Annotated in this window: 50 protein-coding genes (1 of these 50 cut by a window edge); 24 read left to right on the top strand and 26 right to left on the bottom strand. The window is 41.4% G+C overall.

Annotated features, from left to right (window positions below; genetic code table 11):
* Nucleotides 1-85, top strand: the end of a protein-coding gene (locus AACS98_RS01965; RefSeq protein WP_066375697.1) for a RecQ family ATP-dependent DNA helicase. It extends 1,361 nt beyond the left edge of the window; 85 of the gene's 1,446 nt are visible here — the last part of the coding sequence; the start codon falls outside the window, past its left edge; its stop codon occupies nucleotides 83-85.
* A 1-nt stretch (nucleotide 86) separates the two neighbouring features.
* On the opposite strand, the gene AACS98_RS01960 is transcribed toward AACS98_RS01965, so the two are convergent.
* A complete protein-coding gene (locus tag AACS98_RS01960) occupies nucleotides 87-560 on the bottom strand; it encodes a shikimate kinase (RefSeq protein WP_066375694.1) in 474 nt (157 codons plus the stop codon).
* Between the two features lie 101 nt (nucleotides 561-661).
* Nucleotides 662-1,654, bottom strand: coding sequence for a phenylalanine--tRNA ligase subunit alpha (gene pheS / locus AACS98_RS01955; RefSeq protein ID WP_066375691.1), 993 nt, complete (start codon nucleotides 1,652-1,654; stop codon nucleotides 662-664).
* Between the two features lie 194 nt (nucleotides 1,655-1,848).
* Between pheS and surE the strand changes: the two genes are divergently transcribed.
* From surE to secA, 6 genes are all read left to right on the top strand, one after another.
* Nucleotides 1,849-2,646: a 5'/3'-nucleotidase SurE gene (gene surE, locus AACS98_RS01950; protein WP_066375688.1), complete on the top strand. Its 798-nt coding sequence runs from the start codon at nucleotides 1,849-1,851 to the stop codon at nucleotides 2,644-2,646.
* Between the two features lie 325 nt (nucleotides 2,647-2,971).
* On the top strand, nucleotides 2,972-3,871 hold the full coding sequence (locus tag AACS98_RS01945; protein WP_066375686.1) for an MBL fold metallo-hydrolase: 900 nt from the start codon (nucleotides 2,972-2,974) through the stop codon (nucleotides 3,869-3,871).
* A gap of 265 nt (nucleotides 3,872-4,136) precedes the next feature.
* Complete coding sequence (locus tag AACS98_RS01940) at nucleotides 4,137-5,192, top strand: bifunctional riboflavin kinase/FAD synthetase (RefSeq protein ID WP_231867036.1); 1,056 nt, start codon at nucleotides 4,137-4,139, stop codon at nucleotides 5,190-5,192.
* Nucleotides 5,193-5,432: 240 nt separating this feature from the next.
* The gene (locus AACS98_RS01935) at nucleotides 5,433-6,341 is read left to right on the top strand and encodes an AAA family ATPase (RefSeq protein ID WP_066375680.1); all 909 of its coding nucleotides are present in this window, start codon (nucleotides 5,433-5,435) and stop codon (nucleotides 6,339-6,341) included.
* A gap of 92 nt (nucleotides 6,342-6,433) precedes the next feature.
* Nucleotides 6,434-6,976 (top strand): diheme cytochrome c, encoded by a 543-nt coding sequence (locus tag AACS98_RS01930; RefSeq protein ID WP_066375674.1) that lies wholly within the window; start codon nucleotides 6,434-6,436, stop codon nucleotides 6,974-6,976.
* Between the two features lie 359 nt (nucleotides 6,977-7,335).
* Nucleotides 7,336-10,128, top strand: a complete 2,793-nt coding sequence (gene secA / locus AACS98_RS01925) for a preprotein translocase subunit SecA (RefSeq protein WP_066375671.1) — start codon at nucleotides 7,336-7,338, stop codon at nucleotides 10,126-10,128.
* A 123-nt stretch (nucleotides 10,129-10,251) separates the two neighbouring features.
* Here secA and AACS98_RS01920 read toward each other — a convergent pair whose 3' ends face one another.
* Nucleotides 10,252-10,695, bottom strand: coding sequence for a hypothetical protein (locus AACS98_RS01920; protein WP_066375667.1), 444 nt, complete (start codon nucleotides 10,693-10,695; stop codon nucleotides 10,252-10,254).
* A gap of 623 nt (nucleotides 10,696-11,318) precedes the next feature.
* Between AACS98_RS01920 and AACS98_RS01915 the strand changes: the two genes are divergently transcribed.
* A complete protein-coding gene (locus AACS98_RS01915; RefSeq protein WP_066375664.1) occupies nucleotides 11,319-14,429 on the top strand; it encodes a plasmid replication protein, CyRepA1 family in 3,111 nt (1,036 codons plus the stop codon).
* 119 nt (nucleotides 14,430-14,548) lie between these two features.
* A complete protein-coding gene (locus AACS98_RS01910) occupies nucleotides 14,549-15,220 on the top strand; it encodes a rhomboid family intramembrane serine protease (RefSeq protein ID WP_066375661.1) in 672 nt (223 codons plus the stop codon).
* Nucleotides 15,221-15,244: 24 nt separating this feature from the next.
* Here the strand turns inward: AACS98_RS01910 and AACS98_RS01905 are convergent, their stop codons facing one another.
* The 6 genes from AACS98_RS01905 to AACS98_RS01880 all read right to left on the bottom strand — a co-directional run bounded on the left by AACS98_RS01905 (nucleotide 15,245) and on the right by AACS98_RS01880 (nucleotide 23,253).
* Nucleotides 15,245-17,428, bottom strand: coding sequence for a GumC family protein (locus tag AACS98_RS01905; protein WP_066375658.1), 2,184 nt, complete (start codon nucleotides 17,426-17,428; stop codon nucleotides 15,245-15,247).
* A 152-nt stretch (nucleotides 17,429-17,580) separates the two neighbouring features.
* Entirely contained in the window at nucleotides 17,581-18,936 is a 1,356-nt protein-coding gene (locus AACS98_RS01900) for a polysaccharide biosynthesis/export family protein (protein ID WP_066375885.1), read from the bottom strand.
* Nucleotides 18,937-18,989: 53 nt separating this feature from the next.
* Nucleotides 18,990-19,721: a cyanoexosortase B system-associated protein gene (locus AACS98_RS01895; RefSeq protein WP_066375655.1), complete on the bottom strand. Its 732-nt coding sequence runs from the start codon at nucleotides 19,719-19,721 to the stop codon at nucleotides 18,990-18,992.
* 283 nt (nucleotides 19,722-20,004) lie between these two features.
* Nucleotides 20,005-20,784: a glycosyltransferase gene (locus tag AACS98_RS01890; RefSeq protein ID WP_066375651.1), complete on the bottom strand. Its 780-nt coding sequence runs from the start codon at nucleotides 20,782-20,784 to the stop codon at nucleotides 20,005-20,007.
* Between the two features lie 265 nt (nucleotides 20,785-21,049).
* Nucleotides 21,050-21,946, bottom strand: a complete 897-nt coding sequence (gene crtB, locus AACS98_RS01885) for a cyanoexosortase B (protein WP_066375650.1) — start codon at nucleotides 21,944-21,946, stop codon at nucleotides 21,050-21,052.
* A 143-nt stretch (nucleotides 21,947-22,089) separates the two neighbouring features.
* Nucleotides 22,090-23,253 (bottom strand): DegT/DnrJ/EryC1/StrS family aminotransferase, encoded by a 1,164-nt coding sequence (locus AACS98_RS01880; protein WP_066375648.1) that lies wholly within the window; start codon nucleotides 23,251-23,253, stop codon nucleotides 22,090-22,092.
* An 879-nt stretch (nucleotides 23,254-24,132) separates the two neighbouring features.
* On the opposite strand from AACS98_RS01880, the gene AACS98_RS01875 reads away from it, so the two are divergent.
* Both AACS98_RS01875 and AACS98_RS01870 read left to right on the top strand, forming a co-directional pair.
* Nucleotides 24,133-25,692 (top strand): GAF domain-containing sensor histidine kinase, encoded by a 1,560-nt coding sequence (locus tag AACS98_RS01875; RefSeq protein WP_066375638.1) that lies wholly within the window; start codon nucleotides 24,133-24,135, stop codon nucleotides 25,690-25,692.
* 122 nt (nucleotides 25,693-25,814) lie between these two features.
* Entirely contained in the window at nucleotides 25,815-27,242 is a 1,428-nt protein-coding gene (locus AACS98_RS01870; protein WP_066375636.1) for an IctB family putative bicarbonate transporter, read from the top strand.
* A gap of 98 nt (nucleotides 27,243-27,340) precedes the next feature.
* On the opposite strand, the gene AACS98_RS01865 is transcribed toward AACS98_RS01870, so the two are convergent.
* Together AACS98_RS01865 and smpB are read right to left on the bottom strand one after the other, a co-directional pair.
* On the bottom strand, nucleotides 27,341-27,625 hold the full coding sequence (locus AACS98_RS01865; RefSeq protein WP_066375635.1) for a WGxxGxxG family protein: 285 nt from the start codon (nucleotides 27,623-27,625) through the stop codon (nucleotides 27,341-27,343).
* Nucleotides 27,626-27,822: 197 nt separating this feature from the next.
* Nucleotides 27,823-28,290, bottom strand: coding sequence for an SsrA-binding protein SmpB (gene smpB, locus AACS98_RS01860; RefSeq protein ID WP_066375633.1), 468 nt, complete (start codon nucleotides 28,288-28,290; stop codon nucleotides 27,823-27,825).
* Between the two features lie 473 nt (nucleotides 28,291-28,763).
* Between smpB and AACS98_RS01855 the strand changes: the two genes are divergently transcribed.
* Complete coding sequence (locus AACS98_RS01855) at nucleotides 28,764-29,450, top strand: response regulator transcription factor (protein ID WP_066375631.1); 687 nt, start codon at nucleotides 28,764-28,766, stop codon at nucleotides 29,448-29,450.
* Here the strand turns inward: AACS98_RS01855 and AACS98_RS01850 are convergent.
* Nucleotides 29,439-29,921 carry a low molecular weight protein-tyrosine-phosphatase gene (locus AACS98_RS01850; protein WP_082803786.1) on the bottom strand — a complete coding sequence of 161 codons (483 nt, stop codon included), beginning with the start codon at nucleotides 29,919-29,921 and terminating at the stop codon, nucleotides 29,439-29,441. The two genes, AACS98_RS01855 and AACS98_RS01850, sit on opposite strands and share 12 nt — an antisense overlap.
* A gap of 236 nt (nucleotides 29,922-30,157) precedes the next feature.
* On the opposite strand from AACS98_RS01850, the gene AACS98_RS01845 reads away from it, so the two are divergent.
* Nucleotides 30,158-31,093, top strand: coding sequence for an alpha/beta fold hydrolase (locus tag AACS98_RS01845; protein WP_066375623.1), 936 nt, complete (start codon nucleotides 30,158-30,160; stop codon nucleotides 31,091-31,093).
* A 238-nt stretch (nucleotides 31,094-31,331) separates the two neighbouring features.
* Here the strand turns inward: AACS98_RS01845 and AACS98_RS01840 are convergent, their stop codons facing one another.
* Together AACS98_RS01840 and AACS98_RS01835 are read right to left on the bottom strand one after the other, a co-directional pair.
* Complete coding sequence (locus tag AACS98_RS01840) at nucleotides 31,332-32,045, bottom strand: hypothetical protein (protein WP_066375620.1); 714 nt, start codon at nucleotides 32,043-32,045, stop codon at nucleotides 31,332-31,334.
* 648 nt (nucleotides 32,046-32,693) lie between these two features.
* A complete protein-coding gene (locus AACS98_RS01835; protein ID WP_066375615.1) occupies nucleotides 32,694-33,653 on the bottom strand; it encodes an aldo/keto reductase in 960 nt (319 codons plus the stop codon).
* An 80-nt stretch (nucleotides 33,654-33,733) separates the two neighbouring features.
* Between AACS98_RS01835 and AACS98_RS01830 the strand changes: the two genes are divergently transcribed.
* Both AACS98_RS01830 and AACS98_RS01825 read left to right on the top strand, forming a co-directional pair.
* Nucleotides 33,734-34,312: a DUF1802 family protein gene (locus tag AACS98_RS01830; RefSeq protein ID WP_066375612.1), complete on the top strand. Its 579-nt coding sequence runs from the start codon at nucleotides 33,734-33,736 to the stop codon at nucleotides 34,310-34,312.
* Between the two features lie 362 nt (nucleotides 34,313-34,674).
* Nucleotides 34,675-34,941, top strand: coding sequence for a hypothetical protein (locus AACS98_RS01825; RefSeq protein ID WP_066375879.1), 267 nt, complete (start codon nucleotides 34,675-34,677; stop codon nucleotides 34,939-34,941).
* Between the two features lie 34 nt (nucleotides 34,942-34,975).
* Here the strand turns inward: AACS98_RS01825 and ggt are convergent, their stop codons facing one another.
* A complete protein-coding gene (ggt, locus tag AACS98_RS01820) occupies nucleotides 34,976-36,760 on the bottom strand; it encodes a gamma-glutamyltransferase (protein ID WP_066375609.1) in 1,785 nt (594 codons plus the stop codon).
* 123 nt (nucleotides 36,761-36,883) lie between these two features.
* On the opposite strand from ggt, the gene AACS98_RS01815 reads away from it, so the two are divergent.
* Both AACS98_RS01815 and AACS98_RS01810 read left to right on the top strand, forming a co-directional pair.
* Nucleotides 36,884-37,195, top strand: coding sequence for a type II toxin-antitoxin system TacA family antitoxin (locus tag AACS98_RS01815; protein WP_066375608.1), 312 nt, complete (start codon nucleotides 36,884-36,886; stop codon nucleotides 37,193-37,195).
* Entirely contained in the window at nucleotides 37,196-37,711 is a 516-nt protein-coding gene (locus AACS98_RS01810; protein ID WP_066375606.1) for a GNAT family N-acetyltransferase, read from the top strand.
* A gap of 234 nt (nucleotides 37,712-37,945) precedes the next feature.
* Here AACS98_RS01810 and AACS98_RS01805 read toward each other — a convergent pair whose 3' ends face one another.
* From AACS98_RS01805 to AACS98_RS01775, 7 genes are all read right to left on the bottom strand, one after another.
* Nucleotides 37,946-38,854 carry a glycine betaine ABC transporter substrate-binding protein gene (locus AACS98_RS01805; RefSeq protein ID WP_066375600.1) on the bottom strand — a complete coding sequence of 303 codons (909 nt, stop codon included), beginning with the start codon at nucleotides 38,852-38,854 and terminating at the stop codon, nucleotides 37,946-37,948.
* Between the two features lie 17 nt (nucleotides 38,855-38,871).
* Nucleotides 38,872-39,504: an ABC transporter permease gene (locus tag AACS98_RS01800; RefSeq protein WP_066375598.1), complete on the bottom strand. Its 633-nt coding sequence runs from the start codon at nucleotides 39,502-39,504 to the stop codon at nucleotides 38,872-38,874.
* Nucleotides 39,501-40,259: an ATP-binding cassette domain-containing protein gene (locus AACS98_RS01795; protein ID WP_066375596.1), complete on the bottom strand. Its 759-nt coding sequence runs from the start codon at nucleotides 40,257-40,259 to the stop codon at nucleotides 39,501-39,503. The genes AACS98_RS01800 and AACS98_RS01795 overlap by 4 nt, the downstream gene beginning before the upstream one ends.
* Nucleotides 40,260-40,378: 119 nt before the next feature.
* Nucleotides 40,379-42,052 (bottom strand): hypothetical protein, encoded by a 1,674-nt coding sequence (locus AACS98_RS01790; protein ID WP_066375594.1) that lies wholly within the window; start codon nucleotides 42,050-42,052, stop codon nucleotides 40,379-40,381.
* A gap of 111 nt (nucleotides 42,053-42,163) precedes the next feature.
* The gene (locus AACS98_RS01785; protein ID WP_066375592.1) at nucleotides 42,164-44,074 is read right to left on the bottom strand and encodes an ABC transporter permease subunit; all 1,911 of its coding nucleotides are present in this window, start codon (nucleotides 44,072-44,074) and stop codon (nucleotides 42,164-42,166) included.
* A gap of 23 nt (nucleotides 44,075-44,097) precedes the next feature.
* Nucleotides 44,098-45,048, bottom strand: a complete 951-nt coding sequence (locus tag AACS98_RS01780) for an ABC transporter ATP-binding protein (protein ID WP_066375591.1) — start codon at nucleotides 45,046-45,048, stop codon at nucleotides 44,098-44,100.
* A 305-nt stretch (nucleotides 45,049-45,353) separates the two neighbouring features.
* A complete protein-coding gene (locus AACS98_RS01775) occupies nucleotides 45,354-46,214 on the bottom strand; it encodes a mechanosensitive ion channel family protein (protein WP_066375590.1) in 861 nt (286 codons plus the stop codon).
* Between the two features lie 397 nt (nucleotides 46,215-46,611).
* Between AACS98_RS01775 and leuB the strand changes: the two genes are divergently transcribed.
* On the top strand, nucleotides 46,612-47,697 hold the full coding sequence (leuB, locus tag AACS98_RS01770; protein WP_066375588.1) for a 3-isopropylmalate dehydrogenase: 1,086 nt from the start codon (nucleotides 46,612-46,614) through the stop codon (nucleotides 47,695-47,697).
* A 10-nt stretch (nucleotides 47,698-47,707) separates the two neighbouring features.
* Here leuB and AACS98_RS01765 read toward each other — a convergent pair whose 3' ends face one another.
* Nucleotides 47,708-47,914: a hypothetical protein gene (locus AACS98_RS01765; protein ID WP_156481675.1), complete on the bottom strand. Its 207-nt coding sequence runs from the start codon at nucleotides 47,912-47,914 to the stop codon at nucleotides 47,708-47,710.
* 58 nt (nucleotides 47,915-47,972) lie between these two features.
* Between AACS98_RS01765 and AACS98_RS01760 the strand changes: the two genes are divergently transcribed.
* From AACS98_RS01760 to accD, 3 genes are all read left to right on the top strand, one after another.
* Entirely contained in the window at nucleotides 47,973-48,239 is a 267-nt protein-coding gene (locus AACS98_RS01760; RefSeq protein ID WP_066375585.1) for a hypothetical protein, read from the top strand.
* Between the two features lie 116 nt (nucleotides 48,240-48,355).
* Nucleotides 48,356-49,165: a prepilin peptidase gene (locus AACS98_RS01755; protein WP_066375582.1), complete on the top strand. Its 810-nt coding sequence runs from the start codon at nucleotides 48,356-48,358 to the stop codon at nucleotides 49,163-49,165.
* Nucleotides 49,166-49,735: 570 nt separating this feature from the next.
* On the top strand, nucleotides 49,736-50,686 hold the full coding sequence (gene accD, locus AACS98_RS01750; protein ID WP_066375578.1) for an acetyl-CoA carboxylase, carboxyltransferase subunit beta: 951 nt from the start codon (nucleotides 49,736-49,738) through the stop codon (nucleotides 50,684-50,686).
* Nucleotides 50,687-50,806: 120 nt separating this feature from the next.
* Here the strand turns inward: accD and AACS98_RS01745 are convergent, their stop codons facing one another.
* Nucleotides 50,807-52,216 (bottom strand): MFS transporter, encoded by a 1,410-nt coding sequence (locus AACS98_RS01745; protein WP_066375574.1) that lies wholly within the window; start codon nucleotides 52,214-52,216, stop codon nucleotides 50,807-50,809.
* Nucleotides 52,217-52,425: 209 nt separating this feature from the next.
* Between AACS98_RS01745 and AACS98_RS01740 the strand changes: the two genes are divergently transcribed.
* Complete coding sequence (locus tag AACS98_RS01740) at nucleotides 52,426-53,676, top strand: ABC transporter substrate-binding protein (protein ID WP_066375571.1); 1,251 nt, start codon at nucleotides 52,426-52,428, stop codon at nucleotides 53,674-53,676.
* A gap of 105 nt (nucleotides 53,677-53,781) precedes the next feature.
* On the opposite strand, the gene AACS98_RS01735 is transcribed toward AACS98_RS01740, so the two are convergent.
* Nucleotides 53,782-54,261 carry a DUF4383 domain-containing protein gene (locus tag AACS98_RS01735; RefSeq protein ID WP_066375568.1) on the bottom strand — a complete coding sequence of 160 codons (480 nt, stop codon included), beginning with the start codon at nucleotides 54,259-54,261 and terminating at the stop codon, nucleotides 53,782-53,784.
* 247 nt (nucleotides 54,262-54,508) lie between these two features.
* Complete coding sequence (locus AACS98_RS01730) at nucleotides 54,509-55,525, bottom strand: SDR family oxidoreductase (protein WP_066375565.1); 1,017 nt, start codon at nucleotides 55,523-55,525, stop codon at nucleotides 54,509-54,511.
* 502 nt (nucleotides 55,526-56,027) lie between these two features.
* Here AACS98_RS01730 and AACS98_RS01725 point away from each other — a divergent pair.
* Together AACS98_RS01725 and AACS98_RS01720 are read left to right on the top strand one after the other, a co-directional pair.
* Nucleotides 56,028-56,870 carry a carbohydrate ABC transporter permease gene (locus tag AACS98_RS01725; protein WP_156481681.1) on the top strand — a complete coding sequence of 281 codons (843 nt, stop codon included), beginning with the start codon at nucleotides 56,028-56,030 and terminating at the stop codon, nucleotides 56,868-56,870.
* Nucleotides 56,867-57,671 (top strand): carbohydrate ABC transporter permease (locus AACS98_RS01720; RefSeq protein ID WP_157087483.1); only part of this gene is annotated, 805 nt, incomplete at its 3' end. The genes AACS98_RS01725 and AACS98_RS01720, both read left to right, overlap by 4 nt.

The following is a 57,671-nucleotide window of genomic DNA, read 5'->3' as shown; positions in this document are numbered from 1 at the left end:
TTGGCAGTTTTTATTAAATGCTTTTGGTTTTGATAAAGAAGCCACTAACTGGCGTTGTGGACATTGTGATAATTGTCGAAATTGACTTATCCAGTAATTTCTTGCTTTTTGCCATTAAATTGCTCAAATAATGCGCGATGAGATGAATAACCAAATTCATCATCACGAGTTTCATATTCTTGAATCCAATTTTGGAGAAACTCAAAAGTTGCCGCCTGTTCTTCCGGTGATGTAAATTTATGACGTTCCCAAGGGCGGTTACGGTTGTTTTCTAAACATTTATCAATACCAGGATTGAGGAAATAAATTTCACTGGCGAATTTTAGAGCAATTTCGATGAGGCTACTATAACAACCTTCAATGACCCAAGAATGATTATTGTTGATAAAATTTAGTAAATCTTTTGCTGCATCTGCATGAGAACGGCGGACAGCAATTTGATTTGCTTCCCATGCAATAGTATCTAGATCAAGAACTGGAATACTGAATTTTTCTGCTAATTGATGTGCTAAGGTGCTTTTTCCTGACCCGGAATTACCAAATATTACAAATCGATACATTGTATTGATTTAACAATAAATATTACAGCAGTTTTCGGCTAATTAGACAATAGTGTAGAGACGTTGCATGCAACGTCTCTACGTGTTTGGTTGCCGTATACCTAAAACTGGCTTAAAAACCTGAAATCGCTGGCATACAAGCGGCGAATATCATCTATTTGGTGTAATACCATTGCAAAACGTTCTACACCAAAACCAGCAGCAAACCCGGTGTAAATTTCTGGATCATAACCCACAGATTTCATCACATTCGGATCTACCATACCGCAACCCATGACTTCTAACCAACGCCCATTCCACTGTAAATCTACCTCAGCAGAAGGTTCAGTGAATGGGAAATAACTGGCACGGAAGCGAATGGGCAAATCACCAAACATTGCTTGTAAAAATACTTTGATAGTGCCTTTGAGGTCTGTAAAAGTCAATCCCTCATCAATGGCTAACAACTCGATTTGATGGAAAACTGCCGAGTGAGTGGCATCAACATTATCACGCCGATAAACTCGCCCTGGAGCAACAACCCGGATGGGTGGTTCTTCCTTTTCCATGTAGCGAATTTGGACTGATGAAGTATGAGTACGTAAAAGATTACCGTCAGGCAGGTAGAAAGTATCCTGCATATCACGGGCTGGGTGATCGGGTGGAGTGTTCAGAGCCTCGAAATTGTAGTAATCTGTCTCCATTTCTGGCCCTTGCGCCACGGTGTAACCCATGCCGACAAAGATATCTAATGCTTTGTCAATTATACCATTTAAAGGATGAATGCGACCTTGGGGACGGTAGATGCCGGGCATCGTCACATCTAGAGTTTCTGCTTCTAGTTGTGCTTGAATTTGAGCCGCTTCTAAAGCAGCCTTTTGCTGGTCTAAACTGGCTTGTAGGGCTTCCTTGACGGTATTAGCGATCGCACCAATTTTAGGTCTTTCTTCCGCACTCATCTGCCCCATACTTCGCAACAGCGCACCTAGCTGGCCTTTTTTCCCCAGATAGTTAACTCTGAGTTCCTCCAGACGTTCTAGGCTATCGGCGGCGGCGATCGCTTGTTCTCCCTCTTGGCGCAATGCTAAAAGTTGAGCTTCTAAGTTGCTAGTCATTGAGTTAATAGTCAATAGTCCATAGTCAATAGTCCATATTTTTGGACTATTCGACAAATAACTTTAGTAGTATGCCATTAATTCATCAACGACAGGAGTTAAAACCATACGTCTTTTTACCAGTTTAACGTGATTAGATAGATAGGTGATTGTTCTGCCCACTCCCTACTCCCCATTCCCTGTGTTAATTGACTATGAAACTACTAATTAGCAACGATGACGGCATTTCCGCGTTAGGTATCCGTACCCTCGCCAACTGTTTAGCAGCAGCAGGCCATGATGTTACCGTAGTTTGCCCTGACCGAGAGCGATCGGCAACTGGCCACGGACTGACTTTACACCAACCGATTCGCGCCGAAATTGTCGAATCGATTTTTCATCCTGCCGTCAAAGCTTGGGCTTGTGATGGGACTCCCTCCGACTGTGTAAAACTGGCACTGTGGGCTTTATTAGAATCGCCCCCGGATTTGGTTCTCTCTGGCATTAATCAAGGTGCCAACTTGGGGACAGAAATCCTCTATTCTGGTACGGTGTCTGCGGCTATGGAAGGCATGATTGAAGGCATCCCCAGCATCGCACTGAGCCTAACCAGCCACACTGAAAAAAATTTTCAACCGGCGGCGGAGTTTGCCACAACCCTAGTCGAGCAAATATCTCACAAACCGATTCCCGATTTGATGTTGCTCAACATTAACATTCCGGCGGTGAAAGCCGAAGAAATTGCCGGTGTCAAACTTACCCGTCAAGGAGTACGGCGTTATGTAGACGTTTTTGACAAACGCATTGATCCGCGTGGTAAAACCTACTACTGGTTAACTGGGGAAGTTTTAGAAGATGTCGAACCGCCAGCCGGGTTACATTTACCGCAAAACATACCCATTGATGTAAATGTGATTCGGGATAACTATATTAGCATTACGCCATTGCAATACAACCTGACTTATGCCACCGGATTAGATAAATTATTTGACTGGGAGTGGAATTTTTCTTAAAGAATTTGAGGGTAAATCGGATTTCCTGGTATGTTTATTCGTTGCTGTTGCCAATACCCAATCCATTTGAGTCAGTAAAATGCAACACAGCCAAATATAGGCTATAAATTAGGAGCGTTGTTGATATTACTTATACAAATATTTTGGGAATAATAAAGTAAATGCCTAGCATTCACTCAGTTAGTTGACATAAGCTACCTTCAACAAGGTGTGCTGTTTTACCATTCACCTTTTTCTCTATCACATACAGTAAAACAGCATAAATTTAACAAGACAACACAAACTTTTGTTATTGATTGCCCGCTCAGTCCAGCAAATAATGCCCATGTCTAGGATAGAGAACCAATTTAGCGTACAATTTTGGGGTGTTCGCGGCAGCATTCCCAGTCCAGGGACACACACAGTCCGTTATGGTGGTAACACTCCTTGCATCTCCATGCAAGTGGGTGGTAAACGCTTAATTTTTGATGGTGGTACAGGGCTGCACGTTTTGGGGCAATCGTTATTGCGCCAAATGCCAATAGAAGCTTATCTATTTTTCACTCATTCCCATTGGGATCATATACAGGGATTTCCCTTTTTTGTCCCCGGATTTGTGAAAGGGAATAACTTTTATATTTATGGTGCGATCGCTCCTGATGGTTCTACAGTAGAACAGCGTCTGAATGATCAGATGCTGCATCCAAATTTTCCCGTACCCTTGCAGATCATGCAAGCTAACTTGCATTTCCACAACGTTCACCCAGGGCAACCAATATATATTGATGGTGGCATTACCGTAGAAACGGCATCACTCAACCATCCTGGGGAGGCGGTAGGATATCGAGTGAATTGGTGTAATGGGGCGGCGGTTTACATTACCGACACAGAACATTTTCCCGATAGATTAGATGAAAATGTGCTGTGGCTGGCACGGAATGCGGATATTTTAATTTACGATTCTACCTATACTGATGACGAATACTATTCCCCTAGATCACCGAAAATCGGCTGGGGACATTCTACATGGCAAGAAGCCGTGAAAATAGCGAAAGCAGCTAATGTCAAGACACTGGTAATATTTCATCATGATCCAGCCCATGATGATGATTTTTTAGATAATGTGGGAGCAGAAGCCATTGCTCAATTTCCTGGTGCTGTCATGGCACGGGAAGGAATGGTACTTCATATTCCTGTATCACGCCCCTTATCAGAATCTTTGCCTGTCAGTCATATTTCCGATTAACCGTGACAGTCAAAGTCATGGGAGATTTTAGATTAAATTTGAAGAAGGCAGGAGGTAGGAGGCAGGAGGCAGAAGGAACGTTTTCAAACTTTTGAAAACGCATCTGAATTGGAGCCTCTTGATGACTAGGTGTCTTAAACTCTTGCTCTCGAAAATTGTCAGCAGATGCAGCCTTCAGCATAACTGCCCTCTGCTTCCTGCCTGTTGTCAATAAACCTCAAATCCCAGAATCTCAGTGCTAAATTTGTCTCAAAAAGGGTGTTCTGTGTGGGTGGCTTCTGCAAATGCAACTGAAGGGCTGCTAACACCAACTGCTGTTGCTCTTGGCAAATTTGATGGTGTCCATCTTGGCCATCACAGAGTCATTCAACCAGTTTTGCAGTCAGGATTAAGAGATGGGGAAAATTTATCAGCACACTCACCCCATGAACTCACCACGCCACCAACCCCACAAGAACGGATATACTCGACAGTTGTCACCTTTAATCCCCACCCGCAGGAGTTTTTTACCGGGCAACCCCGGACATGGTTAACACCATTAGATGAAAAAGTACAACAATTGCGATCGCTTGGGGTAGAACAATTAGTTTTGCTACCCTTCGACAGAGAATTAGCCGCGTTGACTCCTGAAGAATTTGTCCAAAAAATTTTAGTACAGCAACTACGCTGTCAGAAAATCAGCGTCGGACAAGACTTTTGTTTTGGCAAAGAACGCCGAGGAACTGCCAAAGATTTGCAGGCGATCGCCGCCAAGTATCATATACCTGTGACTATAGTAACTTTACAAACTACGACAGCACCTTTATCAGATCAAACTCACTCTACTGCTCCTATTAGCACTTCACTGATCCGCCAACACTTAGAAATCGGAGATATCAAAAACGCTAACCGATGCTTAGGACGACCTTACACCCTGATTGGTACGGTAGTCAAAGGTGAACAACTAGGTAGAACCATAGGCTTTCCCACAGCTAACTTAGAACTCCCCAAAGACAAATTTATCCCCCGTCAAGGAGTGTATGCAGTCCGTGTCAACCTGCTCAACGAGATATCAGCAGATAATACATCTAGTGAACTGTTGGGAGTGATGAATATTGGTAATCGTCCGACAGTCAACGGTACTAATTTTTCTATAGAAGTACATCTTTTCAATTGGTCGGGTGATTTATACAGTAAGAAACTAGCTGTAGAGTTAGTAGAATTTTTGCGCCCAGAACAAAAATTTTCATCCCTAGAAGCCCTCAAAAACCAAATTCAACAAGACTGCACCATTGCCAAAGAAGTTTTATCAGAATTAGGACTTACGCAAGTGTCACATTAAATCTGTCTTGTAGGGTGCGTCAGACTGCTTAAATGCTGCCAATAAACAGATTGTTGATATCTGACGCACCCTACTGGCTGCCTCCTGCCTCCTGCTATAAATTTTGAAATGTAATTTTGAATTGTGAATTGTTTAGCAGCTAAGTGGGAACACTGTAAATAGAGGAGTGGGGAATAGGGCATAGGTTATTCTCTGCTCCAGTTTCTTATCGCCGAGTCACCAACCCCCAAGCAGTGGAGCATGAGAGAAAAAATTGACGCTCTAACCCAAAACCTCAATCGTACCATCGTTGGCAAACATGAAGCCATACGCTTAGTTTTAGTAGCGTTGTTAGGTGGAGGTCACGCCCTCCTAGAAGACGTGCCAGGAGTCGGTAAAACTCTTTTAGCTAAATCCTTAGCTCGTTCACTAGATGGTAAATTTCAACGGCTACAATGTACACCCGACTTACTCCCCACAGATATCACAGGCACAAACATCTGGAGTCCCAAAAGCGGCGAATTTACTTTTCTGCCCGGCCCGGTTTTTGCTAACGTCTTGCTAGCCGACGAAATCAACCGCGCCACACCCCGCACCCAGTCAGCTTTACTGGAAGTGATGGAAGAACATCAAGTTACAGTTGATGGAGTTTCCCGCCCAGTACCACAACCGTTTTTTGTGATTGCTACCCAGAACCCCATCGAATATCAAGGTACTTTTCCCCTACCAGAAGCCCAAATGGATAGATTTATGCTGTCCTTGAGCTTAGGTTATCCCTCTGCTGATGAAGAATTAGAAATGCTGCAAAATCTCCAGCAGGGTATCAAGGTAGATGAATTACAACCTTGCATGACTTTGGAAGAAGTAGCACAATTACGTCATCTCTGCTCAAAAGTCCAAGTAGAAACTTCCTTACAGCAATACATTCTGGAATTAGTGCGGACAACACGCCAAGATGAAGAAATTACCCTTGGTGTGAGTCCACGGGGGACAGTAGCCTTACAAAAAGCCACCCAAGCCTTAGCTTTTCTGTTGGGGCGTGATTATGCCATTCCCGATGATGTCAAGTTTTTAGCTCCTCATGTACTTTGTCATCGTCTGATTCCCAGAGGAGGGCGTAATGCTAGAAGTGTAGTGGAGCGATTATTGCGAGCAGTACCTATTCCTTAAACGCTAGTTTCCTTATCCTGCTGAGATTTGCGCGTGTTAGGATCGCCTAAAAAACAAGGACACATCTAAATGTTTATTTGGGAATGTGAGGAATGTCAAATCTGGTTAAACGCAAATCCCGTAGCCGCAAACTCAACCGCAAGCCTTTGGGGTTAATATTCATCATTTTAACTTGGAGTCTGGTAATGGGTTGGCTGTTAGCTTTGGCAACTACCGCCCAAGGTGTCACACCCTCAGCAGAAATTGGCACAATTGATCTAGTACCCGCACAACACCAACTAGGACAAGAATTATATCTAGAAAATTGTTCTGGTTGTCATATTGCCCTACCACCGGCGGTATTACCCACCCAAACCTGGAGAAACCTGATAGAAGACTCCCAGCACTACGGCGTAACCCTCAAACCGTTGATTGATCCACCGCGTATGCTTGTATGGAGGTATCTTTCCACCTTCTCCCGTTCCCAATTACCAGACGAAAACACACCCTATCGAGTGAATAATTCGCGTTATTTTAAAGCTTTACATCCCCAAGTCGATTTACCCCGCCCTGTGCAGATCAGTGGTTGTATCAGTTGTCATCCGAGTGCTAAGGACTTTAATTTTCGTCGCCTCAGTCCAGAGTGGGAAAATTAGGGACTGGGGACTGGGGACTGGGTACTGGGGACTGGGTACTAGGTACTGGATATTAAGAAGAAATTCTCCCTCATCTCCCTCATCCCCCTCATCGGATATCGCTACTTGAGTATGGTGGGCGATCGCTGCCTCATCTGGGGGTGAAATGATACTATTAAAAGAGTTTCCATTTAAAACTGCGAAATCAAACGGATCATCTAAATTCATAGATTGAGTCTCATTTTTGCTGTTTTTGAGTTACTTTACCTCTCATTCCCATCCATGACTGACAATGGTTGGGTTGGGTTAAATTCTTATAATCATTAGAATAGTCAAACCCTTTTAATTCCCATCCTCTCAATTTAGTTCCAGAATCTGCCATGCTAAAACTCTTGTTGGGCGACCCCAACGCTCGTAAGCTGAAAAAATACCAACCCTACATTACAGAAATTAATCTTCTAGAGGAAGAGATTCAAGCTCTTGCCGATGAAGATTTAAAAGGCAAAACAGTAGAGTTTAAACAGAGACTGGCCAAAGGCGAAACTCTGGACGATATCCTGCCAGAAGCCTTTGCTGTAGTGAGGGAGGCAGGTAGACGAGTCTTAGGGTTGCGGCATTTTGATGTTCAGATGTTGGGCGGTGTCATTCTACATACTGGACAAATCGCCGAAATGAAAACTGGTGAAGGTAAAACCCTAGTGGCTACCTTACCAAGTTACTTAAATGCCCTGACTGGTAAAGGTGTCCACGTAGTCACTGTCAACGATTACCTGGCTCGTCGGGACGCGGAATGGATGGGACAGGTACATCGTTTTCTGGGTTTAAGTGTGGGTTTGATTCAGGCGAGCATGACTCCCAGTGAACGCAAGAAAAATTATGACTGCGATATCACTTATGTAACTAACAGTGAAGTAGGCTTTGACTATCTGCGGGATAACATGGCTACATCAATGGCTGATGTAGTACAGCGTCCGTTTAACTATTGCGTCATTGACGAAGTAGACTCAATTTTAATTGATGAGGCGCGGACACCATTAATTATTTCAGGTCAGGTAGAAAGACCGACAGAAAAGTATCTCCAAGCGGCGGAAATCGCCTTGACTCTACGAAAAGATGAGCATTATGAGGTAGATGAAAAAGCTCGTAACGTACTGTTAACCGATGAAGGTTTCGCGGAAGCAGAACAGCTTTTGGGGGTGACAGATTTATTTGATCCGGAAGATCCTTGGGCGCACTTTGTATTTAATGCGATTAAAGCTAAAGAACTTTTCGTCAAGGATGTCAACTACATCGTCCGTAATGGCGAAGTGGTAATTGTTGATGAATTTACTGGACGGGTGTTACCCGGAAGGCGTTGGAGTGATGGCTTGCACCAAGCGATTGAAGCGAAAGAACGGGTAGATATTCAGCCAGAAACCCAAACGCTGGCAACAATTACTTATCAAAACCTGTTCTTGTTGTATCCCAAATTGGCGGGGATGACGGGAACGGCGAAAACAGAAGAAGCCGAGTTTGAAAAAATTTACAAATTAGAAGTCACGATCATTCCTACCAACCGCACCAGAAAACGGCAAGATTTATCTGACTTGGTATTTAAGAAAGAGACTGGCAAATGGCGCGCGATCGCTGGTGAATGTGCCGAAATGCACCAACAGGGTAGACCGGTTCTCGTGGGAACTACCAGTGTGGAAAAATCTGAATATCTCAGTCAACTACTAAAAGCACAAGGCATTCCCCACGAATTACTCAACGCCAGACCCGAAAACGTAGAACGGGAAGCGGAAATTGTCGCTCAGGCAGGACGTAAAGGTGCTGTTACCATTGCCACAAACATGGCGGGACGTGGTACGGACATCATCCTGGGTGGTAACTCCGAATATATGGCCAGGCTGAAACTGCGGGAATACTTGATGCCACGCATCGTTAGACCAGACGATGAAGACGTTTTTGGCGTACAGAGGGCGGCGGGTTTACCCACAGGACACGGTGGCGGTCAAGGTTTCGTTCCTGGCAAAAAAGTCAAAACTTGGAAGGCTTCCCCGGAAATTTTCCCCACCCAAATCTCTAAAGAAGCAGAACAGCTGTTAAAAGAAGCTGTAGATGCTGCCGTGCGGGAGTATGGTGAGCGTAGTTTAGCAGAACTAGAAGCAGAAGATAAGGTAGCTGTAGCCGCCGAAAAAGCCCCTACTGATGACCCGGTAATTCAGAAATTACGAGATGCTTACAAACGGGTGAAGCAGGAATACGAAGAATTTACCGAGCAGGAGCATAACGAAGTTATAGAATTGGGTGGTCTGCACGTAATTGGTACTGAACGCCACGAATCACGGCGGATTGATAACCAGTTACGGGGACGCGCCGGACGACAAGGAGACCCTGGTTCAACCAGATTCTTCTTGAGTTTAGAGGATAACTTACTGCGGATTTTTGGAGGCGATCGCGTTGCCGGTTTAATGGAAGCCTTCAACGTCGAGGAAGATATGCCCATTGAGTCGGGCATGCTTACCCGCAGCTTAGAAGGCGCACAGAAAAAAGTTGAAACCTACTACTACGACATCCGTAAACAGGTGTTTGAGTACGACGAGGTAATGAATAACCAACGTCGCGCCATCTACGCCGAACGTCGTCGGGTGTTGGAAGGGCAAGACCTAAAAGAACAGGTGATTAAGTACGCCGAAAAAACGATGGACGAAATCGTTGACTACTACATTAACGCCGATCTCCCCTCAGAAGAGTGGGAATTAGAAAAGTTGGTGGAGAAAGTTAAGGAGTTCGTCTATTTGCTGTCTGATATGCAAGCCAGTCAATTAGAAGACATGGGAGTAGGTGAAATTAAAGCCTTCTTGCATGAACAAGTAAGAATTGCCTACGACCTCAAAGAAGCCCAAATTGACCAAATTCAACCCGGACTGATGCGCCAAGCTGAACGTTTCTTCATCTTGCAACGCATTGATACCCTATGGCGTGAACACCTCCAACAAATGGATGCTTTGCGTGAGTCTGTAGGCTTGCGTGGTTATGGACAGAAAGACCCGCTTATTGAGTATAAGAGTGAGGGTTATGAGTTGTTCTTGGATATGATGGTCAACATCCGCCGTGATGTTGTTTACTCGCTGTTCATGTTCCAACCTCAGCCTCAGCCAGCAGTGCAAACTTCTTCTGAGATGGTGTAAAATTTATCATCCAAAGCGGGTTAAAGTGGTGAGCCAAACCTTGACCCGCTTTTGGCAATCAATAAAGGATGTACTAAAAACCTGTTCCCTGTTCCCTTTTTGGTCATATTTGGGAAAAAATGTTTATTTACCAGAGCAATAGGTATTGATTTCCTTGACTATGGCACCTTCTTCAACACTGCTCTTTTGTAAGGTTACTAAAAAGCGATTTGCATCTCGTATGTTCTTTTTATCTATAGCTGCGGCTGTATCATTTAAACTTTTACTAATGTCTTGATAGAGTTTAAAAAAGCGTCCTTGGAAACCTTTTAATGCTTCATCTTGAATTGCCAAGCCTTTCATTTCTGTACTGATTTGGTCTATCTTACCAGAAAGTTCAATTAGACCTTGAGAACCTTTTGCAGATTTGGGATCTTTACCGAATTCTTGACCTAAAACCGCCGCCTGATTGGCAACTTTAATAACTTTGTTACATTGAGCTACTTTGCTTTCTCCGCAACCTGTAAAAGTTAATGCGATCGCACCTGCTAGAGAAAGTGTAGCAGTTCGTTTGAGTATACTGGGCATAAGTTGTCATATCTCCGATAATATTTAATTAACATTGGGCAGAAAAAATAACTCTTTGACCAAAATACAAGTCAACTTTGTTTGTGGTTCTAATTTTTTTAACCCTGTTACTTTATACTTCATTCTTGTCAATACGTATATGGAATTTCACTGAACTAGAAAAAAATTAAATTACATATACATAATTGGATGTGATTATCAACTCCCTTCTGCCTTCTGCCCTCTGATTTTCATTTAACGGGGAACGGGGAACAGGGAACAGGGAACAGGGACTATCTGTGAAAGATTACCCCCGTCCAGTCCTACCACCTATTGGTGGGAGACTCAAACCCAGGGAGAGAGAGTTGACAAACTTTGATTGACAAAAATTATACTTTTGTGATAGAGCAAGTCACGCCAGAAAAATACGGAAAATATAAAATTTTTTGTCACTAAAAATACAATACAAACTTATTAATTTCCGAATGACATCGGACAAAATCACCCAAGGTCTCACTCACCGATGTATCTCGGATAACGAAGTAACAAAAATATCAAGATACCCTGAGAATTTTTGCTAAAAAAAATCAGTAAAGGCGTGGTAAGGTTTTAAATCCATCCTGATTCCGTTCGCGGTTCGCCCCATGTATCTACAAGACTTACACCCACAACATCTTGAAGAATTAATTAAGAGTAGTGGTATTGATTTAGCCTTGACACAACTGAATTTCAAGACTCTCACAGGTGTAGCAGCATTAGAGTGTCTGTTGATTTCTGAGCATCTACCCCGCACGAACACGGGAATGGTAAAAACTGGCTGGTTACAACGCTACAGTCATGCTGGTGCTGGTGGCTGGTGGTGTTCTGGCTTAGATCCCCTGAATAATTGGGAAGCGATGGAATGGGGTTGCTTTAAACCGAACCAACCGCGTCAGAATCAAAATGGTAAGCCGATTAAATACGAACATCCTCCTAGCACACCAACAAGGTTATTTTGTCTGCGGGTGACGTTGGGTATCTGGGAGAAAATTTCCCAAAGGTATAATATCGCCATACCTGCCCACATCCGCATCAACGAACAGGGCGAAGCTGTAGGCTTTTGGGAATGGGTGATGGAGTCTCAAATCCCTGTGATTATTTGTGAGGGAGCCAAGAAAGCTGCTACATTATTGACACAAGGCTATGCAGCGATCGCTATTCCTGGGATTACTAGCGGTTATCGGGTAATCAAAGATAGATTTGGTAAAGTGATCAATCGGCAATTGATACCTGACTTAGCGGCATTTACGCGGATGCAACGCAGTTTTTATATATGTTTTGATTTTGAAACCGAAGCTAAAAAAATCGCTGCCGTCAGTAATGCGATCGCGCAACTTGGTTGTTTATTTCAAGAAAAAAAATGTCCTGTCAAAGTCATCAAACTACCAGGGCAAGAAAAAGGCGTTGATGAGTTGATAGTTGCCAAAGGTGCAAACACCTTTGAAAAAGTTTATCGTCAAAGCGTTGACTTAGAAATTTACCTAGCCCAAATTAAACCCCACACCGAGTTAACTATTCCGGCTACACTCACCATTAATCGTCCCTATTTAGGAGAAATCAATTTTCCGACTGCTGGATTAGTAGGAGTCAAATCAGCAAAAGGTACAGGTAAAACCACAGCCCTACAATCTCTTGTAACTCAAGCCAAAACTCACCACAAACCTGTATTACTCATTACCCATAGAATCCAACTAGGTAAATTTTTATGTGAAAAAATTGGGATTAAATGGGGATTAGGTCAGAGTGAAAGCATCAAAAACCAGAGTAATGCCTTAATAATTAATCATCCAGCATCAGCGCAAATCCCATCTTTAGGTTTGTGTGTTGATTCTATCTGGAAACTGCATCCAGAAGATTGGCAAGGAGCAATAGTCATTTTAGATGAAGTAGAACAATCTTTATGGCATCTTCTCAACAGCAACACTTGTAAACACAAGCGCGTCAAAATTTTAAAAGTATTCCAACAATTAATTTCTACAGTATTATTAACTGGGGGCTTAGTCATTGCCCAAGATGCTGATTTATCAGATATTTCTTTAGAATATCTCCAGGGTTTAGCAGGATGTAAAATTAAACCTTGGGTAGTAGTAAATCAATGGAAACCCCAACGAGGTTGGGATGTGACATTTTATGATTCTCCCAATCCCATACCTTTAATTCAACAATTAGAATTAGACTTACTCGCTGGCAGAAAATGTTACGTTACAACAGACAGCCGCTCTGGACGTTACAGTTGTGAAACCATCCAAAGTTATCTCAAAGAGCGTTTAGAAAAACTAAAATATGAATTTCCAAAAACCCTAGTTATCAATAGTCAAACCACAAATACACCAGGACATGCAGCCGTAGATTTTGTAGCAGCTATTAATCAAAAAATTACTGAATATGATCATGTATTTGTCACTCCTAGTTTAGGGACAGGTATTAGTATCGATGTCCAACATTTTGACCGAGTTTATGGCATTTTTCAAGGAGTAATTCCCGATTCAGAAGCCCGACAAGCATTAGCCAGAGTTCGGGATAATGTCCCGCGAATTGTTTGGTGTGCTAAAAGAGGAATTGGCTTAATTGGTAGCGGTAGTACAAACTATCGTTTACTGTCAAATTGGTATCAAGAAAATCAAAAAGAAAACTTAGCATTGCTCAGTCCCTTACATAAAATAGATGTAGATTTACCCTTAGTTTATGACCCGATTCATTTACGCACTTGGGCTAAAATATCTGCGAGAGTAAATGCTTCTTTGCGTCTTTACAGACAATCAATGCAAGACGGTTTAAAGACTGATGGACATCAACTTTGGGTAAGAAGCAATGCCATTCACAACAATATTATCCGAGATTTACGGTTAGCATTTTTAGCAACTGATCCGAGTGATGTAGCTAATCGCCAAAGATTAGTCCTCGAAATTGTCAAAGTACAGAAAGAATGGACAGACAAACGGCAAAAAGCTAAAGAAATTAAGCGTCAAATTAAAAATATTAAGCAACAAAATCAATTAACAGCAGCAACCAATGTTGCCAACGCCAAAGATATTGATTATGTAGAATATGAGTATTTATCTGTTCAACATTCACTTACTGATGAAGAACGTCACCAAATCCAGAAATATCATCTCAAGCAAAAATATGGAGTTAAAATAACTCCTCGTCTGAAATTGCAGGATGATCAAGGATATTACTCGCAATTATTGATTCATTATTATCTCACCCATGAAAGTGAGTATTTTCATATCAAAGATGAGCAAGAATGGCAACAGCAATTATCTTTAGGTGAGGGTAAAGTGTTTTTACCAGATTTAAAAACCTATACCTTGAAAGTTGAGGCAATGAGAGCCTTGGGAATGCTGCAATTCCTAGATACAGAACTAAAATTAACTGAGGATGATAGTAAGTTACTCTGGCTAAAAGATGTAGTTGGGCAACACAGTAAACATATTAAAAGAGTCCTGGGTATTGATTTTTTGAAAGGACAAAATAAAGCCACAGGAATTAAAATCTTGAGTCGATTGTTACATTTATTCGGTTTGAGGTTAAAACGCGTCAATGATATTTATCAAATTGACCCAGACACATTTTATGATGGTAGACAACAAATATTTGCAGTTTGGCATCAACGGGATAAACGTATATTAGCGCAGATGAAAACCGTCGGCTGTGAAATCACTAATATTGCCTTACACCGTAAGTCACAAATGGTAAGGGTTAGAGGTGCTTAGGGTAGAAAGCGGTGCTTTACGTGCCGGTTTAACTCACTTAGAATAAAAAGATACATTTAACCAATTAAACTCCGGGTTCACGTTATATTGCAATTAATGAATGATGAGGAAAAACACCTGTGTTTCCCCTTTACGACGAAAACCCGACGCGAGTCACCCCGTATTTTACCTACGGTTTAATTGGGATGAATGTTTTAGTCTTTCTTCACGAATTGAGCTTATCTAATGCCCAATTAAATCAGTTTTTAGATCAGTATGCTGTAGTACCCGTACAGCTAACCAGCAATTTTGCGAGTGAGTGGACAACTTTATTCACGTCGCAATTTTTACATGGTGGTTGGTGGCACTTGATCACCAACATGGTGTTTCTGTGGGTTTTTGGTAACAATATTGAGGAACGCTTAGGACATCTCAAATATTTAATTTTTTATTTAGCCTGTGGTGCTTTAGCGGCTGCTTGTCAATGGTTTATTGGGATGTATTCAACTATCCCGTCTTTGGGTGCTAGCGGTGCGATTTCTGGGGTGTTGGGTGCATACATTATTCGTTTTCCTTATGCCAGAGTTACAACTTTGGTTTTTTTAGGTTTTTTTGTGACTACAATCAGTATTCCGGCACTGGTATTGATTGGGATTTTCTTTATCCAGAATGTTATATCTGGTCTTGCTAGTCTACAAGCTGCTGCTAACATGAGTGTAGAAACAGGAGGCGTTGCTTATTGGGCGCATATTGGCGGTTTTGTCTTCGGGTTAATTCTTAGCCCTTTATTTGGTTTATTTAGACGTGATTAGTGGCTGATTTGACTGCCAGGGCAATTATTTGAAGTTAGTTACACCTACGGAGATTTGTGGTGATTCCTCCTGTTTGTCTTCTTCGGGTACATCCTCAGATGAGGATTGAGCTACTGGTGGTAAAGTGATGGTAATATCAGCACCGTTAATAATCACTCCTAATAATCCCAGTTCATCTTGCACTAATTGGTCTATAGCTTCTCCTAGCATATTTTCCTGAGTATAGTTTGGTCTGGCTACTAGGATGATGCCATCGCTGTAAGGTTGGATTAATAAGGGATCATTGGATAAGCTCAGGGGACTGGTATCTAAAATTACTAAATCATAACGTTCCCTGGCATCTTCCATCAGTCGCCGCATTTCGCTTGATTCTAGAATAGCCGCCGACTGACGCACAGGCCCTGGACTGGGGATGATGTATAAATTTTCAACATCTGGCACTAAACGAATACATTCACTCAAGCTACCGTAATAACGCAGGGGTTCTATAGTAGCATCTGGATCTGGGTTGATTTTCAGCGATGAACAGCAGGAAGGCGATCGCAAATCTGTTTCAATAATTAAAGTTCTTTTTCCCGCTCGCGCAGCTGCTACACCCAAGTTATAAGCACTGGTAGTTTTACCTTCTTTGCTACCTGTGCTAGTAATTAAAATTACCTTCAAATTTTTCCCACCCATCCGGCGCAGATTACTGCGGAACTTCTCATAAAACTCTAAATATAGGGAATCTGGAGAAAAAACAACCGGTATTCCTTCAGGGGGTAAATCATCCACAGGCATTAACGGTAGTTCTCCCAACAGTACCGCTTCCCGTTGCTTGAGGTTGTCGCGGATATCTTCCTTAGTTCTCAAAGTACCTTCTAGCGAACCTAACAAGAATATAACTCCACCACCAACTAAAATTCCCAAGAAACCGCCCACACCTAAAGTAAAAGGTATACTCTTAGATTTTTTAGGTTCAGGCAGAATCGAAGGAAGTCGGGCAATGCTAAGACTGCTGACAGTTTCTGCCTCAGCAGTTCTAGCATCGGTGAGTTTGGCTTGCATTTGATCAAAAACAGCTTTCTTGAGGGCTACCTCCTGTTCTAAGCGCGATCGCTCTAGTTGTTTGTTGGGTATTTGAGAATATTCCTTTCGCAATCGCATCTCTTCGCGCAATTGCTGCGCCAACTGCTGTTCCAGGGTTTCTCGTTGGGTTTGCAAAGCCACCATCTGGTTTGCTAGTTGCTGCCTAGCTGGATCTAAATTAATTTGGGCGCGGATATCAGTAACGTTACGTGCTAAAGGTGCGGCTGCCCCACCACCACCAATTACCTCCGCAGCCCGTTGTTGTAATAATTCCTCATTGGCTTGTTTTTGACGCTGCAACTGAATCATGGTGGGATGTTCTGGGCGTAAATCCTTACGCAGCAAAGCTATTTGTGATTCAGTCTGATAAATCTGATTGCGTAAACTGACAATGATGGGATCAGCACTTAAGGCAGAAGAAACATAAGCTTGATCGACATTTAATCCCAATTTTGTTTGCAAACTGCGAATTTGGGCATCAATCCCCGTAATAGTTTGTTGAATTGTACGCTGTTGATTTTGACTATTAGTGATCGCACTCAACAGACTACCGTTTTCTGCTGCTAATATAGCGGGACGTTCCAGGCGATCATACAGTTCTAGTTTCCTTTCTGCCGCTTGCAGTTCTGATCTTACTTGGGGTATGCGTTCGTTAATTTTTTCAATAATTGCATTTAATCGCCCAGTATTAATATCATTACTCAGCTTGACCATTGCTTGCATCAATTCCAGTATGATTTCTTGAGCGCGCTTAGGGTCAGTATCTTTATATTTCAGTTCAATAATGCTAGATTCTAATTCCCCGGTGGCACTTTTTTTTGGTGCCTTAATAGCAATATTTTTGCCAATAGTTTTAGGTGAAACATTAACCTTTGCTGCTACAGTTTCCACCAAAGGATCTGATAGTAACACTTTGGCATCGAGTCCCTGACCCTGTTGCTGAATTTCCGTACCAGTAGTAGAAAATGAAACTGGTGGACGAGTGTATGTCAGTGCGCCATCTGCTATATAACTGGCTGGTGGTTCTGGTTGCATAGCCACCACTGTTGACCCCGCGATTACTAAACCAAAGCTGGCTAATCCAATCCACTTGTATTTTTCAAAAGCGATAATGTAGCGTTTAACAATTGGTGGGGTCATAACAAAGCCATAAGTAAACAGACGAGGTTGAATTGAAGCTAGCGATCGCTAGCTGTCCAGTTAGTTACTTGTTATTATTCCTGATGCTTCATAGATTAGTCACCCCCAGGCTATAATTTTTATACATTTTTAATTTAGTCTAAAAATATACATCAATTTCCCCCTCCGCCGAAGCTTTCAAAGAAATTCAGGAAAGACCGGACATTGAAAAATGGCTGAGTAATCGTACTTAAAAAATTAGTAATTCTCCCAACCAAGCTACGGCCAACCACAATCACATCATTATCTTGTAAAGGCACATTTTGAGAGACATCGCCAGCCAAAGCCTTCTTAGCATCTAATTTTTGGGTGACAGCTTTGCCACGTTCCGCATCGAACCGCACTAAAGCAATATCTCGCAGGTTGGCAGTATCAAGATTGATTCCTCCCAAGGCATCAACAAAGCTACTACCATTAGGCAGTGCTTGAGTCACAAGCCCTCCAGCAGCGTAATTTAACACACGGATTCTAATTTGTGTGACAGCCAGAGAAGAACGAGCCACTAAATAGCGATCGTAACCGTCATCTGCACCAATTTCACGACTAGGTACAACTATTGCGTCCCCATCCTGCAAACGTAAGCTAGGCAGCGAACCATCATTTTGTAATGCCCCGTATAAATCAATCGTTTGAGAAATTGTAGAACCATCCATCAACCGACGACGTACCTGCACCTGTCGCAAGTCAGCATTCATAGTAGAACCACCAGACGCGAGTAAAGCATCCGCAACACGAGGTATTGATGAAGCCATACCATAAATTCCTGGTCGAAACACTTCCCCACTGACAGTTACTTGCACAGGTCTTGGGGCTGCTAACGACACCACCAACATCCGATTTGCTAAAATCTCGCTAGAAGTCAAGCGAATTTTTTCTTGTGCTTCTTGCACACTTAACCCTTGTACAGAGATAGTTCCCACTTGTGGGATGACAATATTGCCTTCGGGATTAACTGGGGCTGAGAAGTTCAAATCAGGGCGTGGTACTGCCAACGATAACACCACCACAGGATTAATTACATACCGATTGAGTAACGAGCGAATTTTTGCTTGGGCTTCTTGCAAAGTTAAATCTTGCAGTGACACTGTTTCTAGTAGTGGCACTGTGATATTACCTTCTGGGTTAATCGTGGTTTGAAAGCTCAAATCTGGAAAGCGTTGCACAAGCACGCTAATACCGTCACCAGGCCCTAAGCGATAAGCACCCGCAGGACGTTGAAAAGCCACGTTTAGGACATCTCCCGGCCCTAACAGATAACGGTTAAATTGAGGCGAAATCTGATTATTTGCACTGGCTGGTAAAGTTTCTGTATCTAGTGGAGGTGAAGGAAAATTAGCTGGTGATTCCCCTGAAGGCGGTAAACTTTGAGCAACAACAGGTGAAAAAGTATTTAAGAAAATCCCTGCTTGAAAACTAGCAAAGCACAGGGTACTAAATGCACGTATATAAAAATTGCTAACTAAGAACATTGCTATCTGGAAAATATAGAAGAGAAAGTGGGCAGCTTCAGCAGCAATTACACTCAAGGAGTTGGCTTTAGTGGGCCTGCCATCAATGTGGCTTGTATTAGTTCACCAATAGACTTTACTAACGGCCAAGTAGTTTCCACATTACCTAAAGGTTCCATAGGAACGAGAATACTGACAGCCACCCAACTAGCACGATGCTTTTGCCATTGTGCTAGTTGATCTGCCACAAACCAACGCCAAGGAGAAGTGTAACCACTGTTGGGTAAAGCGTACCATTGTAAGACAGCAAAGGTTTCTTGATTTGTGGAGACACGAAAGAATCTAGCTTCTACTGTAATTTGAGTATTTACCGCATCGGGCGATTGTGGAATATTTAACTGAGCAGAACGTTCTTGCGCTATATTCCATTGTCCCCAACGAAACTTGCCCCAGCCGCTAATATCTGTCCATTCAATTTCCGGTTGATCCTTGGGGCCATTTTGCGGTAATAACAGCAAGATAGCTTTGTTTTCTGAGTTTTCTTGCTTAAGTAGTTGCACAGACCATTTATGCTCGCCAATCAGTTGTTCAACTTGTTCAATAGTTTTCCAACCATCTAGAGTTAACCCTTTAGCACGTATCTCTCTCAATGCCTTGAGGTTACTAATAGGTGGTGGTTGTTTCCATTGCCATTTGCCTGTGAGGTATCCGGGGGCTGCTCCTGTTACTAAGAGCAGCAACAAAATTACCAGCACGGCTAAATAAGTCCAATGCTTTTCTTTAAACAAGTTAGATAGGAAAGTCATCAGTAAAAATTGCTATGTTGATGCCAAATTTTACTAGCAAAAATCACATGATGAGTTCAGTAAAATTAAGGTAATAGAGAAAAAGTGTTGTTAACTTAGTGGGATGTGATTCTTGAAACCTAAGCTCAATCAGACTTTTGGAATTGTGAATTGATATCAGCCGATGCTGGGAAAAGTTCCACAAAAACGACTGAATTCCCTGAATGGTGCCAAAACATCCATATCGGTAGATGAACGTTGGTTGTGCTTCTTTCATCTTCCGCTACGGGGGTGTCTGTTATTACTACAGACCTACATTGAGTGTTTTTTCCTTGGGGCGCAACCTGTAGCGTCCTATAATCTCGACTTCAAGCTCGTAAGTCTCATCAAGTCCTCGACGCTTTAAAGCTTGGTTGATGGCATTCTGTGATGCTAGGATTTGCTCGACTCTTTTGGTCTGGGATACGCTCTGTGGATGGTAGCGATAATAGTAGAGTGGCTTTGCTAAGTGTTGTATTTGTGTCACCTCAGATAATCGTAGACACAAGTCATAATCTTGAGCTAGTTCAAATTCTTCGTTGAACCCACCTATTTGCTCATAAACATCTCGGCGTAACAACCGGAAATGAAAGATCATAAAATCAATTAATAATCGCTCTTTGGAGTAAGGAATCCGGCAACGTTTTCCATATCCTAATATTTTGTTATCTTGATTAATTACCTGATAATCTGTATATACAAGTCCTACATTTGGCTGTGCTTCCAGTATGACCGAGGTTTCTGCAATAGCTGTTGGTGCTAATAAATCATCACTGTCTACTAATCCAAAATAGGGGCTTGTTATCTGATTCATTGCTGCTTTTAGAGATTTTGCTCGTCCTTGATGTTCTGCTGCTATAAGTTGTACTCGCTTGTCTTTTTGAGCAAATTCACGCGCTATTTTCACAGAACTATCAGTAGAACCATCATCCCAAATTAATAGTTCAAAATCTTGTCTGGTTTGATTCAAGACACTCTTGATAGCAGCAGCTAAATAGCGTTCTTGATTATAGACAGTCATAATCACAGCCACAGTTTTTTCCATCTCAACCTCCGCAGTAACATCGAAAAGGGGAGGTTTTATCCCCAGTTATTTCTATTTTCAAGTTGGTCAACTCAATTTATTGAGCTAGATTGATCTAATAGCTGACTGAGTGGAAAAACTTACTAGTCACAACTTGTTTAGTCTTCTGGATACTTAGCATTTATACACTGTGATTTTTTTGTAATTTGTATCTGCTATTTATGGGTTTATTGGTAGGTGCAAGATGTGAGCCTACCTCAACTCAGCAGATTGGTATACTTCACCTCTAGCTTATATCCGCTTCTTCTATGGTGTCTAGAGGTACTGAGAAATATTGATTCATCCAATTGAGCAGAGGCACTAATGACAGTAACATTAAAGCTGAGTAGAGGTCGCCGCCCCAACTATCGTGTAACCATGTAAACGCTGCTTCGTTACCAGTGCCATGAAAGTAACTGAGTAAAGTATTACGAATGATATTAGCAACAACGCTAATGAGAATAGCAATAGATAAAAACCAAATTGTTGTTTGGCGTGAAGATAAAACACCTTTCCAATACAGCAGCATCAAACTGACGTAGATAGTTGTAAACAACATTTTTAGCCCTGCACAGTAGGGAGCCACTTCCACAATTCTGCCAGCAACATAGATATTGATGCCGTCAACAACTACTTCCATGCCGGACTGATTTAAGATAAAACCTGCTGTACCTGCAATGAAACTTTGCAAGGGAAAGGTGTAAGGAGCAATGAGATATGGTATGGCTGTTGGGGTGGCTAAAAATACTAGCAGTAGAGAAAACCATTGTAATCGGAAACCTGGGATACCCTTAAACCACAAACAAAGTGCTGCCAAGATAGTGGGAAAGGAAAGATTCACCCATTCTGTAACGCCGCTTAAATAAAAAATTCCCCCAATTACGAGTAAAACTAAGCCCAAGGTATGGTTTTTATCTGGCAAGCGTTGCCACTGTTTGCGGTTTTGCCAACTGAGGTAAGCAGCAAATGGCAGCCCGATTAGCCCGTGGCTGAAATATTCATGTTCAATGCTGATAGTTTTGTGTAGCCATCCATCTAACCAATGTAGTAACACTGGAGCATATAGCAAGCTCAAAAGGCTGAAAATCCCGATGCTTAACAATGGGGCTATGTTTGTGTGTTTAATCTGTTGCTGAAGTGCCATAGTTTTAAGCGGTACAAAAACATCAGATATCAAGACTGCTGAGTATGAAGACTGTAATGGATTCAACAAGCAACTGAATTCCCTGTAGGGGTATAGTGCTAATCGCCACTTTTTGCTGATATATTGGTAATATATTACACTGGTTATGGAGTAGTTGCGGGGTGATCTGCAAAATCTCCAACTACACTGGCAATAGCTGCGACAACTTCTCGGATTTGGCTATGCTTCAAACCAGGGTACATGGGTAAAGATAGTATTTCTTGGGCGAGTTTTTCTGCCTGGGGAAAATCTCCGCTTTGATAACCTAAGTTGGTAAATGCTGGCTGAAGATGACAAGATATTGGATAGTGAATGCCGGTTTGAATTCCGCTTGTTGTTAATTGGGCTTGGATTTGCTGGCGATTTACAGGGCAAGCATCTGTAATTCTGATGATATAAAGATGATAAACATGACCTGCACCGCTTTGATTTTGGATGGGGATAATACCAGCAGATGCTAAAGGTGCTAGTTCTAAGTCATACTGTTGAGCAATGCTGAGGCGATCGCGATTCCATTGTGGTAAATGTGGTAGTTTTTCTAATAAAACAGCTGCTTGCAATGTATCCAAACGACTGTTTGTTCCCATCTCTACATGCACATATTTTTGGCATGAGCCGTAATTCCGTAAGCGAGCCACTTTTTGGGCAATATCTGCATCGCTTGTGAGTAGGATTCCCCCATCACCCAACGCCCCTAAGTTCTTGCTGGGATAAAAACTAAAAGCTGCGGCTACACCTACACTACCGGCTGTATAGCCTTCTCTGTGGGCTAGGTGTGCCTGTGCTGCATCTTCAAAAATTAACACGTTGTAGGTATGGGCAAAATCCCTGAGTTGCTCAGGAGATACCATCTGTCCATACAGATGTACGGGAATAATGGCTTTAGTTCTGGGTGTAATGGCTTTTGCGGCTGCTGCTAAATCAATTAATGCTGTTGCCGGATCACAATCTACAAGGATGGGTTTGGCTCCCGCTTGCAGCACTCCAATCAGTGTGGCGACAAAAGTATTCACTGGTAAAATCACCTCATCCCCAGCCCCAATGTTACAGGCTTGCAAACCTAGTGCGATCGCATCAGTTCCCGATGCTACACCCACACCATATTTTGCTCCAGAGGCTTTGGCAAAGTCTGCTTCAAATTCTGCCAGTGCTGTTCCTAAAATAAAATCTCCTTGCTGCACAACATTGGCAATTGCCTGTTGAATCTGGGTTTGAATTAACTGGTGTTGTAACTGTAAGTCTACAAAAGGAATTCTCATATTAGTCATTGCTAGTTAGCCTCACAATTAAGTTTGGTGTTTTGATGAACCTATGATTTAAAAGTAAGTTTTGTTGCCATTATCAAGCATCAAATGTTAGAAAAAATTGACATATTTTCTCATATACAATTTTGAATAAATAAAAATTATCTATGTAAAAACTATAATTTCTACCATTTAATTTCACAAATTTATTTATTCGTTATTTCTGTGATTTATTCCGAATAAATAAAGCGAATTCATGGGAAATTATGCACTTTGAGAGTCAGCATCCCAGTTCCGTTAGGGTGAGATTTACCCCAAAAATTTGCGGTGTAAATTTCTAGGGGTTAATGCCAGCAACAAAGCTTGCACATCATCAGATTGTTTAACTGGCTTGGGTGACTGTCACCAGAATATATAGTGAGTGGTATCAGCTTTGTCAACAAATTTTGGGGGCAGAAAAAACTAGAAATCCTTTGATGGCATACTTAGGCTGATGAAATTAAAATCATCCTTGATTCCTCAATGATCATCTCTGACCGTAGCCTAGGCAAAATTCATGCGGGCTGAGTCTTTCTAGCATATTGAGCATGAAAATGTTCACCGTATTTTCTACCTAATCTACACCCTGTACTGTTACAGTTATCATACCCACTTAAAAGTATGAATTAACATTATATGCGAACTCAGGAGTAAACAATGTTGCTGCCATTATCCGAACATAATTCTGTGAGACTAAGGCTTTAGTACAGATTTTCTGCCTTATTTACATCAAGGGAAGAAAATTTTGGCTCAACTTGTTTGTCAGCAGCAAAATTGGGGAATGCTTAAAAATAGGAAATCATAACCCAGTGATAGCGGTTAGATAAATCACAATATCGAGCAATGATCAAGGTAACGGTGGCAATGGTAGAGCCGGATAACAGATTATTTGTCCTGAAAGACGGTTGGGCTTCTCCTGAATCAAGAGAAAAACAACGTCTCAAAGCATTGTCAGAATTAGGTTTGCGGCAACCAGAAACCATAGCAGTTTTTGAGGAGGCTACTCAAACTGCGGCTCACTTTTTGGAAGCACCAATTTCAGTTTTAGGATTTATAGATCAAGAACGTCATTGGTTTAAGTCGGCGGTGGGCTTATCTAGACTGGGGCTGATGAATCATTTAGCTCAAAGCCGTCAGCTGTTGCGTGGTGAATCTTTCTGCACTCAGGTAGTAGAAAATTTTCAAACAGTTGTCATTAATGATACGCAAAATCCGAACAATTCCACACCTATCTCTAACAAGTTGGTACAAGAGTATGGTATCCGCGCTTACCTGGGAACACCACTGATAGATGGGGCAGGTAATTGCTTGGGTGCTTTGGCGGTAATGGATTTAGTACCACGTAATTTTACCAATCGAGATATTGAGTTTTTGCAAATTATAGCCCGGTGGAGCATGAGCGAGTTTGAGCGCAATCGGCTCCTCATGGCGAGAAAACAGGAAAAAATCAGCCATCAGAGTCCGCCTTCTTTGTTACTCAATGACGAACTGGTGGCTGATATGAAAGTCACTGCACCTAGTTTAGAAAAAGAATCTTTAGGCACCAAGGAAATCAAACTAGAACTTTTAGCCCAACTCACACAGGAATTACGTACACCTTTAACATCCGTACTAGGTATGGCAAGTGTTTTAGGAAGGGAAATTTATGGCCCTTTGACCAGTAAGCAAAGAGAATATTTAGAGATTATCCAACACAGTGGTCGCTACTTACTTTCGTTGGTTAACGAAATTACCGAATTAGGAAGCATAGATGACAATTCGACTGAGTTGAATATCGCTCCTGTAGATATTGAGATGCTATGTCAACAGGCGATCAATACTTTAGAAGAAGCAGCGAATCGTCGGGAGCAAGATATTCGCCTGTCTATCGAACCAGGACGTGGACGTATTTGGCCTTTAGATAAAGATAAAGTCCGACAAATACTATATCACCTGATTTTCAGTGTGATTCAACTCTCTGCTACGGGTAGCATTGTGCGGATTCATGTCTCTTACAAAGAAAATACGCTCAATATTACTGTCTGGGTTTCCCATCCCTGGTTAGGAGATGGTATTACTGAGGTTGATCCTTATTTCCGGCTCAATACATTATCTCTACTAGAGTTGGCTGGTGAGACAGATCCTTACAGTGTTCATCTGGAAAATCAGAAGGAAACTGAGGACTCACCAATCACACTAGAGAAGTTACATCCTTTGGATGATGATGCTGAATCCAATATGTTTACTGGCAATCCTCATAGAGATGTCACTCAAGTAAAAGGACATATTTCCCGTGAAAGCTTAGGTTTATTACTTAGCTGCCAATTGGCAGAATTACATGGCGGCAAGATTTCCATCCAAGGTTCACCAGAATCAGGACACCGCTATGTAGTCAGTTTGCCATTGCAAATGAGTAGCACTTCACAAGTTAACGATATTTCTTGATGGGAGAGTATGAGTAATACCTAGTAGTTGTGATATTCGGCGTTATGACTCTTTGATATCAGGCGCATTATGATCAGGTCTAAGTGCTAATAGTGCTTGCTCATTGATAGTGTGCGTGTTTTATGAATTTAGTCTGGCAACGGCTTACTTTATCATATTTACCGCTAAAAGAATATCTAGCTACCAGTTACTTGCGTCGTTATCTGGTGGGGCTGTTATTTTCTTGGCGGCAAAGCAGTGTTTTAATTCAGTGGGGAGATATCTTAGCTGCTGTCTTACTCAGCTTGGTATATGCTCTTGCGCCTTTTGTATCTAGTACCTTGGTAGGGGTATTACTATTAGCTTGTGTGGGATTTTGGTTATTGTTGACTTTAACTGACGAACCAACATCTGCAAACAATTCTTTATTTACACCGATTCATCTTTTGGTGTTGCTGTACTGGGGAGTTGCTGTTGTCGCCACAGCGTTGTCACCAGTTAAAAAAGCAGCGTTAAGTGATTTAATCACGTTGACGCTGTATTTGCTGCTATTTGCTCTTTGTGCTAGAGTGCTGCGATCGCCTCGAATACGTTCTTGGATGATTACCCTTTACTTACACGTGACACTGATTGTGAGTGTATACGGTTTGCGGCAATGGTTTTTTGGTGCGGCACAGTTAGCTACTTGGGTTGATCCAGAATCTCCCTTATCTAAAACTACCAGGGTTTACAGTTATTTGGGTAATCCTAATTTGTTAGCTGGTTATCTTGTCCCAGCCGTAGTTTTAAGTCTAGTTGCTTTTTTTGCTTGGCAAAGCTGGGTGAGAAAATCATTAGCATTAACCATGTTAATTGTCAATACTGCCTGTTTAGTTTTAACTTTTAGTCGTGGTGGCTGGATTGGTTTGTTGGTAGCTTTGTTGAGTGCGATCGCTTTGTTAATTTATTGGTGGGGTTTGCAAATGTCGCCTTTTTGGCGCACTTGGTCGCTACCCCTTCTGTTCGGCAGTGTCATTGGCTTATTGGTGCTAGCAGTCATTTTCGTGGAACCAGTACGGCTGCGGATTTTGAGCATCTTTGCCGACCGCCAAGATAGCAGTAATAACTTTCGTCGCAATGTTTGGGATGCGGTATTTGAGATGATCCGCGATCGCCCGATTATCGGTATCGGCCCTGGTCACAACTCATTTAATAAAATCTACCCTCTTTATCAACGCCCTCGCTATACTGCCTTAAGTGCCTATTCCATTTTTCTAGAGGTGGCTGTAGAAACTGGGTTGATTGGACTTAGCTGTTTTCTCTGGTTAATCATTGTTACCGCGAATACAGCCTTTATGCAATTGCGACGATTGCGACAATCAGGTAACAAAGAAGGATTTTGGTTAATTGGAGCTTTTGCCACGATGCTGGGGATGTTAGCACATGGCACAGTAGATACTATCTGGTTTCGTCCTGAAGTGAATACCCTCTGGTGGCTGATGGTTGCCTTGATAGCCAGCTATTGGACACCTCTAACTCAAGCGCAAACTCCAGAAGTTAACTCACCCAACCCACAACCAGCAGCCAATTAAAGTGTAAATAAATCAAAAGGCACGGCATCATGGAAGTTAGTTTTCTTTGCCGTGCCTATAATCATTAACACACAAAAATTCACAAACTACGGCTAGGCTTAGTCTCTGTAAGTGGTAGCACCAGGCGCATTCGGATCACGATAGCGGGTTGGTTCTTCACGATCTCTTCTACCTCTACCCGCTAACCCAGCTAAACCTAATAAACCAATTAAACCCAACCAACCCCAATCAAAAGTGTCCCGTTCATAATAAGTTGTTGTCCTGGGGATAGTCTCAACTCTCGGATCAGTTACCTGCGCGTTGGCAGGTAAACTAAAGGGCAAAGTCGCCATACTTAAAGAGAGAACAGCAGCCCCAACAGAAGTGGTGAAGTAACGTTTCATGGTAAAAGTTCCTTGTTGCTTCCACAGTTATCCACAACTGTATCGATTACACTAGCTAGCAGTATCAATCTGCGGCTATAAACTGGGTGTTTACTCAACTCACGCTGAAGATATACAGTGGCTCGTCTACTGTCATCACTTTGTTTTGAGAATAGAGCATGGGTGTAGGGGTGTAAATCAGAAAGATTTTCCTACCACTAATAATTTTTCATAGCCCGTTGCATATCCCGTTGATCTTGACGGCGTTTGAGGTCTTCTCGCTTATCATGGAGCTTTTTACCTTTACCAAGGGCTATACTAATTTTCACCCAGCCCCGCTTGAGATACATCTTTAAAGGTACTAATGTCAAGCCTTGCTGTTCTACTTTACCAATTAGTTTCCGAATTTCCTGACGATGTAGCAGCAGCTTGCGAGTCCGGCGTGGTTCATGATTAAAATATTGTCCACTGGCGTTGTAAGGTGAAATATGCACGTTAATTAGCCATGCTTCACCATCACGAATCAAAGCGTAACCATCTTGGAGATTGACTTTACCCGCACGAATTGATTTGACTTCTGTTCCTGTCAACTGAATCCCAGCTTCATAGGTTTCTAGGATTTCATACAAAAAACGGGCTTGGCGGTTATCACTAATAACTTTGTAACTTTCGCTCTTATCGCTCATTGAAAATTAGGTTGGGGATAGACTGATTGCAAAAATAGTTTGGATTAGCTAATGAATTCAAAATGGAATATTAAACCATGAGCCATGTTGTAGCTCAGGTTTTAGGGTTATTCTAATAAATTAGCTTTTTCTAATTATCCATGACAATTTCACGGCGCATCTGTCACTGGAAGATGATTGATTAACTAAATATTAATTTATATTAGGGTGGTTAATGGTTGGGCATATTTGGGTATCTATGAAGAATTACAAAATTTTTGGCGATTTTACATGGTAGGGGATCAAAGCAATGTTTAAATTTGTTAATCTTTTTATGGATTTAAGATTTTCTTTATAAATCCCTCTGGGGACAGTCATCTGCTGCTGATCCTGTCATAGTATGAAACATAAGAACACTATTGTAACTTGTGTTTGTAGATGGAGCTTGTAAAAGGGAATTTTTGAGTATAGATAATGCTAGGGGTGTACTGTCCATGCCCTTGACGATCCTTGTGGTGGATGACGATTTGGGCACTCGTCTATCTATTAGTGATTATCTTGAACTGTCTGGCTACTCTGTGATTACAGCGAATGACGGTCAAGAGGCTTTAGCAATGGTAGAAGAATACCAGCCTGATTTAATTGTGACAGATATTGTGATGCCACGGATGAATGGCTATGAACTGGTACGTCGGGTACGTCAAAAACCAGAGTTCCGGTTATTGCCTGTAATTTTATTAACAGCCCGTACTAAGACGCAAGAAAGAATTCTCGGCTATCAATCGGGGTGTGATTTATACTTACCAAAACCTTTTGAACTAGAAGAGTTAGCCGCCGCCATTCGGAATCTTCTAGAGCGATCGCTGATCATTCAATCTGAGTATCGCTTATCACAAAAACAAGGCGCAGCCACTCCCGTCTCCAACAAAGCAGTAGAAGCTAATAACTCTGTATTCAGCCAAAATCTAGAGAAATCGCCGTTAATTTCATCTTTAACCCTCAGAGAACAGGAAGTCCTAGAACTTTTAACTCACGGTCTTTCTAATGCTGATATGGGACAGAAACTACACTTAAGTCCCAGAACCGTGGAAAAATACGTGAGTAGTTTATTGAGAAAAACCGCCACCAGCAACCGGGCTGAACTGGTGCGGTTTGCAATTAAGCACGGTTTAGTCGATTGATTGGCTAGTAATGTATTGCAGCAGACCTTGACAAGCATCAACCAATAAATCAATTACCTGATTAAATCCTTCTTGTCCTCCATAATAGGGGTCTGGAACTTCTTTGAGGTTGTGCCGAGTGCAAAATTCACACATCAAATACACTTTCTTGTGATACTGCCCAGTCGAATCAAGCGCGATGATATCATCATAGTTATCCCGATCCATAGCCAAAATCAAATCAAATTCCTGGAAATCTGACTTTTGAAACTGTCTAGCTCGCCCAAGCAACTTAATTCCTAACTTTGCTTGTGCCGCCGCACTCATGCGTCGGTCAGGTGGGCTACCGATGTGATAGCTCGATGTACCAGCAGAGTCACAGATGATACTTTCGCTTAAGCCAGCTTGGTCAATCAAATAATTCATGATGTTTTCTGCTGATGGCGATCGGCATATATTACCCAGACAGACAAACAACAGCTTGTGAGGCATAATTCTTAGGTTGTAATTGACAAAATCAGGTTTTTTCCAGCATTTTGCATTCTATTGCAATTTAGTCAACAGTCAATAGTTATTAGTCATTAGTCATTAGTCATTAGTCATTAGTCATTAGTCATTGGTCATTGGTCATTAGTTTTTCTCCCTCATCCCCCTCATCTTCCTCATCTCCCCAGTCACCAGTCCCCTGCTTTACAATTATTAACAGCAAGTTCACATTTCTTTGAAATATGCAGGGAACGACAGCCGCCTCTACAACTCCAATTCCTGGACAATATTGGCAGTGGCGAGGGCATAAAATTTACTACGTGCGTGCGGGAGCAAAACAACCGCAACGTCCGCCTTTGCTATTGGTACATGGCTTTGGTGCTTCTACAGACCACTGGCGCAAGAATATCACAGGTCTGTGTGTTGATTTTGAAGTATTTGCAATCGACCTATTGGGGTTTGGACGTTCAGCCAAACCTAAATTACAGTATGGTGGCGACTTATGGCGCGACCAACTGCGTGATTTTATCAGTGAAGTCATTGGACAAAAAGCAGTGTTAGCTGGTAACTCCCTTGGTGGCTATGCTTGCTTGTGTGTTGCAGCCCAATGTCCTGACAGTGCGGCTGGTGTAGTCTTGTTCAATAGTGCAGGGCCATTTAGCGAAATTCAGTCAACATCTGAACCAGAAGCTTTACAATCACAAATTCAACCACCTAAACAACCCTCGGCTTTACAGAAACTTGTGGGCAATGGTGTCAAATGGATGTTTAAACAACGTCTAGCCCAGTTTTTATTATTTCAATATGTGCGACAACGTTGGGTAATTCGCCGAACTTTAGAAAAGGTTTATCTTGATCAAACAGCTATCACAGACCAATTAGTAGAAGAAATTTATCGCCCTGCTTACGATACTGGTGCTTTGGATGTGTTTGTGTCGGTGTTTAGTTCTCCTCAAGGGGAAAAAGTTGATGTTTTATTAAAACAATTAACTTGTCCTTTATTGCTACTTTGGGGAGAGGCTGACCCTTGGATGAATGCTAGAGAACGTTCGCAAAAGTTTCACCTATATTATCCTGAATTAACAGAACATTTTTTACGGGCTGGTCATTGTCCTCATGATGAAGTACCAGAACAAGTCAACCCGATTTTCCGAGATTGGGTGTTATCTGTTTGCTAGTGATAAGTTAGAACCAGTTCGTAGTAAGGACTTTAGTCCTGAGAAAATCAGCATATCAGTAGGGTGCGTCAGATAACAAAAATACATTTATTAACAGCATTTAATCAGTCTGACGCACCCTACAAGACACATTTTATGTGACACTTGCGTAAGTCATCAGTCAAAAGCAGTTCGTAGTAAGGACTTAAGTCTTGAGAAAATAAGGACTAAAGTCCTTACTACAAACCAGCATATTGTTTTAAAATAATGAATTAATTTTTTGTTCGATTTGGTCACTAATAATTTCTATACCTTGGCTCGGTTGCTCAAGATTAACTCTGACAAAATTCGTTTTATCTGCTGTTGTAAATTTATTATCGTTATTTGAGTCTTTAATTATTTTAATAAAAATTGCATTTTGACTGGGAAGAACAACCCAATTTATCATTTTGGTATTATTCGGGGTGACTTGTTTAAGGTTCTTTCCCGACAAATCAGATATATAACCAATGACTGCATCTTGTTGGTTGAGTTTTTTATCTTTGTTGGTATCTTGGTCAATAATTTTATAAAGAAAAACTCTTGTGGGTGTCTTTCCTGGTGGTTTGGTTTCGATTAACTCAAAGGCATTGATGACGGCTTTTTTATCAAGGAGAAGATGAGTTTTCCCATCTTGTTTGTGATAAAATATTAGATTATATAATGAGCCGTCACCTCGTTTATAATCACGAGTCTTGTCTAAAAAACTATCTTTATCTGAATTTTGTTCTTTAACATTTACGGGAATCATTAAATAATCTGACTGCTGTTTAATAATTAAGTCTCCGTAGCTAATTTTGGTTTCTGTTTTTTGTTGTTCTACAGCATTGACTTGCTCGGCTTGTCTCGCTACGTTGAAGTCACAGGATAAGGAAAGGCTAGCTACTAAAGTTGCTAAGGTGAAATTCTGCCAACAGCGATTACTGTTTTTCATATATGTTTCTAGCAGGATAATATTGCTGTTCTATTTTATTCGCTGCTAGAAAATCAGCCAGACTATTTTTGTAGGGTGGGCATTGCTTAAGAGTTCCTCAAACGCTTAGTTTTACGGTTGACTGTGCATCGCCTGACTCTAATTAAAAATGGTACAAGATATGACAACTATAACATCAAAAAACCTGGTACGGGTTGACCAGGTTTTTCAAAGTTCACAGGTTTCAAATTTTTGAATTTAATAAAAAAGATTTTGAGCAAATTTACAACTAGGGTGGACATTACAACTAACAAATCCAGCAATTTTCGTTTTTCCGCTTTGGGATTTGGCTTGGCCTGTTTAGGGCTTTTTGCCACATTACTGATATTATGCTGTAATTTGTTTGGGCTGATGATGGGAGACACCGAATCATTTGCCCTTAGTTTGGTTCGCCTTGTTTGGTGTCTTGATATTTAAGTTAGCACCGAGTTTGTTGCTCGCAATCCTTAATTTACTAAACTTGACATTTTGTAGATGTTTGCAATAAACGCTTAAAATTTTGATCCATAAGTATTTTTTGTAGATACGTAATAAGGGCGGGCAGGATGCCCACCCCACAAGATTTATTGTTGAGGTTGAAAAAAGGAGGGTTGGGAATTCCAGCAGTGGCTACCAATTCCACATTCCAGAACTATCATCAATATGGTCGGTGACGATGCAACCAATGGTATCAATTTGGGCAATTTCTGCGGGGGAAAGTTGAACTTCCGCAGCGTGGGCGTTGTCTTTGGATTGTTCAGGATAACGCGCACCGGCTATAGCGTTGGTTTGGGGTTGGGCTATTAACCAAGCTAATGCTAACTGAGCTAGTGTAGAATTATGGTTCTCTGCTATGGGGCGCAGTTTATCTAGTGCTTGTTGGGCGCGTTGAAAGTTTTCGCCTTGAAATAGTTGGTTTTTGGCGCGATTGTCTTCTGGATCAAATTTATGTCCTGGGGGAAATTTCCCGGTTAATAATCCTTGGGCTAAGGGTGAGTAGGCCAAGATGGAAATGTTATGTTCTATGCAATAGGGCATGGCATCTTTTTCTACTTTTCGCCAAAATAAGGAGTATGGAGGTTGTAAGCTATCTATACGTCCATATTGGGCGGCTTGTGCTAATTGGGCGCGGGAAAAATTAGAAACGCCAATGGCGCGAATTTTACCTTGTTCTTTGAGGTGGTTGAGGGCGCGCATGGTTTCCTCAATTGGTACAATCTCACTATTGAATGAGCCAGCAGGCCAGTGAATTTGATAAAGGTCGATGTAGTCAGTTTTGAGGTTTGTTAAGGAGCGATCGCAAGCCTCTATTACTTGGTCATACTTAAGATGGTTCGCAAAAACTTTGGTTGCATACTCTACTTGCTCACGTACATCAGATAAAGCTTCCGCAACAATGCGCTCAGAATGTCCATCCCCGTACACTTCCGCCGTGTCAATGGTGGTAATACCTGCTTCAAAGGCGGCGCGGATAGCTTTAATTGAGTCTGCATCCTCAATTCCTACCCACCATTTTTTACCCGCTTGCCAAGTTCCCATGAGGATGGGGGTAATATATACGTCAGATGTACCCAGTCTTCGCTTCTCCATAAAGGTTCTCTCAATTCATATCCCTGGATAGTTTTATACTTTAACGGTCTTCGCGAAAAATAAAATCAGAGTTACAGTAGATGCTGATGGAATTGAATCAAACTGTGCATACCCTCAAAGAATGGGCTGTTGCCATTCAGGCTTTAGAAGCTGGTAAAACTATTATGTTGTTGCGTAAGGGTGGTATTGCTGAAAAGCAAGGCCGTTTTCAAGTGACTCATCAACGGGTTTTGCTGTATCCCACCTATGAACATCAACAACCTTTGTTACTCAAGACGGAATATGCTAATCTTGTGCATCCCGTACCATCAGGATGGCATCCAGAAACGGTGCAAATTACCAGTTGGGCTGAGATTACTGATATTTTGCCAGTGAGTGAGCAGTCAGTTGTCAGCAGGTTATTACCTTTTCATATCTGGAATGAAAATTTTATCAGCGATCGCCTGAAGTGGAAACCCCAGCAACCCCTATTTATCCTCCTGCTGCGGACTTACCAACTCCCCCAAATCCAAGAAATTCCCTATCGTTCCCAGTATGGTGGGTGTAAGTCATGGATTGATATTGAGTCACCTGTGCAACTACAAGGTTCTCAACCTGTGATGTCTGACTTGCATTATCTGGAGATAGTTAAGGATATTAGGGCGATTATTGGCGACTAGAGGCGATTCATCGCGTCTATACAAGCGTTGTTTATATAATATATTAGCGTTTTTTTTGTAATAAAACTTCAAAAAAGTCTAAATAGTAACTCTTGATACATACACTTTTAGTATCAGCAGATAACATTAAAAAAATCTTATTCTTGCATAAGAATAATGCACAAACATTTGCACAACCTATCTATCTATAAGGCTGTTGATCAGCAATCTCAATGTCGGACTTTTACTTAGGTAATTGTACGTCTTGATATTGTCAGGAAGTTGACTACTTCAGGAAGATTAAGAATTATTCCACAAGGCGGACGCAGTATTGACAAAAATCTGCCAATATGCAGTATATGCTAAATGCAAAGGAGTTTGCCATGCAACGACAAATGTGCTGGATATCTAAGACTAGCGGTGATGGGGACAAAATCTTATATCTGCAAGTTTCACCTAGTCAAGCTTGGCGGCCTTACACAGCTTTTCCCCAATATTCAGTACCAGATTATCAGATTCCTGGCGGCTCCAAAGGTTGGGCAACTTATCAAAAATTACTCAAAGCTGGTTGGACTTTAGTTCCTAGCGCACGCGCCAATGAATTTGGTAACTGTGCCTATGCAGAGTCTTCTATTGTTAATAGTCATTAGTCATTAGTCATTCGCCCTTGTCTGGCTATGTAAATTAAAAACCTCTGGGAGAACCTGCGCCGCGAGGGTCAGCTGCGCCTTCTAAGTTACGATCAACAGTAACAGCGATCGCGTTAATACTGCCCCAAGGATTAGTTTCTTTAATTTTGTGTCCTCGACGGCGTAAGTCTTGCAGAGTTAACGCATCTAAACCCCACCTCTCAACTCGCAACTCATCAGGAAACCACTGGTGATGTATGCGTGGCACAGACACGGCTGCACCAACATCCATATTATATTCCAACACGTTCAGGATAACTTGCAATACCTGAGTGATGATGGTGCTACCACCGGGCGCACCTACTACCATCCGCAGATGATTTTTCTCGGTGATGATTGTAGGTGTCATGCTAGAAAGGGGGGTTTTTCGGGGTGCGATAGCGTTGGCTTCGTTTCCCAAGAGTCCAAAAGTGTTGGGTATTCCTGGTGCAATGGCAAAATCATCCATTTCATTGTTGAGTAAAATACCAGTTCCCTCTACCACTACCCCAGAACCATAACCGAGGTTAACAGTAAATGTGAGACTGACGGCGTTATGTTCTGCATCGACAACGTTTAAATGGCTGGTTTCGGGAGACTCATGAGGAGTTGCATTTAGTTGCTGTTGTCGCCAGTGGGGAATTTTTTCTTGGCTGAAGCGTTGTAAAATTTCGGGTGCAATGGGCTTAACTTGGTTTGCGGGTGTGGCTTTGTCCATGTTAATCTCAGCAAGGCGTTGTTTGGCGTAGCCGGGACTAATCAATGCTTGTACGGGGACTTTGACAACATCAGGATCACCTAAATATTGTGAGCGATCGCTGTAGACTATTTTCATCGCTTCTGTCATCAGATGTAAAGCTTGAGGATGATGCCAACCCCAAGATTTTAAGTCTGCATCACCGATGATATTTAACATCTGCAATAACAATATACCACCAGATGAAGGTGGTGGCATAGAACAAACTTCAGCTTGGCGGAAACTTCCACATACAGGAGTTCGCCAGATGGGTTTATAGGCTTTCAGGTCTGCTAAAGTAATTAAACCGCCATTCTTTGCCATATCATTGGCGATCGCACGGGCGATATTACCAGTGTAAAAGCTTTGGGGATTGTGGGCGATAATTTTTAAGGTGCGTGCTAAGTCACGCTGTACTAATCTTTCTCCTGGTTGATAAAATTTGCCGTCGCGGGTGAAAATGTTACGTGCGGCTGGGTTACTGAGAATTGCTTGCTCACGATTGATATAGGCTGGAAGTGAACGCCAAGTTAGTTGATTACTGATAATATAACCATTTTGAGCGAGTGCGATCGCAGGTTTTAATACTTCCTGCCAAGGCAGCTTACCATAACGTCGGTGAACTTCATACATACCCGCCACCGTCCCCGGTGTCGCCACTGCTAAATAACCCTTGATACTAGCATTCGGACGCACCTTACCTTCTGCATCTAAGTACATATTTCTTGTAGCTTTCAGGGGTGCGCGTTCCCGAAAATCTAGAGCTTTGATTTCGCCTGTTTTCTGGTTACGTAATAATAAAAAACCACCGCCACCAATTCCGGCGGAAAACGGTTCAACTACAGAAATGGCGAAGGTTGTGGCGACTGCTGCATCAACAGCATTACCACCTTGGCGTAACATTTTGATTCCCGCTTCACTCGCCAAGGAATTCGCAGATACTACCATGCCTTTTTTGCTGCGTAAAGGTACGCTGATGGTGGCTGATGCTATTTCGGTGTAGCAGAGAAGGGTTAGGGAAAAGATGGTGAATATAGTGTGTTTGGTTTGAGGAAGAATAGGCATTTTTTTATTTTGTTTAGTCTAGATATAGCTGAGTTAGATAGCTATTGACATTTCTGGAGAATAGTTTAGTATATTTGTAAGGACAATTGCCGTACAAAAATAAAACTATAAGTAGAGGCTATCATGGCTAACACAATGGCTAGAAGCCGGAAACAAAATTCCACAAGCTCCAAAGTTGAACGCCTCGAAGCACGTATTACTAAAGAGCAAAAAGAATTATTCCAGCGTGCGGCTGATATTCAGGGTCGAACACTCACAGATTTTGTCATTAGTAGCGTTCTCAAGGCTGCTAATGAGGTTATTCAAGAAAATGAAATGATGGTTTTAAGCAGACAAGACCAAGAGGTTTTTGTAGAAGCACTACTGAACCCACCAGCACCAAGTGAAAAACTACGTGCTGCTGCTCAACGCTATAAACAAAACATGGGTGTGTAAGTGGCCTTATCTGATAGTTTCGATGATTATTTCATAGAGCCGCTAGGAAAGCATGACCGGGCGGCTTTTTGTTGCGGTGTTGAGCAACTAGACCGTTATTTAAAACAGCAAGCCGGGCAGGATGCTCGTAAGCGTGTAGCTGCTCCTTTTGTGTTAGTTGAAAAAAATTCTGGTAGCATCGCTGGTTACTACACACTTTCTGCAACAAGTATTAAATTGGCAGAATTACCCATAGAAATAAGTAAAAAATTGCCAAAATATCCGATAGTTCCTGCAACACTTCTTGGTCGATTAGCTGTGGATCAAAACCATCGCAAAAAAGGATTAGGAGAAATGCTATTAATGGATGCACTTTATCGCAGCCTAAAAAACGAAATTGCCACAACTGCTGTAATAGTTGAAGCTAAAGATGATGATGCTCGTTCTTTTTATGAGCATTATAATTTTATCAGGTTTCCTAACTATTCTCATAGACTGTTTCTGATGATGGAGACTATCTCCGAAATGTTTGCTTAACACACATCTTGCACCTGTTCCTTGATGATAATTTTTGTAGGGTAGGCATTACTTGCAAGTTGTTCAAAACCTGAGTTTTAGGTTGTTGGGTGTGCATAGCCTGGAGCTTATTGAGAATGGTGCAAGATATGACTTTAATTGTGCCTAAGATAGTGGTTTATGTTATCTAATTTGATATTAGACCTCTTGCATAAATATTTTTCTGCCTCACGCAGAGGCGCAGAGAGGAGGGGTTTAAGAGATATTTAGAAGGGATTTAGATTTACGAAATTCGCGTACTACTTCTTTAATGTCTTGTAGTTCTCCTTCTACTAAATAGTTAAGTTGTCGCATTTCATCTGCGGAAATTTTTCCTGTGAGTTGATTAATGGCTTTTCTAATTTGGGGGTATTTTTTTAAGGTTTCTTGTCTGACAATTGGCGTAGCTTCGTAAGGGGGAAAGTATTGTTTATCATCTTTGAGAACAAATAAACCTAAACGCGCAATTTGTCCATCGGTGGAGTTACCTGCTACCATGTCTACTTGTTTTTGAATTAAGGCGCGATATATTAAACCTAAGTCCATTATTTGGGGTGGTTTGTTAAATTTTAAGTTATAGGTTTTAGCTAAACCCGGAAAGCCATCTTCTCTTTCTAGAAATTCATAGCCGAAACCGCCACGCCATTGGGGTGTATATTGGGCTGCTTCTGATAAGGTTTGAATGTTGTAACGTTTCGCGTCTTCTCCCCTGATAATCATTGCAAAAGTATTTTCAAAACCTAAACTCGGCATTACTTCTAACTGGAATTGTTGAGAGTATGCTTGTTTGAGTTTTTCATAAACTACTTTTGGGTCATTAATTACTGCTTGTTTTAAAATACCAGTAAATGCTGTGCCTGTATATTCAATATAAGCATCAATTTTACCAGCAGTAATCGCTTGATGGCAGACAAAAGAACCACCCAAGCGAGGGCGACGCACTACTTTTAAATTAGTCGTGTCTTCGATTTGTTGGGCTAAAAGTTCGCCTAAAATATCTTGCTCAGTAAAGTCTTTTGATGCTATGATAATGTCACCGCTATTAATGATTGGGTTAGTTTGACAACCAGCAATAACTAGCACTAATCCCAAGGATAATAAAAAAAATATCAAAAATCTTTTCATAACCCTACACCCAACTATTAACTTTTAACCTTGAGTTTCTTCTCCAACCATCCAATTAATAAATCAGCTAGTAATGCTATCACCGCCGCCGGAACTGCACCAGCTAAAATTAATTGATTATTGACAACTGCAATTCCCCGAAAAATAAACACGCCTAAACCCCCAGCACCAATTGCTGCTGCAATAGTCGCAATACCAATAGCGATAACTGTCGCCACTCTTACCCCTGCCAAAATCACTCCCATTGCTAAGGGAATCTCTACCTGTAATAATAATTGTCTATCTGTCATCCCCATCCCTCGCCCAGCTTCCCGAATGGCAGCATCTACCCCTGTAATACCTGTATAAGTATTCCGAATGATTGGCAGTAGTGAATATAAAGTTAAGGCGACAATAGCCGGAACAACACCAATTCCCCCAATGACGGGGACAGGAATTAATAAACCAAATAATGCTAAACTGGGGATTGTTTGTAGAACATTAGCCACACCCAAAATAGGCTGACGTAGTTGAGTTTGACGGGTGATTAAAATTCCTAAAGGAATGCCGATAATTATAGCAATGCTAATAGCAACACCCACCAAAAATAAATGTTCTAGGGTGTGTCGTAAAATTTCCGGTGCGTACTTAATCAAAAAGAAATCTTTCATAAATTGTCTTGCAGTGAACGCAGACATTGCAGAAAAGCTAAACTTTCGGGATGCTGCGATCGCATAAATTCATCCTTTGTTCCTAATACTACCAATTCTCCGCCATACATTAAACCAATTCTCGATGCCAAAACAAAAGCTTCTTGAATATCGTGGGTGACAAAAACCACAGTCTTACCTAATTCCTGCTGTAACCTTCTAAACTCTTGCTGTAATTCAAAGCGCGTAATCGGATCGAGTGCGCCAAAGGGTTCATCCATTAATAGTACAGGAGGATCTGCCGCTAAAGCCCTAGCAACACCTACCCTCTGTCTTTGTCCCCCCGATAACTCATGAGGATAACGTTTAGCGAATTGTGCAGGATCTAAACCCACCAAATGTAATAATTCATAAACCCGTGTTTTAATTTGTTTAGGTTGCCAACCTTCTAAACTAGGAACTAAACCCACATTTCTTTCTACAGTGAAATGAGGAAACAAACCAGTTTCTTGAATCACATAACCAATCTTTCGCCGCAGCTTAATCTCATCCCACTGAGTTGTCGGCACACCATCAAATAATACCTCACCTTGAGTGGGTATGAACAAACGATTAATTAACTTCATAGTAGTAGTTTTACCGCTACCACTACGCCCCAATAATACTAAAGCTTCCCCACGATGAATAGCAAAATTTAACCGCGACACCAAAGGACGATGGTTGCGGCTAAAACTAACATCACAGAATTGAATCGCAACTGAGTTATGTTGTGACATTACATTAAATAGTAATTCGTAATTAAAACAAACACGAATAATTACAAACTACCCTCACACTTCACCCCAAATCTTACCACTCCGCGTACCTCCGCGTGAACCTCTGCGCCCCTCCGCGTTTAATTTCTTTCCAATAAAACCCGCGTACCCGACTCTCCCAACCTCCTTAACTGGCGAGTCATTTGGAACAAAAATAAACCCAAAATCCCCACGTGTCCCATAATAGCCAAAAAAGCCGTCATTGCTGATGCACCGCTTGATGGATACAAAACTATAAGAGGTGCAGCAATAGAAAATAGCCATAAAAAAGTTTGGTTTCCGGGATAGGAAAACAACATAGCTAAAGCAACGACTGGCAAAATAATCACAGCACCCAAAATACCATTAGTCCAAAATAGCCTTTGTCCATTTTTCATCATTAAAAGTAGCTGCGCTAAAACTGCATAGATAACAGCGAGACTACCAGCAAAAATTAAGGATATGAAGATGTTGAATTTGGTATATATGTCGGTAGTAGAGACAAGAGTAAATAAACTCAAACCTGTAATAGAGATGATAACATTCAGAGCGATCGCCACTACAGCCGGACTTTTTTCACCCCAAATTAAATCTTGCATTAACTGACGCTTTCCTGTCGGCGATGAAGCCAGATGACGATAACGCGCCCAGTCTTGTAAAGTATGACGATGGGGAGTCAAAGCCGCAATTAAATACAAGAATAACCACAAATTCAGAAACATGAGACAAGCCATGTTTTCTGTCATGGCAGAAGCTATATTACCAATACCAAAGACGACTTTTGACCAATTAGCACAGCCGATAGTGATAATTGTAAACGCGATAGTCAGTAAATAACTCTGCTGCTTACTTAACATAGTAGCATTGCGATCGCGGAAACAACGTTGCAATGATTCCCAAATAAAATAAGCCCCCAACAAGTGAATTACTACAGCAAAGCCGATAATGGTTAACCAATTATTTCCTAATGGTAGAGCAAACCAATTAAAATTATCTAACGTTAACCCCCTAGATTGAGGAATAAAATAATAGGGATTAATCAGCTTTAAAATTACAAATGGGTAATTAAATGATACTTCATCTTTCAATGATTGCTGAGTGAATAGGAGAAAACCTAAAACTGCACCACTCCCTAACCATGCTTGAAACCCACCTAACCAAGAACCAACTAAGCCAAATAATAGCGCACCACTGAAGTAAAACAGGCTAGTAGTAATGACAATTATATAGAAGCCGAAAATCGAGATTAGAGAAAGGTTTGCATTTAAACCTAACCACAAATGAATAGGAATTGCTAGAAATACACCCAAATATATCAGTATAGGTACTCCCAGCATTTTCCCGAAGAGAATACTTTGGTGTGACTGGGGACTCAACCGGATAAAATTTAAAGTATCACGTCTTTCTTCCGTAGCTAAATCATTGATGAGGAGATAAGTACCCGCCACTAGAATTGAGAAAAATCCAATAATACTCAGTCCGGTAAATATATCTTGAAACCATAACGGCCAGTTAATCATTACATTACCAAAACCATCGAAAAGACATTCTCGTGAAATATCTAAATATTGACCTGTACAGTATTTATGGTAATTGGTATACGTGATACTGTCACTATTGGGTAAGAGACTTTGAAAATAAAGAAAGACTCCCAACTGAGTGAGTAATGATGTAGTAACTGCTAATAGTACATTGCGTTTATGTAAGCGTCCTTTAATTTCCCTGAATAGTTGGGGGTTATAGTCTCCGAGTTGACTTATCCAGTTCGTGTGCATAGTTAAAACTCGTTTGGTAATTGCTTAAGTTCGTAGTAAGGACTTTAGTCCTGATTTTCTTCCCGTATCATTGGCGAGAGAGGGCTGAAGCCCTCACTACAAACAGTATAATTAACGTGCGGTTAGTAATGCTTTGGTTGCAGATTCTCCAGCTAATTTTATCTGCTTGTTTAGTTGAAAATTCAACAATGCTAAGACAGTTACCTCAAATAAGAGTGACATAAAAACTGTGATGGTTGCAGCATCTTTTAACCCCACCCAAGGAAAAGTAGAAAATAACCAAACTGCGGGATATTCAAGCGGAGAAATGCTTAAAAAGCTTAAAATTGCGGGTGGTAAAAACATGACTGCGCCTATAGTCCCAATTGCCCAAATACTACGTCTGGAGGTTTTCATCATCAGCATCATTTGAGCAATGGTAGTGTAAATCATCATCATGCTAATAAATAAGGCTACAGCTAAAATCGCTTTCATTCTGCCAATATCATTCACCCAGTTAATAGTGTGGCTCTGTTTTACATTTAAGACAGGTGCAAGAATAATCCATACTATCAAAGGTGTAACTATGATTAACAGGTTAATAGCCATTGCTATCAAAGCCGGACTTTTTTCACCCCAAACAACATCCTTAAACCAGGAACTATTCCAAAAACTTCTGTTGCTAGCTTCTGGGTGATAACTATACCGTGACCAATCTTGCACTTGTTGACGTTGGGGCGTTATAATTAGCAGTAAACTAAATAACAACGCCAAGTTAAACATAATCAAAAACGGTAAATTCTGCCCGATTTGATAGTTTAAATCATAATAGCAACTTGGGGGTTGACTATTATAATTGTAGGGACAATGATTTTGGTAATATTGAAGAGTAAATCCCCAAAATCCTAATTGACAACAAGCTACAAACCAGTAACTTTGACCTTTACTAATAATAGCCGTATTGGGATTACGAAACCGACGCTCTAGTGCTTGCCAAGCCCAGTAAATGCCAATACCATAATTAATGAGATGTAAGGCTACTAAACCAACAAGACTTTTACCGATTGGTAAATAGAAAAATTGTAATTCGTTAAGGGATGTTTTATCGTAGTGACGGAATAAGTTACCAAATAGATAACCCATCATATCAAAGGGGCTTAACAGTCTCAACCATGTAGCTGTATTCTGAATATAGGGGCTATATGATGCTAAGTTCATAGTGGTGAACAAAAACAATAACACTACACCACTAGCTAACCAAGGTTGAAATCCACTAAACCAACGACTATTTAAACCAAATAGCAGCGCATAGCTGTAGAAGAAAACACAGCTAGCGATGAGAACTATATCAAAACTGAGAATGTGACTAAAGGCGATTTTGGCAGAAATTCCCGCCCACAAATGTAAAGGTAAGGCTGTTAAAACTAGGAGATAAATAACAATTGGTACTCCTAACATTTTGCCAGTTAGAATACTCACCTCTGATTGAGGAGTTAAGCGTAAAAAATTGAGAGTACCACGCCGTTCTTCTTGGGCTAAATTATTGATGAGTAAATAAGTTCCAGCAACTAACAAGATAAAAACAAACATGACGCTAAGACTGAGAAATATATATTCCCAATGGTCTTGCCACCACAATTGTATATTTATTTGGTCAGTAGGGCAGAATTTATCATATAGTAGCTTATTGAGATTAACTTGCTCATCTTTTAAATTAGTTAGTTGTGTGTTGAGTGCCTGAATTTTCGCGGGTTCAATGTTTGGCTGACCACTATATCTGTTAATTTTTTGCTGAACTTGCTCAATTAGTTGGTAAAGTGAGTTAAGGCGTTGTTTATAACCTGTACTCAAATTACAGTATGTTCCCGACATGGGATATTTTTCCCCTGGATAATCACCCAATTGATAGAGGAAAATTCCCAGTTGAGCAATCAGTGATAAGCCAACAGCAATGATGATATTAAAAACCTTCAGGCGACCTTTAAGTTCTCTAAATAATTGTGGATTCCACTCGCCTATTTTGTCGATTAAATTCTGCATCATCGGGAGAATCTCCAATTAAATAATTAAGATGCTTGTTTGTGTCCTAGTTTCAAGAAAATGCTTTCTAAATCTTCTTGTGTGGAATGAAAATCAGTAAGAGGGATGCCTGATGTAACTAAAGAGCGCAATAATTCCGCAGAGTCTTCCTGTGTCCCCGAAAAATTCACCCGCAAGCTATTTGTTCCTGGGATTTTCTCCCACTCCTCTACACAAGGATGATGTTTAACCTCAGTTAAAAGTGCCTCTAAATCACCCAAAGTTGTTAACAGTATTTGTTGACGAGATAACCGTTGATAAAGTTGTTGTAATGAAGCACTTTCTACCAAAAAACCCAATTCCATAATGCCTACAGAACTACACAGTTCTGCTAAGTCGCTGAGAACATGGGAAGAAATCAAAATTGTCATCCCCGCTTCTTGCAACGCCTTAATAATTTCCCGAAACTGCATCCTGGCGATGGGGTCAAGTCCAGAAACAGGCTCATCTAATAGCAGTAAAATTGGCTCATGGATGATAGTCCTTGCTAAACTTAAACGCTGCTTCATTCCCCGCGACAGTGTGGAAATTAGACTGTTACGTTTATTAACCAGTTGAATGAGTTCTAAAACTTCGTATAAACGTTGAGTGCGGCGTGGTTCACGCAGACGATAAAGACGGGCAAAATAATCTAAATAATCCCAGACAGTTAAATCTTCATACAGAGGATAATCATCAGGTAGGTAGCCAAGACGACGTTTGAGAGTGGGGTTACTCTTGTCACGACGCAAGCGATCGCCATTAATATAAATCTCACCAGTAGTTGGTTCTTCAGCTGCTGCCAACATCCTGATGAGAGTCGTTTTTCCTGCGCCATTCGGCCCTATAAGTCCATAGACTTCACCTGCTTGAATTTCTAAGTCAATATTATTAACAGCTACGTGCCGTTCAAACTGCTTAGTTAAGCCACAAGTGCGAATTGCTAATTCTTTTACCATAGCTGCTGAGGTGCGGCTGTTGTTTAAACTCTAACGTAACCTCTCTCTACAGCTTTCGTCAGGCTCGTTTCGGAAAATGTAACTGAATATAGCAAAATTGACCTAAGTAATAAGTATTATCAACTAATTTTGAGAAAAGTAGGACTTAACCATTGACAGGAAACACCAAATGTGGTTAATGTCAAAACAGTTTTGTAGGGGTTTAGCAATGCTAAACCCCTAGAGATAGATATATTTCTCATCAAATTAATCATTGATAAAAGTCTAAACCCATATCATAATTAATTTGGAAAATACCGACTGCTTTACGAACTTTTGAGAGATGCAGAGGGGATAAAAGGCTTACTACCATCTCCAGAAGGGATATTACTAAATGCGTAGCGTTGTTCTGGAATTGGATAACCAGCCTCCCCAAAAGTTTCGCGGATGACTTTATTCGTGTCAAAATAAACTTGCCAGTAATTTTCATTATGACAATAGGGACGCACAGCTAATACTGGCCCTGCTAGGTTAAAACTGAGAATTTCTACATCAGGTGCAGGATTATTCAACACATTGGGAATTTGGCTAATTCGCTGCTTTAAAAGTCTAATTGCTTCGTTATGATTGACATCATGATGTAATTGTGCAGTCAAATCAACCCGACGGTAAGGATTAGCAGAAAAATTCTCAATATTGTCAGAAAATATTTTGTTATTAGCCACAATCGTCATCACATTATCGAGTGTATTGATAGTTGTGGTAAACAGTCCAATTTCTGCAACTTTTCCGGTGACACCTGCGGCTGATATCAAATCACCCGTTTTAAAGGGACGAAAAATCATTAAAAAAGCACCAGCAGCAAAATTAGCTAATAAACCACTCCAGGCTGCACCGATGGCGATACCAAGCGCAGCTAACAAAGCAGCAAAAGAAGTAGTTTCAACCCCAAAAAAGCCGAGAATTGCGACAATCAAAATAATTCTCAGCGTCACAGAAAGGATATTCATTAAATAGTTGATTAATGTTGGTTCAACCTGTTGGTTGCGGAAAGTTCGCCGCAGTAATTTCAAACCAAAATCAATCAATCTTTGAGCAATTAGCCAGATAGCGATCGCACCCAGTAGCCTGAGTACAAATTGAGTTAAAAGAGTCAGAGTAATTGGCCAAAAAGCAGTTAAATCCATAAAAATTTTCTCTAGGTTTACATTTACAGACAAGACAAAAGAATAAAATCCAAACAAAACTCACAGTCTATTCTTTGGTACTTGTCATAATGGTGTAAATCCGTATATAAACCCACCTCTTTCTAAAGATAGGTTTTGTAATTTAGGTCTTTGGCAAGATATTGAGATTTATTCTTAGCTAATTTTCGGGCGTTGCTGAGTGAAAGTATGAATTTATATCACGCAGAGACGCAGAGACGCAGAGAGTAAGAGTATGAGAGAAGAAATTTTTGACTCTCATAGTTCAACTGTTGCACCTAGCCTACCTCCGCGCCCCTGGAGCGTTTAAAAATTAAAATTGTACATCTTGCTAGGTATGATATGTAATCTACAAACATTTACCGCATAAAAACTAACTATGACTCAGAACTACCGTATAACCCTACTCCCTGGCGATGGTATTGGCCCCGAAATTATGGCGGTGGCGGTAGAAGTGCTAAAAGTCGTAGGTAAGCAATTTGATATTCAGTTCGATTTTCAAGAAGCCTTAATTGGTGGTGCAGCCATTGACGCGACAGGTGAACCTTTGCCAGCTGCTACCCTAGAAACTTGCCGTAACAGTGATGCTGTCTTACTCGCCGCTATTGGTGGTTATAAATGGGATTCCCTACCATCTCATCAACGTCCAGAAGCGGGTTTATTAGGATTGCGTGCAGGTTTGGAACTATTTGCTAACTTACGTCCAGCCCAGATTTTACCACAATTAATTGATGCTTCCACCTTGAAAAAGGAAGTAGTGGAAGGCGTAGATATTATGGTGGTGCGCGAACTCACCGGAGGAATTTACTTCGGTAAACCCAAGGGGATTTTTACTACCGAGACAGGTGAGAAACGTGGTGTAAATACAATGGTTTACACAGAAACCGAAATTGATCGGATTGGGCGGGTAGCATTTGAAACTGCACGGAAACGTCGGGGGAAACTTTGCTCAGTCGATAAAGCCAATGTATTAGAAGTATCACAACTGTGGCGCGATCGCATGATCAAATTGTCTCAAGAATACCCAGATGTTGAACTCACCCATCTTTACGTCGATAATGCGGCGATGCAGTTAGTACGCGCTCCCAAACAGTTTGATACTATCGTCACCGGGAACTTATTTGGTGATATCCTTTCTGATGCTGCCGCTATGCTCACAGGTAGTATAGGGATGTTACCCTCTGCTAGTCTGGGTGCTTCTGGCCCTGGAGTGTTTGAACCAGTCCACGGTTCTGCACCAGATATTGCAGGACAAGATAAAGCTAACCCCCTAGCCCAAGTTTTAAGTGCGGCGATGATGTTACGCTACGCCTTAGATCAACCCCAAGCCGCAGACAAAATTGAAAAAGCCGTGTTACAAGTTTTAGAACAGGGCGATCGCACCGGCGATATCATGTCTGAAGGCATGAATCTCGTAGGTTGTCGGGCTATGGGTGAATCATTAATTAAAGTCATTAGTCATTAGTCATTAGTTATTAGTCATTGGGGACTGGGGACTGGGGACTGGGTATTGGGGACTGGGAAATAATTTCTCCCTCATCTCCCACCCTGCGGGTTCGCGGTAGCGTCTCGTAAGAGAAGCAAGCTACATCTCCCTCATCTCCCTCATCCTCCTCATCTCCCTCATCCCCAGTTCCTACAATGGTTCGAGAATTTTTTAATACAATGCGCCAAATTGGCAACCTTTACTAACAGTTTCAGCTAAACTAGAAGCAAATATAGCAACTACGCAGAAATATAGTGTACGCTTTAAGACAAGAACAGGTAAAAGCTAATTTTACTGCTCCCAGAAATCAATCGCCTTTGATTGATCCTGCTATCATCAGAGCTGCGGGGCAAATTTACTACACCCACTGCGAAGTACACCCAGAAATAGCAGGCCAGCCGTCAGGAGTGGCAATCAATCGGGTGAATCTCCGGGGTAAGGTGATTTTTACTAACCAACCAGTTCTCTTACCTCAAGAGTGTTTTGTGCCGTTGAGCCAAATTGAATCTCATATGTATTAGTTATTAGTTATTAGTCATCAGTCATTAGTCGTTAGTTGCGAGTAAAAGTGAACTTACTCTAGAAAAAGTGGGCAATATAGACGAAAAATGACTCAGGACTTGTGACAAATAAATATATGGATAATTTGTTAGTAGCCCTGGCGAGTATGATTGTCTTCGCCTTGGGTGCATCTATTGGCAGCTTTATCAATGTTGTAGTTTATCGATTACCTGCAAAATTATCAATTCTTTGGCCGCCTTCCCGTTGTCCCCATTGTTTAAACCAGCTAAAAGCTTATGATAATGTGCCTGTATTGGGCTGGCTATGGTTAAAAGGGCGATGTCGTTATTGTAAAAGTAAGATTTCTCTGCGTTACCCAGTGGTAGAGGCGGTAACAGGGATAATTTTTGTGATCATCTTCTTTTTATTTCACGTTTCGATACTCACTATAGGATATTGGGCTTTTTGTAGTTGGTTATTAGCATTATCTTTGATTGACTTAGATACTATGACTTTACCCAATGCCCTTACTAAGTCGGGGTTGGTGTTGGGGATAATCTTTCAAATGGTAGTGGGTTATTTGACTGAAGCTAGCGTTGCCGGAGTCATCAAACATTTGATGATGGGCATAGTAGGAGCTGTGTTAGGCTTATGGTTGTTTGAGGCGATCGCACTTCTCGGTATTTTCCTGCAAAAAGAAGCAATGGGTGCAGGAGATGCCAAACTAGCCGCGATGATGGGTGCTTGGCTAGGTTGGAAGTATTTACTTTTAGCAGGATTTATCGCCTGTACGTTAGGGGCTGTAGTAGGTATCAGCGCAATTATGCTTTCCCAACGCAAATGGGGGCAAAAAATACCGTTTGGCCCCTTTTTAGCTAGTGGCGCATTCTTCACCCTCTTGGGTGGCGAAGCGATTTTATCTGCTTACCTGCGATTATTTTTTTAGAAGCGTCAGGAAGAAGCAGAGGAAGCGGAGGAAAAGAACCTTTACCTCATCCCTTCGAGTGCCTAATCCCCATAATTAGCACCCTAAATTTTTGATGACTGTAACGTTGATTACCCCATTTACGCTTGACAGTTTGGTAATATTAGCTTGTAACCAGTATCACCCTCTAAACAAAAAGTACCTGTTAGCACGCATAACTAAATGTACTTAGATGCTGACTGCTCATCAACTAGCGACACCAATAACAATCTTAGGGGCAAGACTTCAAGCTGGGGGTTGGGGAAAAGCATCCTGTTTTGGGGTTGGTATTCCAGTGTTTTTGATTTTGCTAATACATTTCTCCTGATGAGACGAACAAGAGACTTGTATTGGTATCAGTATTTTCGTTAAGCTGGCAACCAAAGATGCAAAATTAGGTCTGAATTGCTTATAAGCGTAGTTTGGCGATGGAGTCAAGAGTTAAGGATTGATAATCAATAGTGAATCAGTAATGACTGAGGACTAAGATAAATAATTTTCCAGAACTACTTGACCTGTTTTCGACCTCGTACCCACTTGAATAAGATAAAAATGGCAAACAACGAAGAATCACGCGGTTTAAAGTCTCTATTTGATTGGTTTGCAAATAGACGTAAATCGGGAACCACAAATCTAGAACGTCAAGAACGTGAGATTGCTGATGGACTGTGGCATAAATGTCCTAAGTGTGGTGTCTTGACCTATACTAAAGACCTGTTAGCCAATCAGATGGTGTGTGTGGAATGTGGACATCATAATCGTGTGGATAGTGATGAACGCATCCGCCAGTTGATAGATCAAAACACTTGGAGGGCAATGGATGAAAATCTGCGGCCTACTGATCCTTTGCAGTTTCGCGATCGCAAACCATATAGCGATCGCCTGCGGGAAATGGAAGAAAAACTGGGGTTACTGGATGCAGTTAAAACCGGTTTAGGACAAATCAACGGCTTACCAGTTGCTCTCGCCGTGATGGATTTCCGCTTCATGGGCGGTAGTATGGGTTCCGTCGTCGGCGAAAAAATTACCCGCCTCATTGAACAAGCCACCCAACGACGTTACCCTGTAGTTATCGTCTGCACCTCCGGCGGCGCGAGAATGCAAGAAGGTATGCTTTCTCTCATGCAGATGGCGAAAATTTCCGCCGCCTTAGAACGTCACCGTGATGCTAAATTACTTTACATTCCTGTATTAACCAATCCCACCACAGGCGGCGTTACCGCTAGTTTTGCCATGTTGGGCGATATTATTTTAGCAGAACCAAAAGCCACAATTGGTTTTGCTGGTCGGCGTGTGATTGAGCAAACCCTGAGAGAAAAACTACCAGAAGATTTTCAAACGGCGGAAGACTTACTCAAGCACGGCTTTGTGGATGACATTGTATCCCGTACCCAATTAAAGAACACCTTAGCAAAACTCATTGCTTTACATCAACCCATCCCCACCGCCCCCCCTATGGTGCTGTGGGAGACAATGAGTCTTAGTTCCACAGCTGCTGAGTAAAGAAATGAGGGGGATGAGGTAGACAAGGTAGACAAGGTAGACAAGGTAGACAAGGTAGAAATTATTTCCCAGTCCCCAGTACCCAATCCCCAATACCCAGTCCCCAGTCCCTTCCAGTCCCTAACTTTCCTCTTGCACAAATACCAACGGCATTAAAGCCACTAGGCGCAACATTCCCGAAAGCGCAAATAGTCCCAATAAACCGCCATGTTGAGCAAATTGGGCGATGCAGCTGCCGATAGTTGTGCCTAAAGCACCACTAAAGCCAGCCACAGCCGAAGCGATCGCAAAATAAAGTGACTGGTTTTTGATGGGGGCAATTTCTAACTGCATATTGTTGTTACATAAGTCAATAGCTGCCCAACTCCCACCAGTTAAAATATGTAATATTGGCAACCACAGCCATAAGTCCAAGTTATTAGTATCTATCCCTAACCATAAAAATGGTGTGACTGCTACTAACACACCAATAAAAATCAAAATTAAACGATTGCCAATTTTATCTGCTAACTTACCCCACAACATCATCATCAGCATATTGGCTCCCGCTTGCAAACTAGCATAAAGCGTTACCCAACTCACATCCAAATGCAGCGTATCCAGCATATACAAGTTAAAAAAAGGTGCGCTGAGATTCACTGCTAGCATCCACAAGGCAGAGTAAAACAGAAACACCAAAAAGTTGGAATTTTTCCACAGACTGCTAGTAGCGGTTTCTGCTGTAGTCTCAGTTGTCGTGACAGATTTAGCTGTATTGCTATTTTCCACTTGCTCGCGTGGATACTGAACAATATTGTTCTGCACTTGCGGATTAATATCTATCTTGAAATACTGACATCCCAAGCTGAGAATACCAAAAACGATACTCACCAACAGCACGACACCATAACCTTGCAGAGTACCGCCATACCAATGGGAAATTAACAACCCCGCTACAGGTACACACACCAAATTAGTCAGACTAGCCGCACTATTGCGTACACCAAAATACCTCCCTCGCAACTGTCGGGGAACTATCATGGCTAACCAACTTAACCAAGATGCGCTTCCCAACCCCCCTAACAGGTGAGTCACAAAGACAATTAACAAAGTCAATATGACTAATTGTTGGGAATTCACCCATCCCCAACTAAAACCAACAACCCCCAGCAATAAAATTAGCCACAACAGCCGAGCAATGCCAAACGTCTGTAGAGAATAGTAAAATCTGCTGGTGCTACGTTCAGACAAATAAGCACCCAAAGGCTGAACCAGATTTACTAGCATGGGAATTGAAGACATCATCCCAAACACTACCGGGCTAGCCTCTAACTCTACCAAGAAATTACTCAGCAAAATTCCCCCAGTCGCCAACGAAAAAATTGCCGCAAACACCGCATCGGTAGTTGAAGCTTTTAAACTGGTGCGAATCGCATTTTTATTAAATCGGGTGCTAGATTTAGGGGTAGGAGTGAGTATAGCTTGGGGCTGACTAATCTGGGGAAGTTCCAGAATTAGAGGTGAAGCTGTTTCAACCTGAACCGAATCCATAGATAATATTTATGGGTAAAACACCCCAATATAAGTTAATTAATTGAGTTATTTAGTTTACACTCAATAGCTTTGGTGGCAATTCTTCGATATTTTACCTTACATTTCTCAACAAAACTTCACAAGAGTTAAATATCAATCCCTAGTTACAAAATAGCGTTGAATGGTTGACATCCCGCTATGTTAGAGATATCGGGATTGTGATTGTGATGAAAAGAAGAGTTTGGTATTTTTGGGGAATAGCGATCGCGATCGCTATTTTGATTATTGGTTTCCATAGTCTACAATTCCCAACCTCTCCACCCAGTCACATCACCGTGAAACTCAGTGGATGGGGAGGTTCACCAGTAGAGCAAAAATTATTAAAACAAGTTCTGCAAGACTTTGAGGCACAACATCCCCACATCAAGGTGAAATATGAGGTAATTTCTGATCAATACATGGATGTGATCAAAACTCGCTTGGTTGGAGAAGCCGCGCCAGATGTATTTTATCTAGACGCGCTAGAAGCTCCTTTCTTGATGAGTCAGAATGTCTTAGCACCTCTAGATAATTACATTACCCCAGCTTTTGACCTAGCAGACTTTGAACCCACCTTATTAAACAGCTTTCAGTATCAAAATCATATCTACGGTCTACCCAAAGACTATTCCACCTTGGCGTTATTCTATAACAAACAAGCCTTTGCGGCGACTGGGTTAAACACTCCGCCAACTACTTGGGAAGAACTACGCGCTTATTCAAAACAATTAACAGGTAAACTCAACAAATATGGCTTTGGAGAGATGCCAGAATTAGCCCGTCAAGCTTACAAAATTAAAGCCTTTGGTGGACAAGTCGTTGACTCAAACGGTGATGCGGCATTTGCTAGCCAGCAAGCTTTACAGGGTTTACAGTTAGTGATAGACCAATATCGCCTAGATCGTTCCTCCGCCCAAAAATCCGATGTGGGGACAAACTCAGGTAGTGAAATGTTTGGACAGGGTAAGGTAGCAATGGTAATTGAAGGTAATTGGACAATTCCCTACCTACAAGCAACCTTTCCTCAACTGGAGTTTGCTACCGCAGAAATCCCAACTATTAATCATAAAAAAGGCACGATGGTTTTTACTGTTGCCTACGTGATGAATCAGCAGTCAAAACATAAAGCTGAAGCTTGGGAGTTAATTTCTTATCTCACAGGTAAGGTGGGAATGGAGAAATGGACAGGAACAGGGTTTGCTTTACCAACTCGCAAATCAGTAGCCGAAAAGTTAGGATATGACCAAGAGTTGCTCAGGTCGCCTTTAGTTGCTGGTGTTAATTATGCTACACCTTGGCAAGTTGGTAAACATCCAGCCCCGATTGTGGATAATTTTGATAACCAGTTTATCAGTGCTTTGTTAGGGCAGCAGCCATTAAAACAGGCTATGTTGCGGGCGCAATATGAAGCTAATCAGCAGATTGAAGCCTTGAAATAGAGAAGAAGCGGAGGAAGCGGAGGAAGCGGAGGAAGCGGAGGAAGCGGAGGAACCGGGGAGAAGAACTTTTACCCAATCCCCAGTCAAGAGTCCCCACCCCATTTCCTAAATGTTTTGTGAGACATTCACACCGGCTACTTTGGCTGGTATGATAATCCCATAGTAACCAGCAGCGATCGCTGATAAGGCATTGATCAAAACGTTATTACCAAACAAGGGCATTAAGCCGAAAAATGTTTTGGCAAAGGGTAATAATCCCATGATTGCTAGCACTATATAACCAACGGCAAAAGCCCGATTGAATATTCGACTACTGCTAGCACTTGTGTAAGATGTTATGCCCCACAATCCTACACCACAACGTACTAAGTTATGTAAAAAGTTGGTGGGAAATAAACCAAAGATATAACCAAATCCAGCAGCGTAGGCGGTAGGAGCAACATCGGCGGGAATATAAGATGCAGTTGTTCCTGGTAATGAAACAAAAGCGGGAATGAATCCGGCTAAACCCAACAGTAAATAGATAACTCCGATGGCTAAAGCGCAGTAACGTTCTGTCATTTTTGCTGTGCTGATGTTTTGCATATTCTATTTTCTCCCTGGTGTATGCAATTTCAAAATTTACTAATTGCTGCTAGAATCTCAGCATGAGCTATTTATTTTGCGGCTGAATTCTTCTGTCAGAAATATGGATGATTGACAGACACGAGCATTTACAGACACGATTGATCGCGTCTCTAAAAAAAATGGGTGACAACACTTACTATTCAACTCAAATTGTGGAGATTTGACTCTATCAAAAGACAGTATTAAGTCTGGAAATAAATATTTTTTAGATACTACCTTTTTGTTTGAATGTTTGAACTGCCAGTAATACAAAGATAGCCCCGGTAGCGATCGCCCCCCATTGCAGCAAGGGATTTTTATCTAACACATCAGTAATACTGGGTATAACTCGGTTGCTAAAATCACCGTCTATTCTGTCTTCTTCTGCAACCGGCTGATCAAAATTATTTGGTGCATCGGCTGATTTGGGTTCAGAACTGCGTTGCATCGAGAAGGCAACACGTAATAAAAATGAATCTACTAACCCTGGTGACAGCCTCTGCAACACATCTAATACTTTAGCCGCATCCCCAACTAAAAAGTCACGGGTTGGATGTTCGGCTGTATACAAAATGGCATCAGCTACCAACCGAGGATCATAATAAGGGGGTATCCCGACAGGTTTGACACCTAACTTTGTTAAACCATTATTCCAGAATGGAGTATTGATTACGGCAGGTTTGATACTGGTGACACTGATAGGCCAATTTTCATGTTGCAATTCTAAACGCATGGCTTCCACAAAGCCCTCAACCCCGTGTTTAGCGGCAGAATAGGCACTTTGATAGGGTAGCGATCGCCTACCTTCCATTGAAGAAATATGAATCAATGCCCCCCTGCCCTCACGTTTGAGATGGGGAAGTGCTGCCATTGCCCCATATACCTGTCCCATCAAATCCACATCAATCACGTGTTTAAATTCTTCTGGGGTAGTTTGATCAAAGGTGGCAAATAAACCTATAGCCGGAACGTGTACCCAGGTGTCGAGTCTACCGTAAAGTTCTACAGTTTGATTTGCGATCGCCTGGACTTCTTCAAATACCTCCACCTTGGCAACTATATAACTCGCTTCACCCCCAAAGCCTCGGATTTCCTCCACTAAAGATTCTAATCCCGATTGGCTACGAGCCGAGACAACTACCTTGGCACCCCGTTGAGCAAATTGTAAAGCGGCTTGACGACCAATACCACTAGAAGCCCCAACCACAGAAACAACTTGCTGATTGATTGGTTTGAGTTGCATAGATGCTACTCCTTTAAGTTAATTAATAATTCAGTAACAAATCGCTTGCCATCATATTTTTCACATATAGGAATCCGATTTTATTATTAAAAAGGGAATAGAGAACAGGTAACAGAAGTTTACTGAGTTTTTTTGAGAAATCAAACATTAAATAAAGCTCCTAAAATATATCTTTAGGAGCTATTATTACTTTGAGTGTGAACCAGTTCTAATGAGTAAAACTTAACCTAGCTGATTTAGTTTCACCTCTATCTAAAGAAAGGGCATAATATGAAACACATTCATACTTTAGCAAGGAATTAAAATTTATTCGATTGTTGATATTCATAGCTGTGAGTCAATTGAGAGTAATACTTTACTAACAGAATTTCCGCACAATTTACTCACCACGCATCGCTACAATCAGGTTGATAGCAGATGAAGTGGAGGTATATTTGTGTTGATTCAGCGCAGACACAGAAGAGAACCCAGGTGGAACATTACAGATAGTCTGGTGGGGTATATGTTCATGATGCCCGCCATTCTGGTTTTAGGTACTTTTGTCTTGCTGCCGATTCTCTACGCTGTTTTTCTTTCGCTACATAAAGTGCAACTTTTAGGCGGTATTAGTTACGAGTTTATTGGTTTGCATAACTTTAACCGATTAGTTAATGATGCACAGGTGGGAATTGCACTGAAAAATACAGCCGAATACGTCGCCATTGTTGTACCCAGTCAAACGATTTTGGCTTTACTTTTAGCAGTAAGTTTAAATTCAGGAATTCGTGCGAGAAATTGGTGGCGTATTCTTTATTTTTTACCAACAGTGACTTCTTCGGCGGTGTTAACCCTTATCTTTATGTGGATTTATAACACTGATGGTTTACTCAATGATTTTTTGGCTTTTCTGGGTTTACCTACCTATAACTGGTTAGGTGATCCAGCCGTTGCCCTCAAAGGTATTATGATTATGAATATTTGGTCAACTGCACCGTTTTATATGGTGATATATTTAGCAGCTTTGCAAGATATTCCGCAAAAAATTTATGAAGCCGCAGAAATTGATGGTGCTAATTGGTGGCAAAAATTTATTTATATTACGATTCCCATTTTGCAACCTGTAACATTCTTTGTTGTCGTCATAGGCATAATTGGCACTTTTCAATTATTTGATCAGTCTTATATTTTTTCTGGTGGTACTGGTGGCCCTAATAATGCCACACTCACGGTAGTGTTGCTGATTTATCAAAATGTATTTCGCTATTTACAGATGGGATATGCTGCGGCGATCGCCTTTGTATTAGCTGTGATAATTATTGCCGTTACGCTACTACAAAGGCGATTGTTTGGAGGTGAAAAAGCGTGAAAATTCTCTCTAGATTTTCCTGGCTAAAATTGCTTTTATACATAGTCTTAACTGTATATGCCATCATCACCTTAATTCCCTTTATTTGGGCGTTGTCGGCATCATTTAAGCCCCTCTCAGAAATTATCAGTGGTGAGCCTAATTTTTTACCGAAACATTTTACCCTTGATAACTACAAGCAAATCTTCTTACAAGAACCCCTATTTTTACGCTGGTTATTCAATAGTATCTTCATTGCTGTCAGCGTCACAGGTTTCAACTTGCTGTTTAATTCGATGGCGGGTTACGCCTTAGCTAGACTGCGCTTTTTCGGGAGAAATTTCTGGTTTTTGTTAATTTTGGCAGTCTTAGCAGTACCAGCACAAATCACACTGATACCCACATTTTTAATTTTAAAAGCAATTGGTTGGCTGAATTCTTATCAGGGAATGATTATACCTAGTATGGTAAATGCCACATTTATATTTATGATGCGGCAGTTTTTCGTCAACTTTCCCCAAGAATTAGAAGAAGCAGCCCAACTAGACGGATTAAATACCTTTGGCATTTTTAGGTATATTATTTTACCTTTAGCTAAACCCGCCCTTGCAGCACAAGCAGTATTTGTGTTTATGGGTAGTTGGAATAATTTTTTACTTCCTATAGTAATATTATTTGACCCAGAAATGTTTACCCTGCCTTTAGGTTTGAACAGCTTCAAAGGTCAATACATCAGCTATTGGAATTACATCATGGCTGCTTCTATGGTATTCACCCTACCAGCCTTATGTATTTACGCCTATTTCAACCGCTACTTCATCG

Origin of the sequence: Anabaena sp. CA = ATCC 33047 (genome assembly GCF_963870205.1) — a bacterium.
In the GTDB taxonomy this organism is placed as follows: domain Bacteria; phylum Cyanobacteriota; class Cyanobacteriia; order Cyanobacteriales; family Nostocaceae; genus Trichormus.
Note: the sequence above shows the minus strand (reverse complement) of the source record. Positions and strands in the feature narration are given on the sequence as shown.

Coding starts and splice junctions, on each gene's coding strand:
- AACS98_RS01960 (WP_066375694.1), bottom strand. CDS start 560: ATGTATCGATTTGTAATATTTGGTAATTCCGGGTCAGGAAAAAGCACC.
- pheS (WP_066375691.1), bottom strand. CDS start 1,654: ATGACTAGCAACTTAGAAGCTCAACTTTTAGCATTGCGCCAAGAGGGA.
- surE (WP_066375688.1), top strand. CDS start 1,849: ATGAAACTACTAATTAGCAACGATGACGGCATTTCCGCGTTAGGTATC.
- AACS98_RS01945 (WP_066375686.1), top strand. CDS start 2,972: ATGTCTAGGATAGAGAACCAATTTAGCGTACAATTTTGGGGTGTTCGC.
- AACS98_RS01935 (WP_066375680.1), top strand. CDS start 5,433: ATGAGAGAAAAAATTGACGCTCTAACCCAAAACCTCAATCGTACCATC.
- AACS98_RS01930 (WP_066375674.1), top strand. CDS start 6,434: ATGTCAAATCTGGTTAAACGCAAATCCCGTAGCCGCAAACTCAACCGC.
- secA (WP_066375671.1), top strand. CDS start 7,336: ATGCTAAAACTCTTGTTGGGCGACCCCAACGCTCGTAAGCTGAAAAAA.
- AACS98_RS01920 (WP_066375667.1), bottom strand. CDS start 10,695: ATGCCCAGTATACTCAAACGAACTGCTACACTTTCTCTAGCAGGTGCG.
- AACS98_RS01915 (WP_066375664.1), top strand. CDS start 11,319: ATGTATCTACAAGACTTACACCCACAACATCTTGAAGAATTAATTAAG.
- AACS98_RS01905 (WP_066375658.1), bottom strand. CDS start 17,428: ATGACCCCACCAATTGTTAAACGCTACATTATCGCTTTTGAAAAATAC.
- AACS98_RS01900 (WP_066375885.1), bottom strand. CDS start 18,936: ATGTTCTTAGTTAGCAATTTTTATATACGTGCATTTAGTACCCTGTGC.
- AACS98_RS01895 (WP_066375655.1), bottom strand. CDS start 19,721: ATGACTTTCCTATCTAACTTGTTTAAAGAAAAGCATTGGACTTATTTA.
- AACS98_RS01890 (WP_066375651.1), bottom strand. CDS start 20,784: ATGGAAAAAACTGTGGCTGTGATTATGACTGTCTATAATCAAGAACGC.
- crtB (WP_066375650.1), bottom strand. CDS start 21,946: ATGGCACTTCAGCAACAGATTAAACACACAAACATAGCCCCATTGTTA.
- AACS98_RS01880 (WP_066375648.1), bottom strand. CDS start 23,253: ATGACTAATATGAGAATTCCTTTTGTAGACTTACAGTTACAACACCAG.
- AACS98_RS01875 (WP_066375638.1), top strand. CDS start 24,133: ATGGTAGAGCCGGATAACAGATTATTTGTCCTGAAAGACGGTTGGGCT.
- AACS98_RS01870 (WP_066375636.1), top strand. CDS start 25,815: ATGAATTTAGTCTGGCAACGGCTTACTTTATCATATTTACCGCTAAAA.
- AACS98_RS01865 (WP_066375635.1), bottom strand. CDS start 27,625: ATGAAACGTTACTTCACCACTTCTGTTGGGGCTGCTGTTCTCTCTTTA.
- smpB (WP_066375633.1), bottom strand. CDS start 28,290: ATGAGCGATAAGAGCGAAAGTTACAAAGTTATTAGTGATAACCGCCAA.
- AACS98_RS01855 (WP_066375631.1), top strand. CDS start 28,764: ATGCCCTTGACGATCCTTGTGGTGGATGACGATTTGGGCACTCGTCTA.
- AACS98_RS01850 (WP_082803786.1), bottom strand. CDS start 29,921: ATGCCTCACAAGCTGTTGTTTGTCTGTCTGGGTAATATATGCCGATCG.
- AACS98_RS01845 (WP_066375623.1), top strand. CDS start 30,158: ATGCAGGGAACGACAGCCGCCTCTACAACTCCAATTCCTGGACAATAT.
- AACS98_RS01840 (WP_066375620.1), bottom strand. CDS start 32,045: ATGAAAAACAGTAATCGCTGTTGGCAGAATTTCACCTTAGCAACTTTA.
- AACS98_RS01835 (WP_066375615.1), bottom strand. CDS start 33,653: ATGGAGAAGCGAAGACTGGGTACATCTGACGTATATATTACCCCCATC.
- AACS98_RS01830 (WP_066375612.1), top strand. CDS start 33,734: ATGCTGATGGAATTGAATCAAACTGTGCATACCCTCAAAGAATGGGCT.
- AACS98_RS01825 (WP_066375879.1), top strand. CDS start 34,675: ATGCAACGACAAATGTGCTGGATATCTAAGACTAGCGGTGATGGGGAC.
- ggt (WP_066375609.1), bottom strand. CDS start 36,760: ATGCCTATTCTTCCTCAAACCAAACACACTATATTCACCATCTTTTCC.
- AACS98_RS01815 (WP_066375608.1), top strand. CDS start 36,884: ATGGCTAACACAATGGCTAGAAGCCGGAAACAAAATTCCACAAGCTCC.
- AACS98_RS01805 (WP_066375600.1), bottom strand. CDS start 38,854: ATGAAAAGATTTTTGATATTTTTTTTATTATCCTTGGGATTAGTGCTA.
- AACS98_RS01800 (WP_066375598.1), bottom strand. CDS start 39,504: ATGAAAGATTTCTTTTTGATTAAGTACGCACCGGAAATTTTACGACAC.
- AACS98_RS01795 (WP_066375596.1), bottom strand. CDS start 40,259: ATGTCACAACATAACTCAGTTGCGATTCAATTCTGTGATGTTAGTTTT.
- AACS98_RS01790 (WP_066375594.1), bottom strand. CDS start 42,052: ATGCACACGAACTGGATAAGTCAACTCGGAGACTATAACCCCCAACTA.
- AACS98_RS01785 (WP_066375592.1), bottom strand. CDS start 44,074: ATGATGCAGAATTTAATCGACAAAATAGGCGAGTGGAATCCACAATTA.
- AACS98_RS01780 (WP_066375591.1), bottom strand. CDS start 45,048: ATGGTAAAAGAATTAGCAATTCGCACTTGTGGCTTAACTAAGCAGTTT.
- AACS98_RS01775 (WP_066375590.1), bottom strand. CDS start 46,214: ATGGATTTAACTGCTTTTTGGCCAATTACTCTGACTCTTTTAACTCAA.
- leuB (WP_066375588.1), top strand. CDS start 46,612: ATGACTCAGAACTACCGTATAACCCTACTCCCTGGCGATGGTATTGGC.
- AACS98_RS01755 (WP_066375582.1), top strand. CDS start 48,356: ATGGATAATTTGTTAGTAGCCCTGGCGAGTATGATTGTCTTCGCCTTG.
- accD (WP_066375578.1), top strand. CDS start 49,736: ATGGCAAACAACGAAGAATCACGCGGTTTAAAGTCTCTATTTGATTGG.
- AACS98_RS01745 (WP_066375574.1), bottom strand. CDS start 52,216: ATGGATTCGGTTCAGGTTGAAACAGCTTCACCTCTAATTCTGGAACTT.
- AACS98_RS01740 (WP_066375571.1), top strand. CDS start 52,426: ATGAAAAGAAGAGTTTGGTATTTTTGGGGAATAGCGATCGCGATCGCT.
- AACS98_RS01735 (WP_066375568.1), bottom strand. CDS start 54,261: ATGCAAAACATCAGCACAGCAAAAATGACAGAACGTTACTGCGCTTTA.
- AACS98_RS01730 (WP_066375565.1), bottom strand. CDS start 55,525: ATGCAACTCAAACCAATCAATCAGCAAGTTGTTTCTGTGGTTGGGGCT.
- AACS98_RS01725 (WP_156481681.1), top strand. CDS start 56,028: ATGTTCATGATGCCCGCCATTCTGGTTTTAGGTACTTTTGTCTTGCTG.